The sequence below is a fragment of the Sphingobium salicis subsp. salicis genome (genome assembly GCF_049472635.1).
In the GTDB taxonomy this organism is placed as follows: domain Bacteria; phylum Pseudomonadota; class Alphaproteobacteria; order Sphingomonadales; family Sphingomonadaceae; genus Sphingobium; species Sphingobium yanoikuyae_A.
Genome location: NZ_JAYRCS010000002.1, coordinates 224039 through 280293, shown reverse-complemented (window position 1 = coordinate 280293; position 56255 = coordinate 224039). Strand labels below are relative to the sequence as shown.

The following is a 56255-nucleotide window of genomic DNA, read 5'->3' as shown; positions in this document are numbered from 1 at the left end:
TGAGGCGAGCACGAATTCTACCTTCATTGCTCGCCGTCAGGCCGCCGGTCGCGCCATTGTCGCTGACCAGCGCCGGACCATTGGTATCAATGAGGCCTCGGTTGATGAAGCGATTTTCCGGGTTGTAGTAATAGCGATCACCGCCACCAACGGCGATCGTGCTGGTCGACACAAAGTCCAGCCCCAATGTCAGCGTGGAACTTCCGCCCACCCATATGGCCTGTTGCTCAAAGGTCGCCGGAAGCGCCATCCCGGAATCGAGGATCGTATCTTCCAGGAAGAGGTAACGCAACGTGTCGATCCCGTCACCGGCATCCAACCGTCCCGTGACGGTACCTATGCCGGTCGCGTCGGCAATGAACACATCATCGCCCGCGCCGAGGCGAACATCGCCGTCAATCAGACCGCCGCGATTGTCGATTATGCTTCCGTTATAACGGTTGCCGGTGGCCGAAACGACATTGCCGGCTATGGTGCCAGTGTTGGTCAGATCGATGCGACCGTTCGTTGCGATCGCATCGCCCGGGCTTTCGATCCGGCCGCTGTTACTGATGGACAGATAAGACGGCGCCGTAATCGCCGCGCCCGATGCGGCGCGAATGATGCCGTTCGCGCCATTGTCGAGATAGAAGATCGTGTTGCCGGCGATGGCGGCCCCTGAACCCAGATTTTCGATCAATCCGGCATTTTCGACATAATTGCCCGGATTGAAGTTTCGATATTGGAAGATGGTGGCAGCGCTGCCGCTGGAGCGGATGATGCCGCTATTGGTGATCGTGCCTTGCCCATAATAGACGTAATAGCCGGGAAGGTCGCTGATCGCGCTGATCGCGCCACCGTCGATCAACCCTTCGTTAGCGAGCAGGCCAACCTGCGCCTGGATTGCCCCGATGACGCCCGTCTTGCTGTTATAGATGCTCTCGAACCGACCGCTGGCCGTATCATTGCCGCGTAGCGCAATGCCGCTCGTGCCGCTGATCGTTCCGCTGTTGGAGAGTGTCACCCAGGCCCAGTCCTGATGATAGCCGCCGACCGGGTTGACGGAGATGCCGATGCTGCCGCTGATGCTGCCGCCTTGTTCGACGGTGATCGCGCTTGCTGTCAGCGTTGAATAGTAGCTGTCGGTTAAACCGGCAGGCCGTCCAATCACGTAAATACCGCTATTGGCTCCCGTTACCGTGCCACGGACGATGATTTCCGATGCTGCATGGCCAAAGCTATCGGCTTGTGCGGGAAACTGGACGATGATGCTGCCGCGGCCCGGGCCGGACACCGTTGCACCAGAATCGACGACCACTTTTGCATCTTTGACACCAGCGATCAGACCATTTTCTTCCAAACCGCTGCAGGTCGTCACCATGTCGGTCACAACTGGATTAGGCACACATTGTGCCCAGGCTGGCGAGGCCGAAGCGGTCGCAACCGCAGCCACGCTGCTGCTAAGCGCCAACGTCCAGCGGCGCACCGACATTTTGTTCCGACCGACCACGTAAAACTCCCCCCCGTAATAATGTAGCGCTTATGTGGCGCCAAAATTTCATCCCCGCCAAACCGCATGAACGGTCATGTCATTGTTGTCGAGACGCAAAATTCTAGGGTGCGCCGCATGATGCCTAAGGGGCAGTGTCGCTGCTTTTCTCTCTCGATACGAGCTGACCACTGATGTGGGAGCGTCTGCTGATGGATCTTGAAAAGCCGGGCTGGCAGCAAAAAATGACAGAGGCCGGGATCGATGGGTGAGGGGCTGATAGGGTTCGGATCTGGCGATATGTATCCGGTCGCCCGCCCAAGATTAGGCCGTCACCACCCCCCGGCCACGGATTGGACGATGACGCCGGATGTCCGCGCGATCAGCACGAAATTGGTGCCCGCATAGCACCAGACATGTCCGGCCGGCGCCACGGCAAGGCCGAAGCCGGCGGGATTGAGGACCACATAGTTGCGCATCGAAACAGGCAAGGTGCCGCCCACCCGCCAGACGACGTTCACATAGCGCGGGGCCACGGGATAATAGCCAAAGCCGGGCGCGAAATAATAGCCATGGCGGGGACCATGATAATAAGCGAAGGCGGGATGGCCGCGCCACCAGCCAGGGCGTCCCCGGTCGACCACGACCGTGCGGCTTTGCACCAGCCTTGGCGCAGATATGACGGTCGTCTGACGCACGGCCTGTGCTTTGGCCGGCGTGCCCATTGCCGTGGTCATGGCGATGAAGAGCAGAAGGCCGGTGCTCGCCCGGACGGAACCGATGCGGAATTTGGGCAGGGCAATGACGGGGCGGCCGGATGGATGGAACATGATCGAACTCCATGTGATGGGAGCCCGTTATCGCGCCGTTTTGCATCAACTGATCGGGGCTTGTGTATCAATCCGTGTCGGCCCTGCGGAGCGACAATATCGCGCGAAACCCACCCTCCCGACGATTCTCCAGCATGAGGTCACCGCGATAGCGCTGGGTCAGCGCCTGCACGATCGACAGGCCCAGGCCGACGCCGCCGGTCTGCCTGGCCCGTGAACTCTCGACCCGTTCAAACGGTTCGGTCAGGCGCTGCAAGCTGCCGTGCGGTACGCCGGGGCCATCATCCTCGACCAAGATACGGATATGAGACGCGTCGCTCTCCACCCGGATGCGAGCCAGGCCACCACCATAGCGGACCGCATTATCGAGCAGGTTGGCCAGCATGCGCTGCAACGAGATGTGGGAAACATGGGCATGGAGCGGGTGCGGCAAGGGTGCGATGTCGACCAGTTGGTCGCGCTGGGACCGTTCCGCAGCGACGAGCGCCAATTCGGCGCGAACATCACAGACCGCCATGTCCAGATCGGTCGCGGCGGACTCGCGCGCGAAGGTCAGGGTGTCGCTCAGCAGGGCACGCATTTCCTCGATATCCTGTTGCGCCAGCAGGCGCTGATCCTCATCCTCGATAAACTCGCTGCGCAGATCCATCCGGGTCAGATAGGTGCGATAATCATGAGCGATGGCGGCGAGCATGCGGGTTCGCTCATCGAGCAGCGCGCGCAGGTGCTGGCGCAACTGGCTGAAGCTTTCGCCCAGTTCGATGATTTCCCGTGGTCCTCCCGGCTTCAACTGGTCGAGCCGGTCGTCGCGCACTGCGCGGGCAAGTCGCTCGACCGGGCGCGTGGTCTGCGAGGCGAGCCAGAGGATGACGATGATGTCGACGATCGCCACAGTGAGCAGGAAGAGCATCAGATTGCTGACGATCTTGGTGAGGGGCGCGGCGACCATCTGCTCGACCCGGATGGCGTTGCCCTCCGCCAATGCGACCGATACCCGCACCGGGCTCAGGGTGACGGCTGGCCACATGTCGATATTGGCGGGGCCGATATCGCCCTGTGTCTCGATCCTGAAGGGGCGGCCGCCCAGGGCCTGCCGGTAGCGGGCCAGGGTCGTCGGGGTGGCCGATGCCGGATTTTCAGCTGGCAGCGCCTTGAGCAGGGTGACGCGCAGGGTCGCATCGGAAAAGGCGCGGACAAGGTCGGCATGGGTGTTGGGCGGCGTCCGCTCGAAGGCCGTTACAATGAGGGCAACCTTCTCCGGAACGGGAACCCGGTAAAGCGGTGCGATCTTGCGCATGTCCGTCTGCTGCAGGAACAGAAGGGTCACCGCGATCATCGCCAGAAGATGCAACAGGACGATCAGTCCGATGCGGTCCCGCAGACGCAGCGGACGCAATTTCAGCATCGCGTCACCGCCGGCGCGAACAGATAGCCATCGCCGCGTACCGTGCGGATCATCGCCGGCTCGCGTGGATCATCGCCCAGTTTGCGTCGCAACCGGCTCATCTGCACATCAATGACGCGATCGACCGGGCTGGCATGGCCGCCACGCGTCCAGTCGATCAGCAACTCGCGCGAGAGGATGCGTCGGGGATGGAGAACGAGCGCATGCAGCAGGTCGAATTCGCTTGTCGTAAGGCCGACCGGTTCGCCTGCCGGGTTGGTGAGGTCGCGGGCGCCCAGGCGCAGCAACCAGCCTTCGAAGCGGAAATTGTCGCCGCTTTCTTCGGCAGAGGCGGTCGCGATGTCGCGGGTGCGCCGGATGATCGAGCGTAGCCGTGCCAGCAATTCGCGCTTGTTGAACGGCTTGGCCAGATAGTCGTCCGCGCCGATCTCCAGGCCGATGATCCGGTCGATCGGATCATCCTTGGCAGTGACGATCAGGATCGGCAGGCGCGGCCAGCGCGCGCGCAGACGCTGGCATATCTCCAGCCCGTCCTCGCCCGGCAGCATCAGGTCGAGGATCAGGCAATCGAGCCGTTCCAGGACGCCGTCCGCCTCCAGTCCGGCCGAGCCTTCAAAGGCCAGCACGTCGAAGCCCTCGCGGGTCAGCAACAGCTTTACCAGGTCGCGGATGCCGGGGTCATCCTCGACGATCGCGACCATGCCATTGGACGCCTGGGGCGGGGCCATCATCTCGTTCCTTTCGTCATCAGCATATGGCTGCGATCAGGGCGTCCCCGGAAACAGCCACACTGCGGCCGGGGACGATCGATCACTTGCCATATTTTGCAGCGGCAGCGCGCAATTCTTCCGGGGTCAGTTTACCGTCCCGGTCGGCGTCGATCATCGAGAAGCCACGCTCGCGGCGGCCGGCGGCCTTCCATTCTTCCAGCGACAGGGCGCCATCCTGATTTGTATCCGCCTTGGCAAAAATGTCCCTGGCCCTGGCGGACGCATCCTGCGCCATGGCGGTCGGGCCCTGGGTTGCGGCCAGGGCCACCAGCGTCAGGGCGATCGTCGGATATTTCATGTCATTCTCCTTGGTCAGGCCCGAAATGAGCATGGATCATATAGCGGTCCCACAGGCGCCATGTCCGATGGCTGGATGAAGACAAGTTACAGTTTGTAACAGCGGCGCGCGAAGCGGTGGCTGCTGCAAATATTCGATACATTCTGCGGCAAGGCGGTTCATCCGGATGCCCGACATGTTCCTTCCCGCACGGCTCTCGCTGATGCGGAGAAGGAGAATGCACCATGAACAAGCGCCAATTCGCCATTGCCTTCCTTTCGACGCTGGCTGCCGCCGGCACGATATCGACGGCCGAAGCCCGCAGCCGATCTTTCCAGCACAGCCATAGCCGGAGCGTTCAGGGACCAAACGGGCGCGGATTCCATCATGACTATGCGGCCTCGCGCGGTGGCGGGCAGGCCGCCATGAGCCGGAATATCCAGACCAATGACGGACGCGGCCTCAGCAGCCAGCGCGGATATCAGGTGCAGGATGGCCAGTTCCACGGTGCGACCAGCCATGTGACCAACAGCGGCAAGAGTTGGGGACGGTCGACCAGCGCCGTTGCCAACGGCGATGGCACCGCAACCTATCAGCGCGACATCACTGGCCCCAATGGCGGTTCGGCCTCCCGCTCGGGCACTATAGGCGGCGGACCGCGCTGAACATGCTGAACCATGGCGCATCCCGTTCAGCATCGATGCGCCATGGTTCAGGCGGGCTGTTACATGATGTTACATAGCCCCCATCGAGCTGTTGCAGATCGCCTCCATTTCCAAGCCCTTGCACGAACCGGCCTGCTTTTGCGGCCTTTCTCCACGGGGATGGAATGGCACGTTTTGCCCATGTCGCACCGATCGCGGTGCTGTTGCTCGCCGCCTGCCACACGGAGCCCCCCGCCAGGGATGAACGGCGCGCGGTGACGGTCCAGCGCGTCGGCGCCGGTCACGCAAGCGAGGCCAGTTATGCCGGGGAAATCCGGTCCGCCTTCGAAAGCCAGATCGGCTTCGAGGTGGCGGGCCGCATCGTAGAGCGCAGCGTCGATCCGGGCAGCCATGTCCGCGCAGGCCAGATGCTGCTGCGGCTGGACAATGCCGATTATGCGCGCGCGCTGGACAGCGCCGTGGCGCAAAGCGGTTCGGCCCGGACCGCCGCGGCAGTGCAGCAGGCCGACTTGGCACGATCGCGCACCTTGTTGCAGCAAGGCTTCATCTCGCCAGCGGAATTCGATCAGCAAAAGGCCGCAGCAGTCCAGGCGCAGGCGCAGTTGCGGGCTGCGGCCGCCCAGCGCGGTACGGCATCCGCCCAATTGGGGCGCACGCTTCTGTCGGCGCCGCGCTCGGGCGTGATCACGCAGATTCAGGCCGAGGTCGGTCAGGTAGTGGGCGCCGGGCAGGCGGTGGTCACGCTCGCCGATCCCGCGCACCCGGAAATCGCCGTGGCACTGCCCGAAGGCAGTCTGGAGCGCATCAGGGGGGCGTCGCGCTTCAGCGTCACCCTGTGGAGCAGCCCCGACCGGCGTTACCCGGCGACATTGCGCAGCATCGCCGGCGCAGCCGATCCGACGACACGCACATTCGCGGCCCGCTTTGCCATTGCCGCTCCAAACCAAGCGCTACGGATGGGAGAGACCGCCGAATTGCGGGTTGAAGATCCAACGGCAAAGGCCGCCGTCCGGGTGCCGCTGACGGCCGTGCTACAGGCAAATGAGCAGGCACAGGTCTGGATTCTGGATCGGCGGACGATGACGGTGCAACCGCGCGCCGTGCAGATCGCAAGCGCCCAGGGCGACATGCTGACCATCCTATCGGGGCTGAGGCCCGGCGAGACGATCGTCACCGCCGGCATCCATCTGCTGCGCGCGGGCGAGACGGTGCGCGTCGTTCAGGTGCCGCAATCATGAGTGCGGACCAGAAGGGCATGAACCTGTCGCGCTGGGCGTTGTCGCATCAGCAGATGGTCGGCTTCATGCTGGTGCTGGCGGCGGTCGCGGGCCTGTTTTCCTACATGGCATTGGGCCGCAAGGAAGATCCCGAATTCACCGTCAAGACGATGATGATCAGCGTCGGCTGGCCCGGTGCCACCGCCGAACAGATGTCGGAGCAGGTCATCAAGCCGATCGAGACGGTGCTGACCGAAAATATCCCCGAGATCGACTATGTGAAGAGCAAGGCCAGGCCGGGTCAGGCGACGCTGAACGTGACGCTGATCTCGACCGCCAGGAGCAGCGCGGTTCCCGGCATCTGGTACACGGTCCGCAAGACCGTGACCGACCATCGCGGCGATTTGCCCGACGCTGTGATCGGGCCGTCCTTCAACGACGAGTTCGGGACCACCTATGGCAATATCTATGCGATCACCGGCGACGGTTTTTCCTATCCGGTGCTCAAACGCTATGCCGAGACCCTGCGCGACCGCATCCAGATGCTGCCCGATGTCGCCAAGACACAGATCATCGGTGCGCAGGATGAAGCCATTTATGTGACCTATGACAGCGCCCGGCTCGCCATGTCGGGCATTTCCGCGCAGGCGATAGCCGACGCGCTCGACACGACCAATGGCATTGCCGCATCCGGCATCGTGGAGGCCGGCGCCGAACGGGTGCGGATGCAGGTGACGGGCGCCTTCGGATCGGTCGAGGCGATCGGCGCAACACCGATCGTCGCCAATGGCAAGCGCATCCGGCTCGACGCGATCGCGACGGTCGAGCGCAGGCCGGTCGACCCCGCCACCTTCAAGATGCGTTTTGGCGCTCGGGATGCGGTGGGTGTCGGCATCAGCCTGCGATCGGACGGCGATGTCGCCCGCCTGGGAGGCGATCTCAAGCATGTCGTCGCCACTCTCCAGTCCGAGATGCCGGTCGGCGTCGAGATTCACACGGTGTCCGACCAGACCCATGTGGTGGACGAATCGGTCGGTGAATTCACGACCTCGCTGGTCGAGGCGATCGTCATCGTGCTGGCCGTCAACTTCCTGTCGCTGGGCTGGCGTCCCGGCATTGTCGTCGCCCTGTGCATCCCGCTGGTGCTGGCAATGACCTTTGTCTCGATGCTCTATCTGAACATCGACCTGCAGCGCATCTCGCTCGGCGCGCTGATCATTGCGTTGGGCCTGCTGGTCGACGATGCGATCATCGTGGTCGAGGCGGTTGTGACCCATTTGGAGGCGGGATGGACCCGCACCAGAGCTGCGATCAGCGCCTATGGCGTGACAGCCGTGCCAATGCTGGTCGGCACGCTGATTACCGTTGCGGGCTTCCTGCCGATCGCCATGTCCAAGGCGACGGCCAGCGAATATGTGATCTCGCTGTTCCAGGTGATCGCCATCTCGCTGATCCTTTCATGGATCGTCGCGGTCATCTTCACGCCCTTCATCGCCTATTATCTGCTGCCGCAGCGGGCCGATGCGCGCGACGATGCGGGTGAGCCCGACGAGCAATATGAGGGCCGTTTCTACGGCTGGTTCCGGCGACTGCTCGACCGATGCCTGGAACGGCGCAAGACGGTGGTGGGTCTGGCGCTGACCATGTTCATCGCGTCGATGCTGCTGTTCCAGATCGGCGTGCCGCGCCAGTTCTTTCCCGCGTCCGACCGGCCCGAACTGGTGGTCGACCTGCAATTGTCGCAAAATGCCAGCTTCGCCCAGACCCAGGCCGTGGCGGCGCGGATGGAGAGGCTGCTGGCGACCGACAAGCGGATATTGTCCGTCACATCCTATGTCGGGGGTGGATCGCCGCGCTTCTACCTCCCCCTCAACGTCCAGACACCGGACATCACGCTGGCCGAACTGGTCCTGCAGACGCGGGATGAAGAGGCGCGCGAAGCGGTGATCGGCCATATTCAGGGCCTGTTCGCCACCCATTTCCCAGAGGCGCGGGGGCGGGTCAGCCGTCTGGAAAATGGCCCATCCGTCGGTCAGCCTTTGCAATATCGCGTGGCGGGACCGGCACTGGCGCAGATTATTCCCGTGGCGGACAAGCTGGAGGCCCTGATCCGGGCGGACAGCCATGCGCGCGACGTGAACAGTGATCGGGGCGAACCGTTGAAGGCCATCCGCGTCGATCTGGACCAGGACAAGGTCCGGGCATTGGGCCTGTCGACACAGGCGGTCCAGCAATCGTTGCAGACGGCGATCGGCGGTGCAGGGACGACCAGCTTCCGCGATCGCGACCTGGCGCTGGACGTGGTTCTTCGCCTGAATGAAGCCAAGCGCACGGATCTTGGCCGGATCGCCAATCTGCCGATCCAGACGCCCAATGGTGCCGTTCCGCTGTCGCAGCTCGGCCATGTGTCCGCGGGCAGCGAGCCTGCTGTCCTCTACCAGCGCAATCGGCAGCCCACGATCACCATCGCCGCCGATGTCGAGGGCGAGCAGGCGAGCGACCTCGCAAAGCGGATAGAGCCGCAGATCGCCGCGATGCGCCGCGCGCTTCCGCCCGGCGCATCGATCGTCAAGGGCGGATCGGACGAGCAGAGCAGCATCAACCAGAAGGCGACACTGGCGGCAGTGCCATTCGCCATCTTCGTGATCGTCATCCTGCTGATGCTCCAGTTGCAGAATGTGAAGCGCATGCTGGTCGTGCTGGCGACCGGGCCACTGGCGCTGATCGGCGTAGCCCTGATCATGGCGCTGTTCCGCATTCCCTTTGGCTTCGTCGCGATGCTGGGGTCGCTAGCGCTGTTCGGCATGGTGCTGCGCAACTCGGTCATCCTGATCGCGCAGATCGACACGCTGTCGGCGCATGGTCTGCCGATGCGGCAAGCCGTGCGCGAGGCGGCCGTCCATCGGCTGCGACCGATCATGTTGACGGCGCTGGCCGCCATCCTGGCCATGATCCCGCTAACCCGGTCAACCTTCTGGGGGCCGATGGCCTGGGCGATCATGGGCGGCCTGATGGTCGCCACCATCCTGACCCTCATCGTCCTGCCTGCACTTTACGAACTGGTCTTCGATCGACCGCAGCGCTGTGCCGGCAACCCGGAGATTTCCGCATGAAGCATCTTCTTTTCCTCGGGGCCGCGATCATGGTCGTGCCGTCGGCCCATGCGACCGACCTTGTCGACGCATGGCAGGCCGCCGCCACCCACGACCCTGATTATCTGGCGGCCCAGGCCCAACGCGATGCAGGGGGCGAGTCGGCCGTGCAGGCGCGGGCACTCAAGCGTCCGAGCGTCCAGTTCCAGGGCGGCTATCAATATAATGTCACCGAAACAAACGCCCGCCTGCCGGAGGATCTGGAGCCGGTCTTCACCGGCAGCCGGTCCGGTGGTCGTGCCAGCATTGCGGTGCAGGCCGTCCAGCCCCTCTATGATGCCTCGAAACAGGCTCAGGCGGTTCAGCTGCGCGAAAAGGCGGCTGGCGCCGATGTGCAATTTGCAGCCGAACAGCAGCAGTTGATCCTTCGCGTTGGTCAGGCTTATTTCAAGCTGCTGGCAGCGCAGGACAGGCTTGCCTCCTATCAGGCCCAGGTCGCTGCATCCGAACAGCAACGGCGCGGCGCACAGGCGCGTTTCGATGCCGGCCGGGCGCGCATAACCGACGTCCGCGAGGCGGAAGCGCGGCGCGATGCAAGCGAAGCGCAGCGCATCGGCGCGGAAGCCGACCTCGCCTATGCGCGCGCCGATTTCGCGGAGCTGACCGGCCTGCCGACGGAAGGTCTGGAGCGGCCGGCTGACGGGTTCCAGGCGCCTCCGCCGCCTGCCGGGCTGGAGGAATGTATCGAGCAGGCGGAACGCCGATCACCGCTGGTCCAAGCGGCGGTGCATCAGGCCAGGGCGGCGGGCGCCGAGATCGACCGCTACGGTCTTGCCGGGCGCCCCGTGGTCGAAGGCGTTGCAGGCTATCAGGGGCAATATCGCCTGGGTGGCGACAGTGGCAATGGCATCGTGCCTGACCGTCTCCAATCGGCATCGGCGGGGCTGCGTATAACCATCCCGCTTTATGCCGGCGGCGCGATCGCGTCGAAGGAACGGGAGGCCCGCGCCAACGCCAGCAAGGCCGCGCACGATCTGGATGGCGCCCGGCGCGATGCGCGGCTGCAGGCGCAGCAGGCCTGGTATGGGGTATCGACTGGCGCGCGTCGGGTCGCGGCGCTGGATACCGCGCAGCGCTCGGCTGGCCTGCAGCAGGTGGCTTCCAATACCGGTCGCGAAGTCGGTATCCGGACCCAGGACGATGTGCTCAATGCGCAGGCCCAGAGCTTTTCCACGGATCGTGACCGGCGGCAGGCAATCTATGATTATCTGACGGCCCGGCTCCAATTGGCCGCAGCGACCGGCGACCTGAACAGCGAGGCGCTGGCCGGCGTCAACGCCATGCTGCAATGAGCGCCGGCCGCTATTCAGGCGTTGGCCGGGCTGATCGATGGGGCGGGACTGGCGATATTACGGCCGGCGCCTGCGTCGATCGCCATGGCGACCATGATGGTGAACGATCGGGCTGCATGGCCAAATGCCCTGCCGAGCGCCGCGCTACATTCATGGACGAGTGCATGCTCCCGCCCCTCGACGAGGTCGAGCAGCCGCCACTCATCCTCCGACAGGATGATGCCTTTCGGGGAGCATTATGTCGTGTTCCGTTCTGGTCGGACGGCCAGGTCCAGCCGGATGCGCGGTAAAGGAGACGGGTTTGCTTGATGATGGCGGCAGCCGATCGCTTCGCGCCCCTGTCCAGGCCACTGCGGCTTTCCATCAGCAGGCCGAGGCCGCCGCCGATGGCGAGGCGTGACAATTCACCGGTCGCCATCGCCACGCCACCCGGCAGGATCACGCCAGGTTTGCGCCCGTCCTTGGCGGAAGCGGAAAAGGTCATGGCGGCGCCCGCCTGTCCCGCAACTTCGAATGAGGCCTTGGTCAGTAGCGCGGACCGGCCTGCGCCGAAGCCGATCAGCAAACGTTCGGCCTGACTGCCGCGATCGGCGCGAATGATCCGGACCCGGATCATCGCGTCACCGGCAGAGGGCGCGCCGCTACTGGCAACAGACGCGAAAAGCCCCGCATCGCGATAGGCCTCGACCAGACAGGCCTGCAGCCTGAGGGCTGCTTTCGCCGCATCGGGATCGGCCTGTATATCCTGCGCCAGCGCAACATGAACGGCCAAGGCGCCAGGCGCTGGGCGCTGATGCGCGGCGGTCATGCGGATGTCGCGAACGGCCACGCTTGCGCATCCCGAGAGCAGGAACAATATCCCGCCCAGCGCTAGCCGAGGGCGTAGGCCGCTGGTCGAATGCCGCGTTGAAATCAGGCGCGTCATCGGCCGCCTCGGTCCGTTGGCATGTCCGTGGCAGGTGCGGACTGGGGGGCGATCACGTCGGCCCTTGTGGTTGCGGGAAGATCGGCCGCCGGCGCCATGCCGGCCTGGGCCAGGTAAAAACCGAACAGATAGGGCCTGCCATCGAAGCGGATGCTGACCCGGATGTCGGCCGGGCCGGCGGCCCGATGCCCCAGCGGCAGGATCACCATGCCGCCAAAGCTGCTGTCGGGGTCAATCGTGGTCGTCTGCAACACCTGTGTGCCCAGTTGCGCCAGCGTATAGTCCAGCTTCCGATCGATGCCTTTGATCACCATGGCGCCACCGGCGACCGCCGCCGTCGCACCGATCACGCCCGGCATATCATCATGCCAGTGGATCGCCTGTGTATAGCTGCCCCGTGGTCCGCGAACATGGCGATAATAGGTGCCTTCGTTCGACGCCGTCGACGCGACACCCGCCAGGACGCCGGCGAACAGCGCCGTTCCGATCTTGGCATTGCGGGCCTTGCGCTCTGCCTCCTCCGCCAGTTGCGCATGGCTGGGCAGCGGGACGGGAATGCCGTTCACCGTCGCGCTGATATTCTCGATACCCAGATTGGCCGGACCTGGACCATGGTTGAAGACGGCCAGGGAGAAGGCGACCTGGCCCTTCTCGACCGGCAGGGGACGAATTTCAACGGTAGCGGTCGGCGATCGAAGCGAGATGGTTGCGCTGCCATGATCATAGCGGGCGGTTTCAGCACCGAGATGTCGCGGATAAAGGACCAGGGGTGGGGTAGCGCCTGCCATGGCTGGAACGCCGGCGAGCAGCATCGCCGCCGCTGCAAGAGGGCGATAGGGCATGATGGGGCCTTTCAGGAAAGGGCGACGCGATGCGGACACAGGGTCTGGGGTCCGCATCGCGTCGGCGCAGGTCGCCCAGGGGGAGGAGCAAGCAACGACGACCCACGCAAGAGCATTGCACGACAAGGGAGGCGACCGGTCAGGTCGCGGATGCGTCAACCGCTGTCATGGCTGCTGAACTGCATAACCGCCTCCTCAATGTCTGAGGCGGTTATCGCGTGATCGCGCAACAGGAGTTGGTGGCGTTTGTAAATCTTTGTGACATTTAGCTTGCTCGCCGTGCCGCAGATCATTCCAGTAATGATGTCGTGATGTCACGGATCGCTACATTCCATTGCGCATCACTCTCTTAGGTTTCGTGGACAAAGGTTGACAGCAGGATCGGGCGTTGATTCAAGGCTGCCTTTTGGAGGTGGCGTTGGGCGAGCGTATTGGGCTGACGGAGGACGAGTGGGGGATCATCGGCACATTACTGCCATCTGAGCGTGGTCGTGGCTGTCGTCCAGCACAGGACAACCGGCTGTATTTCGAAGGCATGATGTGGATCGCCCGCACAGGTTCGCAATGGCGCCACTTGCCGGATGAATATGGCAAGTGGAACAGCGTTTTCCGCCGCTACCGGCGCTGGGTTACGACCGGGGTGTTCGAGGCGATGCTCGAGACACTGGGCGAAATGGTGGCTCGTGATGCCACTGCGGACATGATCGACAGCACCGTGGTCCGAGCACATCATTGTGCCGTCGGCATAAAAAAGGGACTCAGGAAACCGAGGCGCTTGGCCGATCGCGAGGCGGATTCAGCACAAAGCTCCACGCCCGCTGCGATGCCAAAGGCCGACCGCTCGGCTTTGTCCTGACGCCGGGCCAGAGCCACGATATCCAAGGCTTTGGCCCGCTGTTCCGTTTGATTGCTCATAAGATCGAGGCATTGTTGGCGGACAAGGGCTACGATGCAGATGCCATCCGCGAGGAATTGGCCAATGCTGACGTTGAGGCTGTCATTCCCGCCAAAAGCAATCGGCGCGATCCAATCCCACACGATCGCGAAAAATACCGTTGGCGCAATCTTGTCGAACGCCTCTTCAACAAACTCAAGAACTGGCGGCGTATCGCAACTCGATACGACAAAACCAAAGAGTCCTACCTCGGCTTCGTCAATCTCGTCTCAGCCCTGCAATGGATACCCTTTGTCCACGAAACCTAGACGCCTTGAGCCATCCAAGCCTGCTGTCGTTCGAACTCGACGGGCGACAGCATCCCGTTCCTAACATGCTTACGGATCGGGTTGTAGAACATCTCGATATAATCGAACACGTCCTGCCGGGCCTCTTCGCGTGTTTTATAGGTGCGTCGCCGGATGCGCTCGCGCGTGAGCGAAGAGAAGAAGCTCTCGGCGACAGCATTATCATGGCAGTTTCCCCGGCGGCTCATGGAGTGTTCCAGATTGTGAGCCCTGATGAATGCAGTCTAGTCCATGCTGCTGAACTGCGAGCCCTGGTCGGAATGGATGAGCACGCGGGTCTTCGGCTTACCCACGGGTTCCCCCCGATTATGCGGTCAAGAAGCGGGCGGAGGCGCAAGCAGTTGGCCTCGGATTGCGAATTCGATCGAAGAAACGTCGCAGGTTATGATCGACGGGGGGCCTTCAACCTGGAAGCCGCGCGGTGCTGCATGCATAGGGAGTCTGGCGAAGGTGTTGCCGTATCGACCCGCGGCGTTGAACCGGACCTCAACCGCGTCGAGGCCAACGGTGTCTACCTGCTCGGCAATAGCGGCAGCGGCCAGCGCAGGGTGGATTTCCGCGAACTCGGCTCGGAGAGGCGCGTAAGGGGGGCTGGCCATTTGGCGGAAATCTGCATGGGCTAGCTCATCCCGGTCCCGACGACTGGACTGCCCGCGTCTACGAGCCCGAGATCCAGCGCAGGTGGGGCAATCTAACCTAGGCGGTCGGCCTGCGTTCGCGGGCCGCGCTCTGCTTCACCTTGAACTCGCCGAAACCCGCAATCCCGACTTCCTCGTCGCGCGCCGTTGCATCGGCAATGGCGGAGAGCGCTGCGTCGATGATCTTCTTCACCTCGGCCTTGGTCGCGCCCTGCTGGGCAGCGACGGTTTCGGCAAACGCATTTCCGGTCATATCACCCTCTCAAGAAAATGCGGAGGAAGCGGCCTGGAAAAAAATCTGCCTGGCTCGAGCGGCGATGGCCGTGCCTAACCCCCGTTCCTTTCCGTCGGTGGCGCGTTCCAGTCTGGAACGATATCGAAATGAGTGGATCTATTTGCCTGAGTTGATTGTTAAATTGCTCGATCTCAAACACATCTGGATGCGGTACTTTGTCCGATGGACGGGGGGCAACGAGGGGGAATGGCGATGACCGACATTGGGACACTGACCCGCGCTGATCTGGCAGAGAGCATTAATCATCATGTCGGCTTGTCCCGCGCAGAGGCGGCGGCATTGGTCGAAGCGATATTGGAGCATCTTTCGAGCGCACTGGAGCGCGGCGAGAATGTCAAAATATCGGGTTTCGGTACCTTCCTCCTGCGTGATAAGAATGCGCGCGTCGGCCGCAATCCCAAGACCGGGGCCGAGGCGCCTATCACGTCCCGCCGGGTCCTGGCCTTCCGGGCGAGCCAGACCGTGCGCAAGCGTATCGCATCAAGTTGATCCCGATCGAACACAGTACCCGATGCGGTGCGCAATTGTCTTCACCGGACGGCGTGGAGCGTCGCCAGATTTGAGCCTGGCGGGTGCCTACAGAGCCCATCGCCTATGTCGCACGCGTGATGGAGTCGCGCGAAGGGCAAGGAGATAGCCCGACAATCCAGTGCGATGCCGGTAACGGCAATTGTGCAATGGGCCCGGCAAGCGCTGCGATAAGGCAGACAAGCGCGGTCGGTCGGCAAGCAGGAGCCAAGGCCGCTCCGGCCATGAAAAGGCCCCCGACAGACATGCTGGCGGGGGCCCCCGGAAGCCTACGCAATGAAGGCGATGTCGCTATGTCATCTCATTGTTCGTAGACAGGATCAACGCGGCGGGCGAAGGCGGCGTTCCGTCAGTCCTTGTCGAGCGCCCTGGCGCTTGAAAGATGCTTCTCGACGACCGGCGCTATCTCGCCCGCTGCCTGCTTGAGCGAGACGACGTTCCCGTCCGCGGCATATTTGCGCATCAGGTCGAGGGCATCCTCATGGGCATCGACCTGGCCATCGATATATTCCTTGTCGAACGCAGCGCCCTTGAGCGTCTTCAGCTCCGCCAAATCTTCCGCCTGGTCCTTGGTCAGTGTCGCATCGGGCGTAATCGCGGGACTGGCCGCCTTGGCCGCGGCCTTGATCTTTGCGGTCGATTCCGTGTGGGCGGCGACCATCATCCCGGCAAATGCCTTCACCTGGGGAGACTGGGCATTTGTCGCTGCCAGCTTGGCGGCTTCTATCTCGAAGGCATCGCTTTTGGCGACCGCGTCCGCGAATTCCTGGCCGGTTGGCGTCGTCCTGAGAGCCTGCTTCGCATTGTCGATTGCGTTGCCGGTGGAATTGAGAGCGCCCGAAACGGCAGCACCGGTATCGTTAAAAGCGTTATCGGCCTTTTGTTCGGCTTTCGGGCTGCAAGCGCCAAGCGCAAGGGCCGCTATCGGTGCGACACTCATCCACAGATGATTTCTCATGACATCCTCCTCTTTGGGTGTTGCCCGAACGCCCGACGACTGACCGCCGTTCCTCTGAGCGCGGCAATGAAAAAGCTGTGCTTGAAAATGCCGGAAGATTGATCCGGTCATCGCTCCAGCGAAGAGGACAGAAGCGAAAGGGCAGGGCGACCATGCCATTCATGATGGCGCGATCAGATAAAAGCCCGCCCGGCATGCGCCGGGCGGGCAGTAGCAGGCTGGAAATCTCCGGTCGATGATCAGCAGATACAGGCTTGCATGTGAGCCGCCTTGTATGGGTCGGAGAAGATCAGGCGATTTCCATTAAGGAATGCTGATCTTTCATGCTCGCCTGCGGTGAGGCCGCTTTGGATCGGCCACCCATCAGGAACTCGCCTGTCCGGGATCGATTGATACGCTGATAGAGGCAATGACCGAGGCGTCCCGCTCATGAAGATTTTCACCATCGGCTATGAGGGAGTAACCCAAGCACAGCTGATCGAGGCGCTCAGAGGAGCGGGCGTTGAAGTCCTGGCCGATGTGCGGGCCGTTCCGCTGTCGCGCCGCCCGGGATTTTCGAAGAATATCCTTGCAGCCGGACTGCGCGAGGCGGGGATCGAATATGCCGGCTTCAAGGCGCTTGGCACCCCGCCGGCAGGTCGCGAAGCGGCGCGCAAGGGGCAGCATGCGCGTCTGGCGGAACTCTATGCGGGTCAGCTCGACCTGCCCGAGGCGATTGTTCAGGCAGCGCAACTGGTCGAACTGGCTGCGGAGCGCCCCACCGCGCTGCTCTGCTTCGAGCGCGATCCTGCAGGCTGCCATCGATCCCTGTTGATCGATGCCGTCCTGCCAGACGCTGATCAGGTTGATCTCTATCCAGGCTAATGACGGCATTTGGCAACCAATGCGTGCCGGAGCGGGATTCTCGTCGGTAAGAAAGTTCAGATCTGTTGGCGGCTAGGGAGAAGCGCGGGCGGGAGGCTGCTTTGCCCTTCACCATGATCTTGTCCGATGTCGGGAACCCAAGCGGCCGGGCGGCCTTATAGCGGCATGCGCACCCCATCATCCCTGTCCCTGACATTCGATTGCTGGAGCCTCGGGCTCGAGGCTTGCTCCGTCGTCGGCATGCGGCTTCCCCGACTCATGGCCGGCAATGCGGCGGCCATGGCTGAGCCGCAATTGATGGTCAGGGAGAAAGTGGAGGCAGCAGCGCTGCTGCAATGGAAGTTCATGACCGGAAGCCTTGGCACCTCGCCGCCTGCGATGATGACCGCATCAGTCACCCATTATCGCAAGGCGGTTCGCAGGAATCGGCGGCGATTGGTGCGGCCCGGCAAATAAGGAGCGAGGCGCAGGATTGTTTCGCAATCAGCATATTCCTCACTCGACCGCCGCCGGCATGCTTGGCAAGCAGCGTGCTTCCAAAGCAGATGAGGGTGCCATGACCGGAAATGAACTGATCGAAGCCGTCGCTACCCAGCAAGGGCCACCAAGTCGGATGTGAAGAAGATCATCGACGCGGCACTGGCCGCGATCTCCGACGCGGCAGCCCGGGGCGAAGAGGTCTCGATCGCAGGCTTCGGCAAGTTCAAGGTGAATCAGAGCGCGGCCCAGGTGGGCAGGATTCCCCGGACGGGCGACCCAATGACGATTCCGGCGTCGCGCAAGGTAGGGTTCCAGCCAGCCAAGGCGCTCAAGGACAAGGTCAACAGCTGATCGCGGCGCGCCGGCGTATCCCGCAGAGGCTTGTGGCAATGGGCTGGCATTGACTGCGAGGCTGCGCCTGGCGCACGCCGTGGCAAGGGTGAACCTTGCTAGGAGCAGATCAAGGGTCCGCCCCCGGCTGGAAAAATCAACTCTTGCCCCGCCTGCCTTCAGGCGGGTCGCTTTCACTCTGAAAAGGCAGGCGGGGCATCCAGCAGATTGGCGCAGTCCATGCCGCCCCGCTGGATGAGTTTGGCTGTTACCAGCGAAATGTGAATCCACCCGGCAATGGCTTGAAGCCATCGAGTCGACCTCGGCCGGCCACCCACTGCAGGCAGGCCGAGGTCAACCGAGAGGGTCGAAAAACCCTGCACCGGATGATGCAGGGCCAGTCGGGTCGCGCAAGCCATGGAGACTTGCCAGGGAATAACCGATTGATCGATCATTGTTTCCACGAAATGATAACGCAATCGAAATTTTTTGCGTTTTGCATTTTGCATGAAAATATTGGGAGGTGGGCACGATCACCATCTCCTGCCAGCCAGCGCCCGGATAGGCAGCCTTGCGGGCATCGACCTCGCTCTGCTGCTCGGCCCAGAAAAGATCAGGCGAGGCGAAATAGCTGTCCTCGCTGAACAGGTGGGTCGACGGCACGTTCAAAACCGGCAAGGTCGAACAGCGGATGGTAGGCAGCGAAGGACTGAATCGCCAAGGAGCCACGCCTTCAACTGGTGGCGGTTTGGCGCGCGGGCGTCGGAATCATCGTAGAGGGCCATCGCAGTCGATGCGATGTTCTTTGACGAACATCAGTTCAGCAGCGAAAATCAGTTATTTTGAAGTCGTACAGGATTGCTGGATGTGAGGTATTAGAAGCAGATCTTGATAGCTGCCCGCTATGATACCCCGTTCGAGTGATTTCGCCCGTTCATCGAACTGCTATCTCAATCGAGCGACCCGACGATTGTCTTCACGATCGAACGTTCACTGACCCTGCCAGAAACGGCAGGGTCTTTTCTTTGCGCGAACGGTGCCGTGTCGCGCCGGTGCCGTTCCCACGCCGCTCCATTTGGACGCGACCGCCAACTCGATCAGTGCTAGGTTGCTTGCTGAAAGGAGTCGTCAGCATGGATGATCACCTCAAAGCCGCCGCTGCCGCCGCGGCAATGACCGACATGGAACTGATCACGGTCTGGAACAGAATCGAGGATCGGGACGAGTTGACCACCCAGGAAACGGCAATCCAGGACGAGATGGAGCGGCGCGAGATCGATATCTGATGCGCAGCGGTCCCGACATGATCCTGACCATCGAGGCCATTGTATTGCCTGCGAGATGATCATCAGCGCCGCTGCCGGGATCGTCTGCCTGAAACTGACCCCACCGCCCGCGCGACATCGTTTTTCGAGGTAGATGCTGTCCTGGCGCTAGGCATCCTGTGCGGGGCGTTGTTCGCGACCCTCGTGGGCTTGATGCGATAAGATCCGGAACAAATGCGTAAGGAGCCTTGTTCTTCTCGTTCCTCTGACATTCAGGACGACACTACCCGGCCGGCGTTGGTGGGGTATTTTTTAAGGCAGATATTTGAAACCCAACGACCAAAATAACCGTGATGGATCGACCCTGGTTCTCAAGATTGAAGCCGTGCTTCTGGCAGCCATGATGATCGGATCCTCGGCCGCCGGCCTTTACAGCCTTCTGTAACGTCGTCGCGCCGATCGGCGCGCAAATCTGTCTTTCGGCACCAAGGCAATTGCGTGACGATCGGCCCGCATTCATCGAGATTTTCCCCAATGAACCGCAGGCCAAAGCGTACGTCCCTGATGCAGATTATTGAGATGGATCAGTTTAAGCAGCTGCCGGAACCGATCGTCTGTTTGCGGCTTCCTTAGCGGATAAAATCACTGAGGAGACCTGTCATGGCCAAGGCCGAATATAGTGATGCCATCGCCCTTCTGAAGGCCGATCATCGCACGGTCGAAGCGCTTTTCGAGCAATATGAGAAAGCCGCTTCAGCAACGAAGAAGGGCGATATCGCCCACCAGATTTGCACCGAGCTCAAAATCCACACGCTCATCGAGGAAGAGATTTTCTATCCCGCGTTCGAAGGCAAGATCGAGGCTGACACGCTTGAAGAGGCCTATGTCGAGCATGATGGTGCCAAGGTGCTGATCAATGACATCGAGGCTGGCTCGACGCAGGACCGATTCTTCGACGCCAAGGTCAAGGTTCTCTCCGAAGAGATCAAGCACCACGTCCATGAGGAAGAAATGCGCGGTGAAGGCATGTTTGCGCAGTGTCGCGATACCGATGTCGACCTAGTGGCTCTTCGGGATCTGATGCTTGCACGCAAAGAAGCATTGACTGCCCAGGCGAAAGCCGGAGGCCTGCCCGCCGCCAAGCCAACCGCGGTCAACCTGATCCCCGCCTGAGCAGGATCCAGAATGACGAAAAGCAGACGTTGGATAGCGGCGCCGACCGATACCGCGGCCCGCACAAGGTCGGCTGCAACATCTCGAGCGCTACGAGGAACAGCCCATGCCGAAGTTCGGATATAAGCTGATGACGGAGGAGCACGGGCCGAAGGTGCTCGTGGAAAATGCGATCCGCGCAGAGAAAGCGGGGTTCGATTTCGTCTCCATTTCGGACCATTTCCACCCCTGGCTCGAGTCACAGGGCCATGCGCCATTTGCCTGGAGCGTCCTTGGCGCCATCGCCCACGCTACAGATCGCATTGGCATCGCGACCGGCCTTACCTGTCCGATCCTGCGCTATCATCCTGTCATCGTCGCGCAGGCGGCGGCCACTATTGCGGTCATGAGTGACAATCGTTTCACCCTGGCGGTCGGCGCGGGTGAACGCCTGAACGAACATGTCACAGGCGTCCGGTGGCCGTCGGTGCCCGAGCGGCACGAAATGCTGGGTGAGGCGATCGACATCTTTCGCCTTCTCTGGAAGGGCGGCGTTCACAGCTGGAATGGGACGCATTTTGTTGTCGACCACGCCCAGCTTTATGATCTTCCGACCGAGCCTATCCCGGTCGTCCTGGGCGTGAGTGGCCCATCCTCCGTCACACTCGCCGCTGAAAAGGGCGATGGCATCATGACGACCGCACCAGATGGCGATCTCGTGAAGAGTTATGAAGCGAAGGCCGGCAACCCGAGCCCCCGATATGCCGAGGCGGTCATTGCCTATGCGCCGAGCACCGAGCAAGGGCTGGACATAGCTCATGACAGGTTTCGCTTTTCTGCCTTCGACTGGTCGGTCAACAGTGAGGTTCCTTCCGTCCAGGGCTTCGAAGCCGCAAGCCAATATGTCCGGCCTGAGGACCTGGCCTCGAAGGTTTCGGCTGGCCCGGATGTCCAGACCCACGTCCAGTTGATCTCGAAATATGTTGATGCTGGCTTCGACCATATTGTGTTGACCTGTCCTGGCGACGACCAGGCAGGCTTCATCGATTTCTTCGAACAGGAGTTGAAGCCAGCCCTGTCGGGTCTGGAGAAGGAACGGTCCCGATGACGTCGCCCCAGGATCGGGAGATCGAAGGGGCGCTCGATGTTGCACGGGAGTGAGAAGGCGATGCGTTCTCGAGAGAAGATGGGCCTCTATCCAGCGTCCCCGCCACCCGTCGACGCAGTCTGTCGCAAGGCAGAGGGCCTTTGCCGGCGGTGGAGCGACACCAGGCCCACGGCGCGCATTCGGTGCGTAAGGCACGTGGATATAAACCTGCGACGCAGGGTTTTTGAAATATCTGCCTGACGGCAGCTGCTCCAGGATCTGAGAGGTTCAATGGCCAGTTCGCATCTGACCCGTCTTGTGAAAATTTATCCCACCCGGTCCGGGGCCATGAACAACGAACATGACAGGGTCGCAAGAGCCGAGCTTGCGCGAAGGATAGCCCGGCTTGGTCGGGCGACATTCGTCGATAACGCCCCTGCGCCAGTCTCCGAGCCGGATAATGATCCGCAGGACACGCTCTTCATCCCGACCGGCACGATTGACCTGGAAATGGCGCGCCAACTCGGTATCCGCAACGAAAGCCAGATTTACGGCGGCGTGGTTCCGCATGGCTTCGTCGGAAGCAAGGTCATCACGCATCCGGTTTTTCCAGGCCGTAACGAAGTTCCTGAGGGATGGCTGCCCGAACTGGGCGCCGCTCTTGCGCCTTATGTTCTTACTGGCTGGTCCGCGTTCAGTGTTGATGCTGTGCGCGAAGCGAGTCTCGACATGCTTCGCAATGGTTCGATCCGTCTGAAGGAGGTTGAGGCGACGGCGGGGCTCGGACAATTCGTCGTCACTTCGCCAGGGGAGCTGGAAGAAGCGATCGCGCAGCTCGATGCGGAGGCTATCGCGCGTAACGGCGTCGTGATCGAGGAGAATCTCGACAATGTCATCACGTACAGTGTGGGCATGACATGCCTTTTTGGAGAGATCATCTCCTACTGGGGCACCCAGCGCCTTGCCACCAACAACGAAGGCGCCACCGTCTATGGAGGCTCGACCCTGCATGTGGTGAGGGGTGGCTTTGAACAGCTGGCAGGCCTCAGCCTGGCCGACGATCTGCAGCAGGGGATCGAAAAGGCGATCGCATATGATGCGACCGTCTCGAAATTCTACCCGGATTTGATGGCCTCTCGTCGCAATTATGACGTCGCCGCAGGCATGAATTCTTCCGGGGAAACGCGCATCGGTGTTCTTGAGCAAAGTTGGCGGGCGGGCGGTGCAAGCGGCGCCGAGATAGCGGCCTTCGAAGCCTTTGCACGCGATCGCGAGTTGTCAGCGGTGACATGCGCCACGATGGAAATTTATGGTCATCTTGAGGCCGCGCCGGAGGGTAGCATCCTCTATTATAGCGGTATCGATGCGGTCGCGGGACCGATCACAAAATATGCAATGGAGCTGGAATGACGGGCAGCCAGATATGTTTTGACGTCGAGGGGGAAAGTCTGGACGCGACCATCCTGTCACCGGACAAGCTCGTTCCTGGCATTCTCTTCATCCACGGATGGGGCGGTTCGCGCGATCAGGACATGGTTAGGGCCGAAGAGATCGCGCAGTTGGGCTGTATCTGCTTCACCTTTGATCTGCGGGGCCATGCCCGGCACGCCGAAGAGCGCAACCGGGTGACGCGCTCTCATGGTCTTGCCGACGTCGTGGCTGCCTATGATTATCTCGTCGGTCAGGACCAGGTCGATCCATCTGCCATTGCGGTCGTCGGAACAAGCTATGGCGGCTATCTCGCCGCGCTCCTCACTGCCGTCCGCCCGGTCAACTGGCTCGCCTTGCGCGTCCCTGCTCTCTATCCTGACGAACATTGGGATGTCCCCAAGGCGATGCTAGACCGCGATCTTATCAATGCCTATCGGGCTCGCTTCCGCACGGGTCGCGAGGACAAGGCTCTGGCGGCTTGCGAGCAATTTGCGGGCGACGTGCTGATCGTCGAGTCAGAGCAAGACGACTATGTGCCGCACGCGACAATCAGCTCCTACATGTCCGCGTTCCACAACAGTAATTCCTTGAGCTACCGCATCCTCAAAGGCGCTGATCACTCGTTGCGGGACGAAGGGTGTCGGCGCGCCTACAACCAGTTGCTGCTGACCTGGATCGAGGAAATGGTCCGTGGCGGCCGCCGGCCGTCGACAAGCAGTCATCAGGACGCCGGAGAGCTTCCTGCCCAGGCCTACAAGCTGGCGGACCGATAACATCTTCAGACAGCTTGGCCCGATATGCCTTGCCAAGCGTTGAGGATGCAAAGGAGAGAGCCATGTCATTGTCGCTTGAAGATCTGTCGCGAAAGATGAAGGAAATCGATTTCGCGATGCTTGCCACCCACGCCGCAGACGGCGCGATCGGATCGCGTCCGATGAGCAACAACCGCGAAGTCGATTATGATGGCACTGCGTGGTTCTTCACTGACGAAACTGCGCTGATGGTCTCGGAAATCGAGACCAATCCGTCAGTCAATCTGAGCTATCAGGGCAAGTCTGGCTTGCTCGGCCATCCGCCTTTCTTCGTTGCGGTCGAGGGGCGGGGCGTCTTGATCAGGGATCAGGCTCAATTCGACGCACATTGGACAAAGGGGCTGGAACGCTGGTGGCCGCAGGGCACCCAGACCCCCGGACTTGTTCTGATCCAAGTGATCGGCAAGCGCGCCCATTATTGGGATGGCGAGGAGGAAGGCGAAATCCTGCTTGAGGGCACCCGTTGATGGCCCCTGACGAAAAGCCGTCCGCGCGCCGGCTGGGAAAAGCCGGCGCCTTTATCGTCGGCATCATCATCGCCATTTTCATCGTCATATTTGTCGGCAGAAACCTGTGGCATGGCGACGAGCTGGAGCAGGATCAGGCGGTCGGCAATAATGTCGCTACCGAGCATACCGGTCCATCCTATAATCAGCGGCTCTGAGGCGAGCCGGGCAGCGGAAAGCCGCGCCGGCCGCTCACTGCGCCATGGCCTGATTGGGCTCCGATGCCCAGAACAGGTGGCAGGGTGGTATATTGCGCCATTCATATGCGGCCCGCACCGACCCATATCGGTCTTCGAGCAGCGGGCGCACGGCGGTCCGCATCTGATAAGCCATGAAGAGTCCATGTGGGCACAGGAGTTGAGCGCTGCGATCAATGATCTGCGTCGCGGCGTCTGGCTCGAGTGTCGAAAAGGGCAGCCCGGAAATGATGCAATCGGCCTTAGAAAGGCCGTGACTGGCCATGATATGCTGCACATCTGCCGCCGATCCGGTCACGACGTGCAATCGTTGGTCCGGGATTGCCGAGATCAGATGGTCGGTGAAAGACGCGCTGGTGTCGATGGCGATCAGCCTGGCATGGGACGGGAGGCGAGTGAGAATGGCAGCGGTGAACGCGCCAGTCCCCGGTCCATATTCCAGCATCGTCGTCACACGAGACCAGTCGATGCCGTGCAGCATCCGGTTTATCAGCCAATGCGAAGCGGGAAATGATGAGCCGACCATGGTCGGGCTTTTGAAGAATTCAGCGGCGGCGACAAGCCGGGCCTTCAGATCACTTGTTCGTGCATGAGATCGGGAAGCGGGGTAAAGGGCGGCTTCTTGCACATCGGCCATATCTGCTCCTCAACATTGTCTTTGCTCTTAAAGCCTCCCGAGACGTTTGTAGTTTCAGCGCCCGCGGCAAAAATCGCGCTTAACAGGATCAATCTCCAACATGATTTCTCATGTGTATCCGAGAATTGCTGATGACGCACGCGACAGAGGCGCGGTGAGAATGGCGATGTGCCTTGCCTTGGAGCGTCAGGCCTTCGTTCTTCCATGGAGTGGCGGCCCCCACCGGACAGCTGGTCATTCAAGCCGGGCAGGCGAATGCGAGTTCCTCGCGAGACGACCGAAAGTTGATGGGCGCCACGGACAGATTTCGCTGACGAGCGGCAGGGAAGGACAGGGGCAGGAACGGAGGCGTCCGGACCGTGGTTTTCCCATAATGGCGAATCTGAAAGTCTTCCGTACCCCCGCCGGCTTCCATGATGCCTATGTAGCGGCGCCCAGCCAGAAAGCCGCGCTGAAGGCGTGGGGATCGGAGGCAGATCTGTTTGCGCGCGGGATCGCCGAAAAGGTCACCGATCCCAAGCTGATGGAGAAGCCGCTCGCCAAACCCGGCGTCGTCATCAAGGTGAGCCGCGGCAGTGCGGGTGACCATTTCGAGGCTGCTGAAACGCGATCTCCACCAGATCGCGGTCGCAGGAACACCAGAAGAGCAGCAAAGGAAGATCAGGCGGAAGCCACCGTTGCGCCTGTCGCCCGAAAACCCAAGAAGACGAACCCGCGGCCCAGCCGCGCGAAACTCGATGCGGCCGGGAAGGCGGTCGACCAGGCGTCCGCCAACCTCAAGGCGGGATTGGCGGACATAGACGCCCGGATGCGCGCTCTCGACGCCGAGCGCCGGACTCTGCAGGCAGAGGGCGACAAGCGCGTGACCAAGCTGGAGGCAGATCGCGATCGGGCGCGCAGGGAATATCAGGCCCGGCTGGAAAAATGGGCGAGAAGCTGATCCATCATGGCAGGTGCTTCAGCCAAGCCTCTCCATGTCAATTGGTCGAGCGACCGCATGATGTTGATCGCCGCGGTCGCATGGACATTCAAAGGCAGAAGCGGGCTCTATCTCTCATCGACCTCACCAATGTGGAGAAACCTGCCGCTCTTAAAATGGGTGGGCATGGCGTTGTCACTGCTGACAGGTCTGGAAGGGCGCATCGCCAGAATATATAGGGTGAAGGGCATCAGGAGCATAAGGCATTGGATCCGATCGAAAGTGACGCACCTACGCTCGACGAATTGCAGGCCATGGTCGCACGCGCGCGTCTTGATGGAGACCGGCTGAAGCTTGCTCTTGCAGCAGGCGCAATCGTCGGCACCTGGTTCTGTGATGTGCCCGCAGACCGCTTTACAGTTGATGAGGCGTTTGCAGAGGCTTTCGGCCTCGATCCTGCGACGGGACGCGATGGTGTCACACTCGAGAAGATTGTTACCACGGTCCATCCCGATGATCGCTCCGGTCTGCAGCGTGCCATCGAAGACGCGCTCGACAAAGGTGGCCGCTATGCACATCAATATCGCGTATTGCGCGCCGATGGTGAGTATCTCTGGATCGAGGCGAAAGGGCATGTCGTTCATGATGAAAGCGGCGCGCCGATAAGCTTTCTGGGTGTTCTTATCGATGTGGGCGACCGGCGTCGGCTGGAGGCAGAGCGCGACAGCGCTCGGGCGCTGCTAACGAACTTCGCCGATGCAATGCCAGGCGTCGTCTATGCGAAGGACCGCGACGGCAGGCTAATGATCGGCAATCACGGCACAAGCGAGCTGGTCGGCAAAGTTCCGCAGGATTATATTGGGCGCACTGATCTCGAGCTACTTGAGGACAAGCAGCAGGCTGCCGCGATCATGGAGACCGACCAGCGGATCATGGTCAGCGGTCGCTCGGAGCAAGTCGAAGAAAATGTGGACTTCCCCGATGGTCGACGCGCGATCTGGTTGTCTACCAAGTCACCTCTCAGGGATTTGGGCGGCGAGGTCGTTGGCCTTGTCGGCACGTCGCTCGATATCACCGAGCGCAAGGCGATCGAGGCCAGTCATCGGGAGATCGAGGAGCGCTACCGGCTTGCCATCGGTGCGACAAGCGACGTCATCTGGGATTGGCGGTTTGCCGACGGTCACGTCATCTGGAACGAAGCGTTGGGAACACGCTTTGGTCATGTGCAGGAGCAGACAAGCGCGCAGTGGTGGCTCGACCATATTCATCCTGACGATCGCGCGCGGATAGATGAGAGCATTCATGCCGTAATTGATCATGGCGGTTCAAACTGGACCGACGAATATCGTTTCCGTCGGGCTGACGGGAGCCATGCGTTCGTGCTCGATCGCGGGACTGTGCTGCGCAGCGACGATGGTGCGCCGATGCGCATGATCGGTGCGATGCTTGATCTGACGGAGCGTAAAGCCGCCGAGGCCGCGCTTGCGGCAAGCGAAGAACGGCTTCGCCTTGCGACGGAGGCAGCTGATATCGGTCTGTGGGACGTCGATCTTGTCGAGGATGTGCTGATCTGGCCGGCGCGGACCAAAGCCATGTTCGGCATTTCGCCGGACGTGCCGGTCTCGATGCGGGACTTCTATGCGGGCCTTCACCCCGATGACCTCGATGCGACGACCGCGGCCTTCGCGGCGGCCGCCGATCCCGGTCAGCGCGCGCTTTATGATGTTGAATATCGCACAGTCGGCAAGGAAGACGGCATCGTTCGTTGGGTCGCAGCTAAAGGGCGGGGCGTTTTCGATGATGTCCGCTGTGTCCGTGTTGTCGGCGTCGCGATCGACGTGACTGCCCGCAAGGCTGATGAAGCATTATTGCACGAACTCAATGAACGGCTCGAGTTGCGGGTCGCGCAGGAAGTGGCCGAGCGCACGAAAGCTGAAGATGCGCTGCGCCAGAGCCAGAAGATGGAGTCCGTCGGCCAGCTCACGGGCGGTATCGCACATGACTTCAACAATATGCTTGCCGTGGTTGTTGGCTCGCTCGATCTTTTGACTCGACGGCTGGGCGATGATGACCCCAGGGCGCGGCGCTATGTCGATTCGGCGATGGATGGCGCGCGCCGGGCGGCTCAGCTCACCCAGCGCCTGCTCGCATTCTCGCGGCAGCAGCCCCTCAAGCCCGAGTCGATCGACGCAAACAAGCTGGTTGACGGCATGTCCGATATGCTGCGCCACACGCTACCCGACATTCAGCCTGAAACGGTGCTTGCGGGCGGCCTGTGGCGGGCCTTTGCCGATCCTAATCAGCTCGAAAACGTGATTCTCAATCTCGCCGTCAACGCCCGCGATGCCATGGCCGGGGGAGGCAAGCTGATTATCGAAACCGCCAATTGTTACCTCGATTCGCGCTATGCCGAGGAGCTTATTGGTGTTCCGGCCGGGGAGTATGTAATGATCGCGGTGAGCGACACTGGCAGTGGAATGCCTCAGGAGGTCGTTGCCCGGGCGTTCGATCCATTCTTCACCACGAAGGAGGTCGGGCGAGGCACCGGCCTTGGCCTCAGCCAGGTCTATGGGTTCGTCAAACAGTCGGGCGGGCACGTGAGAATCTATTCGGAGGTTGGTGAGGGAACGACGGTCAAGGTGTATCTTCCCCGCCTCCTGGGCGCGGTCGAGGAAGTGGCAGGCGTCGCGATGGACGAAACATTGCCGCGAGGGGAGAGCCAGGAATTGATCCTCCTGGTCGAGGATGAGCCGGGTGTGCGGCAATTCTCGTTCGATGCACTCAGCGAGCTGGGATATCGCGTATTGGAGGCCGACGGGGCGGCGGCGGCTCTCACGCTGATCGACGCGCACCCGGAGATCACGCTGATGTTCACTGATGTCGTCATGCCTGAGGTCAATGGCCGCAAGCTTGCGGACGCGGCACGCAAGCGGCGTCCTGGCCTCAAGATTCTGTTCACGACCGGCTATACCCGAAACGCTGTTGTGCATAACGGTGTCCTCGACCCGGGTGTGCATCTCATAGGCAAGCCATTCACGGTCGAGGAGCTGGCATCAGCGGTGCGACGCGCAATCGAGGAAGATGCCGGCTAGAGGGTTCTGAGGTGGATCCGATCTGGCGAGGGCGTCCAACCTGCGAAACAAGAACGCGCATCGCGTCATGCCTTCGAGGTGGGCGGGATCGTTGCCAATGCCATCATGCCTATGGCACCCGACAGGATCGAGGAGACCAGCACTGCCAGGGACGCCTTGTCCAGCTGCTCGCCTCCGGGAAAGGCGAGCCCTGCGATGAACAGGGATATAGTGAACCCGATGCCGGCGAGGCAGCCTATCGCCGCTATCATGCGCCAGTCGACGCCCTCGGGCAGCCGCGCCAGTCCACATCGCGCCGCGATCCAGCTGAACGTGAGGAAGCCGAGCGGCTTTCCGACCGTCAATCCAATCACGATTGCCAGAGCCAGGGTCGAAGTCGCGGCCGTGGTGAGAAGATCCATGGATAGCCTTATGCGAATGTTCGAAAGCGCGAACAGGGGTAGGACGACATAGCTGATCCAAGGCGTCAGCGTGAGGATGAGACGCTCACCCGACTTGTCTGTTGCCCCCGTCATTTCGTGCAGAAATCCCAGTCGATCCTCCGCCCGACCCTGCGCGATCTCAGCCTCATGTTCATCCTCAGTCACCCGCGCCCGCTCGTGCGCTTCCTGGAACTGGTCTACCCGGTGCTGTACTGAAACAGCAAATTCAGACCTATCAAGTCGCGGGCGGACTGGAACCAGAAAGCCGATGAGCACGCCTGCGATGGTCGCATGCACGCCCGACTGGAAGATGCCGATCCAGACCAGCGCAGCCAGAAGCACGTAGGGGACGGAAGCCACCCAGTGGAGCCGACGCAGAAGGATGATGAGCGCGATCGCAAATCCCGCCAAGACCGCTCCCTCCCATGCGAAGTGGTCGGAGTAGCCAAAAGCAATAGCCAGGAGCCCACCAATGTCGTCGATGGCAGCGAAAGCGAGGAACAGGGCACGAACCCCTGCCGACAGGCGGGCGGAGAATAATGCAATGACTGACAGGCCGAAGGCCGTGTCCATGGTGATCACGATACCCCACCCCCGCGCAGCCTCAGTTCCGTCGGCGACTGCCAGGAACAGCAGGACCGGAACGATAAGGCCGCCGAGCGCTCCGACGATCGGGAAAGCGGCCGTCCGCCATCTGGTGAGAGCGCCGATGGTCAGTTCCCGCTTCACGTCCACGCCGATCACGATGAAGAACAGCGGCAAGAGCGCATGGTCGATCCATTCTGCCAAGCTGTGGCTGACCTTCGCCTCGCCGAAGGACAAGACCAGCGGCGTGTCCCAGAACCGCTCATAGGCACCGCTTATGGGCAGGTTGACGCAGAGAAGCGCAACGAATGTGGCGACGAGCAATGGTCCGCCGGTCACCTCACTGCCCGCGAAGAATGGCGCAAGACGGTCCAGAAAGGCCGCGTTAGCTGGACTGTGGTGAGCGCGAGCTTCTGATGCACCCTTCTGACGCGAGGTAATGGCCATCAAAGGCAAGCGCAGGGCGTCGGCGATAGGTTCCTTTGATCGCTCATGCGCGGCCTGCAAGCAATTTCAGGCCGCAATCACGGTCCACATCTCCCGCCAATGGGCAGGTCCAGTTTTCTTAAATTAGGCAGCCAGTGGGACGTCGTCCAGCAAGGCGTAATAGCGCTCAAGGTTCTGCAGAGCCAGTACATGAACAATCGGATCGAGCCGGACCATCGCCGCATCAAGCGCCGGATACGTCCGATGCTCGGCTTCAGGTCCGAGCGTACCGCTGCCATCATCCTTGGCGGCATCGAACTCGTCCACATGATCCGCAAGGGCCAGATGATCGCCGCCAACGACAGGCGAAATCCGTCCTTAGCCGACCAGTTCGACAGCCTCGCCGCGTAAACCACTATATCAAAGAGCAAACCGCAGGCTCGGCCAAAGTTTGCGACAGAACCCAGCCAGCACCTGCGCAGTTGCGTGATAACGGCGCCATCACAATGTGAATGGCGCTTTCGGCGAGGGATGGGTTATAGATGGTTCGAAGCTCTTACTCCCAAGCGATTATGATGGCAGGCTGTGATCCCGGCGTATGGCGCAATATCTGAAAGTAGACGAGGTAGCTTCAGAATTAGCGACCCACCTTGCCGCGAACGTCAAAGAGCGCCGTGCCGCGCTTAAAATGACCCAGGTAGAGCTTTCCATCCGCTCCGGTGTCGCCACGTCACACCTGTCCTTCATTGAACGGGCTAAGGCCAATCCGACGCTCGAAGTCGTCGAACAGCTTGCCAAGGGCCTCGGTTGCTCTGCGATTGACCTTCTGACGGTGTAGTCAGCTTCCTGAAATCCCTTCAATTTATAAACCATGCGATCCATCGCATACAACGCACGGCGCATACTCTTGCGGCTACCCTGACGCGGTGAACTGATTACGGTTCGCAGCATAGACGCCATGAACGTACTATGCCGCCTTGGGGACGCACACGCGGACAACGCCAGTGAATTGCTGGATAGCCTGACCGACAAGCAGGTCGAGGTGCTCGATCAGTTGTGCCTGCACAAGACCAGCAAGGAAATCGCCAACGAACTGGGCATTTCACGGCATACCGTCGACCAGCGCGTCTCAAGCGTTCGCACAAAATGAGGGCATAGCGTGGAAGGTACGCTAAACAACGCTAAGGGAGAACAACCGAGGAACGCTTAGGCGGCGCGGCTGTCCGGCGGAAGATTGAGGGCCTTGCGGCCAGCGGAAGCGGCGGCTCGATCCCAGAGGAAATCGCCGGAAAAGGCAATGTGCTCCCAGCCAACCGGCGACGTATGGACAAGCAGATCATCGGGGACCGGGGCCGCTGCCGATCGCAGATGCTGGGCGGCGTCGGCCATGTAGATCGTGTTCCAATAGACGATCGCCGCGATGACTAGGTTGAGGCCTGATGCCCGATATTGTTGAGCTTCATGGCTGCGGTCGATGATGCGGCCCTGGCGGAAGGTGTAGATCGCTTGCGTCAGGGCATGGCGCTGCTCGCTGTTGTTAAGGCCGGCATGGCATCGCCGGCGCAGATCGGGATTTTCAAGCCAGTCCAGCATGAACAGGGTCCGTTCGATCTTGCCGATCTCCTGTAGTGCGACGTCGAGCTGGTTCTGCCGTTCGTAGGCGGCGAGCTTTCGCAGCATGACCGACGGCGCGACGTGGCCAGCCTTGATCGACCCCACGAGGCGCAGCACGTCGTCCCATTGTTCATTGATGATGTCGGTGCGGATACGCTTGCCCAACAACGGGGCGATGGACGGATAGGCCGAAACCGGCGCGATCGGCGCAAGCCGCCTGTCCGGAAAGTCGCGCAGGCGCGGGCAGAAGCGAAATCCCAGCATCGCGCACAGGGCGAAGACATGATCGGTCGCTCCGCCGGTGTCGGTGTAATGCTCGACGATCCTGAGATCGGTGCCATGGCTGATGAGGCCGTCGAGGACATAGGGCGCTTCATGCGTGGCGGCCGAGATCACATTGACGTGGTAGGGCCCGCGCTGATCGGAAACATGGGTGTAGAAGCTGAAGCCATGATCGACGCCATAGCGGGCGTTGATGTCGCCGCCCGATGCGCCGCGCTTCGCGCTCCTGAAGAACTGACCATCGGAACTGGACGTTGTGCCGTCGCCCCATACCCGCGAGAATGGCAGGCGGTGGTGCGCGTTGATGAGGACGGCGAGCGCCGCGCGGTAGCTCTCGTCGCGGATATAGGCGTCATGGGTCCATAGGAGTTGATCGCGCGTGACGCCCTGGCTCGCGGCGGCCATGCGCGACAGGCCGAGATTGGTGGCGTCGGCGAGGATCGTGGCGAGCAGCGCATTTTCATTGGGACATAGCTCGCCGGTGCGCAGGTTGGTGAACGCCGAAAGAAAGCCAGTTTCCTGCGCCACCTCATGTAGCAGTTCGGTGATACGGATGCGTGGCATCATCGCATCGAGCCGGTCGGCCAGGGCTTCGGCGTCGGGCGTTGCGATCGTGCGAACGGGGGATATCTGGAGGCGGCCGTCGCGGTATTGCACACCCTCCAGAGCGTCGCGCTTCAGGCTCCGGGCGAATTTCTTCAGCCGCCAGTCCAGTTCGCGGCCCCGCTGTTCGAGCCATTCGCCGGCTGTGGGTGGCAGACCAAGAGCCGACACGATCGGCTTGGCCTTCGGTTCGCTTAGCAGGTAGCTGTCGAACTGGCGGTATCCCGTCGATCGTTCCACCCAGACATCACCGGAGCGCAGCTTGTTGCGCAGATGCGCGATAGTCGCGATTTCCCAGAGCCGCCGATTGATCTTGCCGTCATCGCCCATGACGATTTTCTGCCATTCCTTGCGGAAGGGCATCGGAGCGTCGGCAGGCAGATCGCGCTTGCCCGACCTATTGAGGTCGCGCAGCATCTCGATAGCGGCAATCGTTTTCGCGCTGCCCTTTCCGGCCCTGAACTGTAGCGCTTCAAGCAGATCAGGGGCGAACTTGCGCAACGTCGCATAGCGGTCGGCCGCGACCCTCAGCGGATCAAGATTGGCGGTTTCCGCGATCGTCGCCACTTCCGGTCTGGCCTTCAGGAGGGTGTGCCATCCTACTGAGGCATCCAGGACCTCCATAGGATCTTCGCCAGTATCGACTGCATCGGTGAGCGCGTCGATCGTCCTGCGGAAGATCAGCATCAGCCGGGCCACGTTCTTCGACGTGGCGGCATAGCTGCGCGCCTGGGCGTTCTTCGCGCGGGTGAAGATGCCGCCGATCAGCTTGTCCGCCATCTCCAGGGCGCTGTCCGTCAGCCGTTCTTCAAGATCGAGCAGGAAGGCAACGAGCGTGGCGCGTCGCCGGGAGGGAATATAGCGCTCGATCATATAGGCAGGCGACGCACGGCCTTCCCTGACATATTGCCGAAATCGGTCCGCGTGGATGCGGCCCGCGACGTCGGGGGAAATATCGATCTTCCGCACCTGCCTCAGACGGTCGAGGATCTGGCGGACGTGATCGGGCTTGGCCGCGACGGGGATGGTCTTAAGCAAGGCGAGATGGCTCATGCCGCCGGCGGCGTCGAAGAGCTGATCGAGGGCCTGGACCTGTTCGGCGCTGAGATCGGCGATCAGGGCGTGGGCGGCCTGCTTGCGCGCGCGGGCACGTCCCGCGCTGCTGGCGCGTTCGATGGTGGAGATGGACGGCAGCAAAATCCGGGCCTCGCGCAGGGCGGTGACCACGCCCATCGCAATCGTCATCCCCTTGTCGGTCGCCCATGCCGTTCTCGCGGCCGCCTCGACCATGAAGGGAATATCGGCGCGGGTTGGCCCCCGAAGCCCCAAACGCGCCGCCAGCTCACGGGCATGATCCGTCATTGTCTGATCCCGCGCCGCATAGTTGGCCAGCTCGGTTACGTGCTGACCAAGTTGCTCCGCGACGAAAGCGGCGAGATCATGGGGTATTGCTCCCCTGTCCTGTATCAACTGCGCAAGCGTGATGCCCGGGTGCCGCAGGAGCGCGAGTTGCAGCGCCACGCCCAACTGGTTCCGTCGCTCCCGTCGAGCGCCGATGATCTCGATATCGGAAGGCTCGAAGGTATAGAGCCGGGCCAAATGGTCGCGATCGGTCGGGATGGCGAGTATCTGATCGCGTTCGCTCTCGGTCAGGAGTTGATGCTTGCGCTTCGTCATGCCGTTTCCTGTCCACAAAAGGTCATCTGGGCCTATGGACAGCGAGGAGTAAAGAGACATAGTATGTGGACGGATATGGGTGGGGCGCAGCGGCTGCCCTCCATAGCGTCCACAGAACGACCGTTTGGGAGACGTGCGGCATGGGTGATATTCTGGGCTATGCCCGCGTCAGCACCGGCGATCAGGACGTTGCGGGCCAGACCATGCGTCTGGAGAAGGCTGGCGCCATCAAAATCTTCACCGATGTCATTTCAGGTAAGAGCATGGAACGGCCCGGTCTGGCTGAGCTAATCGCCTATGCCCGCAAGGGTGACACGCTGGCGGTGGTCCGCCTCGATCGGCTTGGGCGCTCGCTTGCCGAACTTCTCACCACGGTTGAGACGCTACGCGGTCAGGGCATCGCGCTCTTGAGCCTTGAAGAAAAGATCGACACTTCGTCAGCTGCCGGCGAGCTCATCTTCCATGTGTTTGGGGCCATCGCCCATTTTGAGCGACGGTTGATTTCTGAGCGAACCAGAGATGGTATTGCCGCCGCCCGTGCTAAGGGCAAACAGCCTGGCCGTCAGCCGCTGGACATGTCCAAAGTGGATGCGGCCATCAAGCTGGTCGAAGCTCGTATCTCGCCTACCGAAGCAGCGCGGCAACTCGGCATCGGCCGATCGACCATTTATCGCGAAATGCGTAGGATGGGAATCGAACGGCCCGCCTGATTAAGCGTCCGTCCGTTCGCATCGAGCGTTCGCCATGCGTTCTCGCTTAGCGTTGTTTAGCGTACTTTCCACGCTATGCCCTCCTGCTGGCATCTGCTCGAAGGGCTGCGTCCGGCGATGGGCTGGTGGCGCTGGCTGACCTTCGTCCTGCTGGTCGCCGGCATCGCCTGGTCTCCGCTCGGCCATGCGGGCTTCTACTATGTCGGCATGGCCTACAAGACGATCCTCGAAACGCCGGCCGCGGCCCATGGCGCGCTGCTCGATCTCGGCCAGCACTTCTACCATGTCCTGCTCATCGCCTGGTTGATGCCGATCGTGACGCTGGGCCTGGCGCTGCTGCTCCTCGGGATCGTCATCGCGCTGGGCCGCACCGCCTGGCCACGCTGGTTCGCAGCGCTGGCCAATCCCGTCTCGCTGGTCGCGATCGGCATGCTGATCGCGCGCATCCTGCCCGAGCCGGCGCACACCTGGCTTGACGGCGCCGCGTTCAACCTCGGCTGGCTCGTTGTCTATGCCGTCTCGACGGCGCTGCTCTGGAATGGTGGCCGTTCGCCGGTCGCATCACGGGACGAAGCAGCATGACCGAAGCTGCGACAGCGACAGGCGACGAACAAGTGGGGGAGGAAGCATCAGGCGCTTTCAGCATGAAGCCACTGATGTTCGAGACCTTCGTCTGCTCGATGGCGATGATGTCGTTCGTGGCGCTCGCGGGCCCCATCGCGCGCGTGCTCGGCCTCGAGCCATGGCAGGTCGGCGGGGCGATGACCGCGTCGGGCATCGCCTGGATGATCATGGCGCGGTTCTGGGGCGGCCTTAGCGATCGGCGCGGCGCTCGTCGCTTGACGGCTTGATTGGATCGGGGGCGCCGCGATCAAGCGTTACCGCTCGGTTAGAGAATGGGATGACCAAATTATCGCTGCAACTTTGCCATCGCTTCCACTTCGATGGTTGTAAGCTCGTCGATTGTCAGGTCGAGCGCAGAGCGCTGCGTCTTCAAGTCGACCAACCTTTCCCGGATGCGGGCAATCAATCGCTCCATTTGCTCCTTATGCTCGGGATCGGCATCGTAGAGATCGAGAAACTCCTTGATTTCCTTGATGGAGAAGCCAAGGCGTTTGCCGCGCAAAATCAGCTGTATGCGTCCGATCTCACGCCTGGAATATGCCCGGGTACTGCCTACCCGTTGAGGGGCGATAAGCCCCTCCTTTTCGTAGAAGCGTAGCGTGCGAAGTGTCAGTCCGAGTTCCTGAGCGACATCCTGGATGCCGTACACTTGTAAATCCGCATCCTTTGCGCGGGTTCTCCCCTTGTGCGTGGGGTTGTCGCGATCCGCGTCCTTAAGCGTTTCATCGTCCTCGGCGAGGTGGAGCGAGTTCCCCATGCCATCCACTCCCTGTCCTCCAATCACGGCTACCCTACCACTCAAGCGCATAAGCCTCGTAGCTTGACAGGGGATAGAGGCTCAGGCGAGCTTTTTGTTCTCCTCCTCGATCAAATCCTTCTTCGAAAGTTTGCCGATCAACGTCTTGGGCAGGCTGTCCCGGAATGCGAAGGCCTTGGGCATCTCGATCTTGCTGAGGCGATCCTGCAAAAAGACCTTGAGTTCATCGACGGTCAGGTTCGATCCCTCGTGCAGCGCGATGAACAACTTGGGAGATTGACCTCTGTAGGCGTCAGGAATCGCGATTGCGATCGCCTCCTTTACCGCCGGGTGCTGGTAGGCCGCATCCTCGATGATCCGGGGATATACATTATATCCGCCACAGAAGATGATGTCCTTGATGCGGTCGACGAGGAAGAGATAGCCATCCTCATCAAAATAGCCGATATCGCCGGTTCGTAGCGCGCCATCGACGAAGACAGCACTGGTTTCTGCAGGGCGCTGCCAATAGCCCTTCATCACCTGAGGGCCGCGGGCGCACACTTCTCCGCGTTCTCCCTGGGGAAGAACCCGCGAGGGATTCTCCGGATCTCGGATCTCGATGATGGTGCCGGGGAAACTTGGGCCGCAGCTATTGTCCTTCACCGTCCCAAACAACGGGTTGCAGGCGATGATCGGGGCGGTTTCGGAGAGCCCATATCCTTCCACGACCCTGGCACGCGTGCGTGCCTCGAACTCCTCGCGTACCTCGAGCGGGAGCGGTGCGCCGCCGGATATACAGGCGCGCACGGCCGAGAGATCGGGTATCTCGTCGTCCGGAAGCGCGTTCAGGGCAACATAGATCGTAGGCACGCCGAAGAACTGTGTCGGCGGCTTGCGCTTCATCGTGTTGAGAACCTGCTTCATCTCAAACCGTGGCAGCAGGACGATTTCGGCGCCGATTTCGACTGAGAAGTTGAGCACCGTCGTGAGTGCGAAGACGTGAAACATGGGCAGGACGCCGAGAGTTCTCTCCTGCTGCGGGCGAAGTCCTCCCACATGCACCACCATCTGGGCGCTGTTCGCCGTGAGGTTGGCGTGGGTCAGCATTGCGCCCTTGGGCACGCCGGTTGTGCCTCCGGTATATTGAAGGACCGCGACATCATCAGGGTGACGTTCTACCGCGTCAGGTTCGGCATCATGGGCGAGAAGCGCCTTGAGCCGGACATGAAGGCCTTCGTCGAGTATCCGCGCGTGGTCTTTTCGCTTGAATAGCGCAAAGCCCAGGCCTTGCAGCCAGGGCAGCATATCCCTCATGCCGCACAACACGATCTTGTCCAGCCCGGCACGTGGCGCGACGGCTTGCACTTTCTCGTGGATTATCCGGACGTCCGGTACCGCCATCATGCGCGTTCCCGAGTCCCGGATCTGATGCTCCAGTTCGCGCTCCGTGTAGAGCGGGTTGAAGTTGACCACGATCGCACCCACGCGCAGCGCCGCGAAGTACAATATCGCGAAATAGGGGCAGTTCGGCAGGCACAGGCCGAACCGATCGCCCTTGCGCAGCCCCTGATCCTGCAATCCACGTGCTGCACGGCGAACGAGTTGCCCCACCTGCGCATAAGTCCAGGTTCGCCCGAGAAAGTCGATGGCGACGCGTTCGGGATAAAGGTTCAACGCATTGTCGAGGAGGTCGGTCAGGAGCCGTGGCGGAATTGCCGGTTCCGGTATCGACGGGAAGGCGCTGATGGCGGGCTGGGGCATGGCGATCTCCAGCATCAGAAGTGGAAACGTCCGCCGAGTGACAGCACGACGGCGTGCGCGTCCTCGAGCTTGCCGTCCATCAGGATCGGCGTCTGCACGGCCGTGCCGGCATAGGCCGCTGTCGTGCGATCAATAGTCGTATCCTTGAACGTAATATACGCTGCGCCCGCATCGAGCGTGAACCGGGAAGACACGGCATAGCTTGTGCCGGCAGCGAAATTCCAACGGTTGCTGTCAGGCACTCGAGCGTCCCGATTGCCGTTGCGCGTCGGGGTCTGGGCGTGTTGAACGCCGGCACGAACGGTCCAGGCTGGTGTGACCGCGTAATCGATGCCGCCTGCGAAGCTCCAAGTGTCCCGGTAATTTTCCGGGATTGAAACGTTGAGCGGCGCGCCGAGCCGGATAGCGTCGAATTTCGACCAACCCATGCGGGTCACCTGACCGTTGAGGGTGACCTTGGGCGACACCGCCACGCGCGCTCCGAAGATCGCCTGCCAGGGGGTCTCGAACGTGGCGTTTGCATTCACTACGCTGTTTTGCCCGGCGAGCGGACCAAGAAGACCGGTCGTCGTCACCGAACCGTCGAGATTATGCTTCACGCTCGACTTGTAGCTGGCGCCCAGTTGCATGGGGCCGGCGCGATATTGCAGCCCGGCCGACCAGCCGAGATCCCAACCATTGCCTTTCAGCTCCTGGTGGCCGTCGGCGAGAAGAGGCGATAGGTTCGGCAGATAGTTGGACAATGATGCGTCGGCATATTCGATATTAAGCGCGGCGCCGATGCTGAGATTTGGCGTAACGAGGTAGGCGATCGATGGCTGGATGTCGTATGTTCGCAGCTTGGTCTTGTCGGCGCTATACCGTGCCCAGCTGTCGGCATCATAATTGGTTGTGAAGCTATAAGGGGAGGCGACGGTCAGCCCCAAAGCGAGCCGTGATGTCAGGCCGACGGCTATCGCGCCGGAGGGTAGTACGCCATTATTGATCGGATCACGAGAGCGTTGGCTCCCGCCTACAGCCGCAGCCGACTGCCCGGGACGGACAATGAGCGTGTTGACATTGTCAACCGACCCTTTGGGAAGGATTACGCTTACGGCCTGGTGGGCATCGACTCCTTCCATGCCTGCGATCGCAGCCGGATTCCACCAGAGGGACTGTACGCCCTGGTCGGCGACCTCGCCCGAAAAGGCTCGTCCGGCACCTCTGGACGATTGTTCCTGAAGGTAAAAGGCCTGCGCGCTCGCGGCTTGCGGCGCGAGCAATCCAGCCGCCACGGCCGATGTTGCGATCCCAACTTTCCAATTTTTGCCTGCCACGCCCATCTCCCCTTTCGTGATTGTCAAATTCCTCGTGCTTATCGGAGGCGCGTCCATGTCTGCGTCTTGCACAGGGGCCAGACGATGCAGCCCTTGAGGCGCAAATGATCCCGATCGGCTAACGTGACCGTCGCGCTGTATGTACCGCCATCCTCAGCGTTGTAGATGGAACCACCCGACCAACTGCCCGACTTCCACGTAAAACCCTGCAGAATCTGCAATCCACGAAGCGGACGACCGCGCAACGCAGCGGTCTTGTTCTTTTCGTCACGTAGTTCGGGGTTGGCTTTGATCCCGTCGGAACTGATCAAGGCACCGCAGATCGATTGCCCGCAGCGGGTGATTTCCACGACGCCATGACGGCTCTCGGTTTGCCAGCGACCGACAACGGTGTCGGCGGGCAATGCAGTGCTCGAAGCCAGTAGTGTCAGAATGATCGACATTGTTCCTCTCCGCGCGCCTTCAGGCGACCGTCTGTTTCACGTCTGGAGCCAATATGCGGCAAATCAGCGTCCCATAACCATCTCAATGACGTATAGGTAAGTCAATAGCTCAATGCGTCATCAAAATGCCTATTAGGTTGTGTGCGAATTGGAGGGGGCAGGCGCTGCTGGCCCCGTCGTCAGGGTTCGGGCGTGTTCGTGTGTGACGCCGTCAAGCTATTGATCTGTGCGTGCCTTCAAGCAAGGAAAGATTGCGATAATTGCCCAGTTCCTGAATGCGCTGGATGGAACGCGACACTTCGCCGTCAGCCGCCCCGTTCGCGGCAACGACCAGGCGCCCGTAGCCGCCGGCGTGAATGCGAAAGTCGCTCCAGATCCGGACGCTATCCCCGATGATGCAGGAGACGAGATGGCCCGGATGGAAGTCGGCCCGATCGACAACCGGCTCGGCGTAGCTATCGTTCGCCACAACGACGATGTGGGTTGCGCGGATGACCAGGCCCGGCAGCGTTTCCATCCACTGCAAGGTATCACTGAAGGGGCCGACGTCGGGAGCAGACCAGAACTGCGCGTCCGCGCTGACCGAGGTTGACGTTAGCGTCGTGGTGACCGCTTCACTGTGCCTTTCCCAGGCCAGCCGCCCGTTGGCGGACCACTCCGTTTCCAGGTGGCGCAGGTTGCGATCGAGTCCAGAGGCACATCGCTGCTGCAGGATCAGCCATTCCTTCTCCCGGTCATTCTCATCGACCAGGCGAACCGTCTGAAATGCCATGGCGGGCAATTCGAGTGCAGGAAAACGGCGCAGATGCATTTCGCCGACGATCTGACGCCGGAGGGGATGCTCAGAAAATCGCATGTGTGCGCCTTCGAAAACAGGTGCAGTGGCGCTTGGGGAGAGGCGCAGCCGTCGATAAGACGGGCGCGAGCATCATCGCCGGGATGAGAGTGCGCGGTTTTTCACTGGCGAGCATCCGTACGTTCCTCGGCCAAGACCTCCGATATCAAGCCTCCCGGGAACCGGTGCATGACGATTCCCTCGACGGCGTGAGAAGAGTGCCAAAGATTTTAGTTGACGTAAACGTCATTTCACGCACCATTAGGTAATCAGATGTCCGATTCCCTGGAGAGGCTATCATCGATGCGTAATGTGGTTGTTGCGGGCTATGCCCGGTCCCCCTTTCACCTGGCAGGCAAGGGCGCGCTGGCGCGCGTCCGCCCTGACGATCTGGCCGCTCAGGTCATTCGCGGACTGATTCAGCAGACCGGCGTGAAGGCCGAAGATATCGAGGATATCGTGCTGGGCTGCGCTTTTCCTGAAGGCGAGCAGGGCTTCAACATCGCGCGCCTTATCGGTCTTCTCGCCGACCTGCCGCTCTCTGTCGGCGGCATGACCGTTAATCGCTTCTGCGGATCGTCGATGAGCTCGGTCCACATCGCTGCGGGCCAGATTCAGCTTGGCGCCGGCGAGGCCTTCATCTGCGCGGGCGTGGAGTCGATGAGCCGCGTGCCGATGATGGGGTTCAATCCGCTGCCGAACCTCGAGCTCGCGAAGAAGAGCGCCGCCTATATGGGCATGGGCGACACGGCGGAGAATATCGCGACCAAATATCAGATCACCCGTGCCCAGCAGGAAGCCTTTGCGGTCGCCAGTCAGGACAAGGCGGCCGCGGCTATCGCGGCCGGCAAGCTCGAGGCCGAGATCGTGCCGATCACGACCAAGGCGGGCGTGGTCGACAAGGATGGCACGCCGCGTGCCGGCACGACGACGGAAACCCTCGCCGGGCTGAAGCCGGCCTTCAGCCAGGACGGCACGGTAACGGCGGGAACGTCCTCGCCGCTGACCGATGGCGCAAGCGCAATCCTGGTCACGAGCGAGGATTATGCGCGCGCGCATGGACTGCCGATCCTTGCCCGCATCAAGTCGGTTGCTGTCTCTGGCTGCCAGCCGGAGATCATGGGCATCGGACCGGTCGAGGCCTCGCGCAAGGCGCTGCAGCGGGCGGGGCTCAGTGTGGACCAGCTTGACGTTGTCGAGCTCAACGAAGCCTTTGCGAGCCAGTCACTGGCCTGCATCAGCGACCTGGGGCTTGACCAGTCGAAGGTCAATCTGGACGGCGGCGCCATCGCGATAGGCCACCCTCTGGGGGCGACCGGTGCGCGGATCGTGGGCAAGGCCGCGGCTCTGCTGAAGCGCGAAGGCGGCAGCTATGCGCTTGCCACCCAGTGCATCGGCGGCGGTCAGGGCATCGCCACCGTGCTGGAGGCGGCGGAATGAGCGAGCAGGCCATCAAGCCAGTCGGCGCCCCGCCGGAAACCATCAAAAAGGTCTGCGTGATCGGCGCAGGCGTCATGGGCGCCGGCATCGCAGCGCAGGTCGCCAATGCCGGCGTGCCGGTGCTGCTGCTCGATATCGTGCCCAAGGAGGGCGGCGATCGTGACGCCGTGGCGAAGGGTGCGGTCGCGAAGATGCTGAAGACCGATCCGGCGCCCTTCATGTCGAAGGCTGCGGCGAAGCTCGTTGAAACGGGCAATATCGACGACCATCTCGAGCGGGTGGCCGAATGCGACTGGATCGTCGAGGCGATCGTCGAACGGCTCGACATCAAGCAGGCGCTCTACGCCAAGCTCGAGCAGCTCAAGCGTCCGGGCACGGCGGTATCGTCCAATACCTCGACGATTCCGCTTGGCCATCTGGTCGAGGGGCGGGACGATCAGTTCAAACAGGACTTCCTGATCACCCATTTCTTCAATCCGCCGCGCTACATGCGGCTCATCGAAATCGTGACCGGCCCCGACACTGATACGGCTGTGGCGAGGCGCGTCTCGGATTTCGTCGATCGAAAGCTCGGCAAGCGCATCGTGCCGGCGCGGGACACGCCGGGCTTCATCGCCAATCGCATCGGTACCTACTGGCTGGCCGTCGCGATCAATGCCGCGATGGACCAGGGGCTGACGGTGGAGGAAGCCGACCAGATCGGCGGAAAGCCGATGGGCGTGCCCAAGACCGGCATTTTCGGCCTTGTCGATCTCGTTGGCGTCGACCTCATGCCGCTGCTCACGAAGAGCCTGTCCTCGACGCTGCCGGCAGGTGACGCCTATTTCGACACGGTGAGGCCGATGCCGCTCGTCGACAGGATGATCGCGGAAGGCTTTACCGGGCGGAAGGGCAAGGGCGGTTTCTACGCGTTCGACAAGGCGACGAAGACCAAGAAAGCGCTCGATCTCGCGACCGGCGAATATCGCGTATCGGTGAAGCCGGCTTCCTTGCCGGGCCGGGCCGAGAAGGACCTGGCAGCATTGGTTGCTGCGCCCGGCAAGGTCGGCGCCTATGCCTGGGAAATTCTCGGCAAGGTTCTTTCCTATGCCGCGAGTCTGGTCGGTGAAGCTGCGGACAACATCGTCGGCATCGATGACGCGATGAAGCTCGGCTACAACTGGAAGTTCGGGCCGTTCGAACTGATCGATCGCCTCGGGCCGGGCAAGCTCGCCGAACGGCTGGCCGCCGAGGGGCGGGATGTTCCCGCGATCTTCAAGGTAGCCGGAGATCGGCCTTTCTACCGGGTGCAGGACGGCCGTCGGCAATATCTCGATGCCGCCGGCGACTATCATGATGTCGTGCGGCCCGAGGGCGTGCTGCTGCTGGAAGACATCAAGCTCCATAGCCAGCCGATCCTCAAAAATGGTTCGGCGGCACTCTGGGATGTCGGCGACGGCGTTGCCTGCCTTGAGTTCACCGGCAAGATGAACGCGCTCGACGGCGATGTGATGAAGCTGATCGGTCAGGCGATCCCGGTCGTGCAGGACAAGTTCAAGGCGCTCGTCGTCTATAATGAGGGCAGCAATTTCTCCGCCGGCGCCAATCTCGGTCTTGCTCTGTTCGCACTGAACATCGCGGCATGGGGCGAGATCGAAAAGCTCGTCGCGGGCGGGCAGCAGGCCTACAAGGCGCTCAAATATGCGCTGTTCCCGGTCGTGAGCGCTCCGGCCGGCATGGCATTGGGCGGCGGTTGCGAGATCCTGCTCAACAGTGATGCCGTGCAGGCCCATGCCGAAAGCTATGTGGGTCTGGTCGAGTGCGGCGTGGGTCTGATCCCTGGCTGGGGCGGATGCGGTGAAATGATCGATCGCTGGCGCTCCAGTCCCGGCATGCCCAAGGGGCCGATGCCGGCCGTAGCCAAGGTCTTCGAGACGGTATCGACAGCCACTGTGGCAAAGTCGGCCGCCGAGGCGAAGGAGCATGGCTTCCTGCGTCCCTCGGACGGCATTACGATGAACCGGGACCGTCTGCTGGCGGACGCCAAGGCGAAGGCACTGGAACTGGCCGACGGTTACAAACCGCCTGTGGCTCCGGAATTCCGCTTGCCTGGCGCGGGAGGCAAGTCCGCTCTTTCGATGGCTGTCGAAGGCTTCCAGGCCCGTGGCCTCGCCACATCTTACGATGGTGTCGTATCCGGCGCGCTCGCCGACGTCCTGACGGGCGGCGAGAAGGATCTCATCGACATCGTGACCGAAGAGGATCTGCTGGCGCTCGAGCGCAAGGCCTTCATGCAACTGGTGCGCGACCCGCGGACCCAGGCGCGCGTCGAGCAGATGCTCGTCACCGGCAAGCCGCTGCGTAACTGATTGGCGGCCGGCGGCCGGATGGCCGACCGGTCAGGAGATATAAATATGCAAGTCTATGACGCCCCGTTGCGCGACATGCGCTTCGTGCTCAACGAACTCCATGCCGATGACGGCTTCGGGGATATTCCCGCGCTGTCGGAGTTCACACCGGATCTCACCGATGCGATCCTCGAGGAGGCGGCGCGCTTCTGTCGCGACGTCCTGTTGCCGATCAACCGGTCGGGCGACGAGGAGGGGTGTCATCTGGAAAACGGCGTCGTGCGGACGCCGGCGGGGTTCCCCGAAGCCTATAAGCAGTTCGCCGAAGGTGGCTGGACCGCGCTCGCATCCGATCCGGAATGGGGTGGGCAGGGGCTGCCGGAAGCGGTCAACAAGCTGGTCGAGGAGATGATCTGCTCGTCCAACCTCTCCTTCGGCCTCTACCCGGGCCTCACCCATGGTGCCACCACTGCGATCGAGGGCCATGGCAGTGACGCGCTCAAGCAGGCCTACCTGCCCAAGATGGTGAGCGGCCAGTGGTCCGGCACGATGTGCCTGACCGAGCCTCATTGCGGTACCGATCTCGGGCTCCTGCGCAGCCGCGCGGTCCCGCAGGGCGATGGCAGCTACAAGGTCACCGGCTCCAAGATCTTCATCTCCGCCGGTGAGCATGACCTGACCGAGAATATCATCCATCTCGTGCTCGCCCGCCTGCCCGACGCCCCCAAGGGCGTGAAGGGCATCAGCTTGTTTCTCGTCCCCAAATATCTGCCCAGGGAGGACGGTACTCCCGGTCAATCGAACGGCGTCGCCTGCGCCGCGATCGAGCACAAGATGGGTCTCAAGGCGTCGGCGACGTGCCAGATGAACTTCGATGATTCGATCGGCTGGATCGTCGGTGAGCCTGGCAAGGGCATGGCCGCCATGTTCACGATGATGAACACGGAGCGTGTCTCCGTCGGCATCCAGGGCCTAGGTGTGGGCGAGGCGGCGTATCAGGCGGCGGCCTGGTATGCGAAAGATCGTATTCAGGGTCGGGCGCTCTCGGGACCCAAATATCCCGATCAGGCAGCCGATCCGATCATCGTTCACCCCGATGTTCGCCGCATGTTGATGACGATGCGGGCTTATAATGAGGGATGCCGGGCGCTCTCGGCCTGGGTCTCGCGCGCCCTGGACGCGGAAAAACATTCTCCCGAACCCGAAGTGCGCCAGCGTGCGAGTGACTTCATTGCGCTCATGACCCCCGTCGTCAAAGCGCTCTTCACCGACCTTGCGTTCGACAGCGCGAACCTTGCGGTCCAATGCTATGGTGGCCACGGCTACATCCGCGAAAGCGGCGTCGAGCAATATGCCCGCGATGCCCGGATCACCATGATCTATGAGGGGACGAACGGCGTTCAGGCGCTCGATCTCGTCGGCCGCAAGCTCGGCGCCCATATGGGCCGCTATCTGCGCAGCTTCTTCCATCCGGTGTCGGCTTTCATCGAGGAAAACAACGTCGACGGACCGATGAAGCCGATGATCGAGGCGCTCGCCAAGGCGTTCGGGGCGCTGCAGCTTTCGACGGCCACGGTCGCGCAGCGGGCGCTCAAGGATCCCGAAGAGGCGGGCGCGGCGTCGGCGGACTATCTGCGTCTGATGGGCCTGGTGGCCATGGGCTATTGCTTTGCCAAGGCGACCAAGATCGCAGGCTTGCAGCTCTTCTTCGGCAGCGAGGACAAGCGCTTCTACGATGCCAAGATCAAGACGGCGACGTTCTTCTTCGAGCGTATCCTGCCTCAGGCGACCGCCAGCTTCCTGGCGATCAAGGCGGGCAAGAAGTCGCTGATGGCGCTGGAAGACGACGTGTTTTGACGCTTCCGGCAAGCCTCGAAAAGCGGCTGGCCATTCCAGCCATCGTTGCGCCGATGTTCCTTGTGTCGGGACCGGACCTTGTCGTCAGTTGCTGCGAGGCGGGACTGCTTGGTACTTTCCCGGCGCTCAACCAGCGCACCAGTCAAGGTTTCGGTGAATGGCTGGATGAAATCGAGGAGCGGCTGGCTCCCATGCCGGGAGCGGCGCCCTTCGGCGTCAACCTCATCGTCCATAAGAGCAATCCGAGGCTCGACGCCGATCTGGAACTGGTCGTTCGGCACCATGTGCCATTGGTCATCACCTCGCTCGGCGCCATCGCGGATCTTGTCCAGGTGGTTCAGGGCTATGGCGGGCTGGTCTTTCACGACGTGACGAACGTGCGTCATGCGGAAAAGGCGCTCGAAGCTGGCGTCGACGGTCTGATCGCGGTCGCTGCCGGCGCGGGGGGACATGCCGGCACGATGAGCCCGTTCGCACTGGTTGACGAGATACGGCGCTTCTTCCAGGGGCCGCTGGCGCTTTCCGGCGCCATCACGCGCGGCCACCAGATCGCGGCCGCGCAGATGATGGGGGCCGATCTTGCCTATATCGGATCCCACTTCATCGCGTCGGAAGAGAGTCTCGCCTCGCCGGCACAGAAAGACATGGTGATCGGGGCCGGACCAGCGGATATCGTCTATACGGACCGGGTCACCGGCGTCGGGGCCAATTTTCTCCGGCCCTCGCTGGAAGCCGCGACTCTCCCTGAGCCACATGGCGCGCTTTCGGTTTCGGAGGAGGCCAAGGCCTGGAAGACGATCTGGTCGGCAGGCCACGGTGTCGGCGCTACCACTGCCGTCCAACCGGCCCGATCCATCTGTGAGAGACTCATTGCCGAATATCAGGCGGCATTACAATCAGAGTAGGATTGATCCATGAAGGTGCTTGTGCCCGTCAAGCGGGTTATCGATTATAATGTGAAACCGCGCGTGAAGGCGGATGGGACGGGCGTCGATTTGGCGAACGTGAAGATGTCGATGAACCCGTTCGACGAGATCGCCGTCGAAGAGGCTATCCGCCTCAAGGAAAAGGGAGTCGCGACCGAAATCGTGGTGGTGTCGATCGGCGTCGCCAAGGCGCAGGAAACGCTGCGCACCGCGCTCGCCATGGGGGCCGACCGCGCGATCCTCGTCCAGACTGACGATGAGGTCGAGCCGCTCGCCGTCGCCAAGATCCTGAAGGCCATCGCCACCGAGGAGGCTCCAGGCCTGGTGATCCTCGGCAAGCAGGCCATCGACGATGATGCCAATCAGACCGGCCAGATGCTGGCAGCCCTTCTCGGTTGGGGGCAGGGCACATTCGCCAGCAAGGTCGAAGTATCGGGCGAGACTGTCGCGGTGACCCGTGAGGTGGATGGCGGTCTGGAGACCGTAAGCCTCAAACTGCCGGCGATCGTGACGACCGATCTGCGTCTCAACGAACCGCGCTATGCGAGCCTGCCCAATATCATGAAGGCCAAATCCAAGCCGCTGGCGACGAAGACGCCGGCCGATCTCGGTGTTGAGATCGCCTCGCGCCTCAAGACGCTCAAGGTGACCGAACCCCCCAAGCGCTCGGCGGGCATCAAGGTGGCCGACGTCGATGAATTGGTCGCCAGGCTCAAGGAAATGGCGATTTGATAAACTTTCAAACGCGCCGAACTTGCCGAACCTCTCCCATGCAAGTGACGGCGCACCCCGCTTCATCCTGTGCGCACAGAGATGAAGCGGGGGCGGATTTCTCGGAGAATAAGTTATGAATACGCTCGTCTGGGTTGAACATGACAATGCGTCGGTCAAGGATGCGACGCTATCGGCCGTCACCGCCGCTGCCAAACTTGGTGAGGTCCATCTGCTGGTTGCCGGTGCGGGCATCGGCGGCGTGGCCGAGGCTGCTGCGAAGGTCGCGGGTGTCGCCAAAGTCGTAACGTTCGACGATGCGGCGTTCAAACACGCTTTGCCCGAGAATGTCGCGCCGGCCGTCGCGGACCTGATGCGCGGCTATGACGCGTTCGTGGCGCCTTCCACTTCGAATGGCAAGAACATCGCGCCGCGCGTGGCGGCCTTGCTTGATGTGATGCAGGTCAGCGACATCCTGTCGGTGGAAAGCGCTGACACGTTCACGCGTCCCATCTACGCGGGAAATGCGATCGCGACGGTCCAGTCGTCTGATGCAAAGAAGGTTATCACGGTGCGTGGCACAGCCTTCGAGAAGGCGGCCCGCGAGGGTGGCTCGGCCAGTATCGAGGCTGCGACGGGCACGGATGCGGGACTTTCCAGCTTCGTGGGTGCCGAGATCGCCCAGTCCGAGCGCCCGGAACTCACCTCGGCCAAAATCATCGTCTCGGGCGGGCGAGCGCTGGGCTCGGCCGGGCAGTTTCATGGCGTGATCGATCCGCTGGCCGACAAGCTGGGCGCGGGTGTGGGCGCAAGCCGCGCAGCGGTCGATGCTGGCTATGCGCCCAACGATTTTCAGGTCGGCCAGACCGGCAAGATCGTGGCGCCGGAAGTCTATGTCGCCGTCGGCATATCGGGTGCGATTCAGCACCTTGCTGGCATGAAGGATAGCAAGACCATCATCGCGATCAACAAGGATGAGGACGCGCCCATCTTCCAGGTCGCCGATATCGGCCTGGTCGGCGACCTCTTCAAGATCGTTCCTGAACTGACCGAAAAGCTTTGAGGTAAGCGATGACCGGTCTGGAAGAGATCGAACAGTTCATGGCGGCCGGCACCCGGCCGCCCATGATGGATCTGTTCGACATCGATCTGCTTGAGGCGGAGGAGGGGAAGGTCGTCTTTGTCGCGACGCCCACCTCGCAGACCTACAATTTCATGGGCATCGCCCATGGTGGCTATGCCGCGACGCTGCTGGATTCGGCCTGCGGCATCGCGGCGAACTCCGCGGCCCAAGTGCCCATCAACTGCGTCACGCTCGAACTCAAGGTCGCCTATCATGCGCCCTTGACCGACAGGGTCGGGATGGTCCGTGCAATCGGCCAGGTGGTGTCGATGGGCAAGAGGGTGGCGCATACCGAGGCGCGTCTGATCGACATGGCCGGCAAACTCTATGCCTCCGCGACATCGACCTTGCTGCTCGTCGATCGGGCGGCCTGAACAGGAAAGAAGATATGGAAGTCGTTATCCCGCACAGCCTTGGTAAAATCGAAGCGAAGAGCAGGATCGAGGCCGGCCTGCCCAAGCTGGCAGCGCATATCCCGGGAGGCGGTTCGCTCAGTTCCGAGTGGGTATCGGACTACGCACTACACTTGGTCATCGGGGCGATGGGGCAGAATATCCCGGTGCAACTCGACATTGAGGATAGCGAGATTCGCGGCGACGTCAGCGTACCGCTGTTCCTCAAAATGATGTCAGGACAGATTTCGGATTTTGTGAAAACGAGCGCCGAGAAAATGCTCAGCAAGGCATGATGAATTTACTGGCCGCAGGACAATATCGTTGCTCTGCGATGATTGAGTTTACGAGAATCTGCCCTGTTTTCTAGCCGATAGTGTCCGCGCGAGGGCTTTGTGATGGAAGAAATCGCTCCCCGAGTTTTCAGGATCATTAGGCGTCAGCTCGGCGTCTATCCGGATCAGATTGCCCTTGCTTCGTCTTTCTACGATGACATCGGCGTGGATAGTCTCGATGTGCTGGAAGTTGTGATGGCGCTTGAAGACGAATTCGGACTCACTATCCCGGATGAAGCCGCCGGTGAGGTCAAAACAGTAGAGGATGCGGTCAAGCTGGTCGAAGCATGGATAGCCAAGTGAGATAAAACCCACGATCCTCTGAAACCGCAATTCACGACGACAATGAAATCTAGATAGCTCTTTGGTCGCCTGACGTATCACTTCCATGATCAAGGCTACCGTGATCGCGCATAGCCGCAATATGCTTTGCGCCAGAAACGGGATTTCATCTATCGCTTTGCCCACTCGATGACGGAATGGTGTTTCCGAAAAGAATATAGCGAACCATGTTATCTAATGACGAATTGCTGTCTTCTCACATTTGACGAACTGGCTGGTAACGTCGGAGCGGGAAGATGCATGAAAGAGGTAGATCATGCGATACCGTTCATTAGGCCTGGCTACAGTCTTGATTGTCACGAGCACCGCTTGGGCGCAGACGCCGTCGGATAACCAACATGCGCTGATCGGACCGCCCCAACTCCACGCCCTTCCCGTCACCGCTCCGACGCTCGTCGAGGCCTATGGTCCTGATCCTCTGCAGATCGGTGAACTGCGCTTGCCTGCAGGTCCTGGCCCGTTTCCCGTCGTCATGGTCATTCACGGTGGCTGCTGGACCAAAGGCTATGAGACACTGGCAGGCACGGCGCCGTTGGCGAGCGCCTTGACGGACAAGGGCGTGGCGACATGGAATATAGAGTATCGACAGGTTGGTGACACCCGCGGCGGGTGGCCTGGGACCTTCCAGGATTGGGGAGCGGCGCTCGATCACTTGAGGGTGCTGGCACGAACCCAGCCTCTGGACCTGAAGCATGTGGTGACGGTGGGACATTCTGCCGGCGCCCACGCTGCCCTGTGGCTGGCGGCCCGTCCCAGATTGCCTGCCGACAGCGAGGTCCGCGGCGCTGATCCACTGAAGGTTTCCGCCGCGGTCGCCATCGACGGCCCAGGCGACCTGCGAACCCTGTACGGGTTCGACAAGGATATTTGCGGCCGCCCGATCTTCGTCAACCTGTTCGGGGGCGCTCCTGACGCACAGGCGGGCCGCTACCGTCAGGCAAATCCGATCGAATGGCTGCCTCTGGCCGTGCCTCAATTCATGGTCGCTTCCGTCGTGCTGGAGCCTTCAGCCGCGCAAGCCTATGCAGCAGCCGCACAGTCGGCCGGCGATAAGGCGACGGTGATCACCCTGGAGAATGTGCTGATTCCGAGGGAAGCCGCCCCCTCATTCCGAAATGATGCCGCCCCCCTGTTCCGAGAATTACTCGCCCCCTGATTCCGAGATGATGTCGCCCCCTTGGCGGGGATGACGATGAAGGTCCGCTGCTGGGATTAGGTTTGCTTCCTTTGGGTTGTCCGAGGGAGGGAGCCGATGTCGGCGGAGCGATTGAGTATGCGACGGGTTCGCGAGATTTTACGGTACCGGTTTGAGCAGGGGCTGGGTCACAAGGCGATTTCGTATCGGGTGGGCGCCGCGCCCTCGACGGTGCGCGAGACGCTGAGGCGGGCAGCGGTCGCGGGTCTGGCTTGGCCGCTGGGCGCGGATGTCAGCGATGCCGTTCTGGAGGCGGCGCTTTACCGCGCGGCTGGCACCAAGACCGGCCATCGCCGCTGCCCTGAACCGGACTGGGCAGCGATCCATCGCGAGTTGAAGCGCAAGCATGTGACGCTGCAGATCGTGTGGGACGAATATATCGCTCAGCATCCGGAAGGTTATCGCTACAGCCGGTTCTGCGATCTCTATCGTGGCTGGGCGGCGAAGCTGCCGGTCACGATGCGGCAGACCCACGCCGCCGGCGAGAAGCTGTTCGTCGACTATGCGGGCGACAAGGTGGCTGTCGTGGTCGACCGGCTGACCGGCGAAATCCGCGACGCGCACATCTTCGTGGCGGTGTTGGGTGCATCGAGCCTGTCCTATGCCGAGGCGAGCTGGACCGAGACGCTGCCCGACTGGATCGCGGCGCACGTGCGGGCGCTGGAAGCCTTCGGCGGCGCGCCTGCCCTGTTCGTGCCGGACAATGCCAAGGTCGCGGTGATCAAGGCCTGCCTTTACGATCCACAGGTCAACCGCAGCTATGCCGAGATGGCGGCACATTACGACAGCGCGGTGCTGCCGACCCGTCCGCGCCGCCCACGCGACAAGGCCAAGGTGGAGGCCTGCGTGCTGATCGTCGAGCGCTGGCTGTTCGGGCGCCTTCGGCATCGGATCTTCTATAGCCTGGCCGAACTCAACGCCGCGATCGGCGACCTGCTCGCCGACCTCAATGACCGCCGTATCATGCGCCGCGTGGGCCAGACCCGGCGCCAGCTGTTCGAGGCCATCGACAGGCCTGCGCTGAAAGCTCTGCCGCTGGAACCCTATGTCTTCGCCGAATGGCGGCGGCGGCGCGCTGGTCTCGATTATCATGTCGAGATCGAGCGCCATTATTACTCGGTCCCGTATCGCTTCGCGCGCGAGCCGGTCGAGGCGCGGATCACCGCGCGTACGATCGAACTGTTCCACAAGGGTGAACGGATCGCCGCCCATATGCGCGGCTCCGGCAATGGCCGGCACACGACGATATCCGAGCATATGCCGTCATCGCACCGGCGCTTCGCCGACTGGACGATCGAACGCATCGCCACCGAGGCGGCCGCGATCGGCCCCTGTGCCGCCCTGCTGTGGGAGAAAATCCTGACCGATCGCCCGCATCCCGAGCAGGGCTTCCGGGCCTGCCTGGGCATCGTGCGCCTGGTGAAGGGCTTCGGCCGCGAACGGGTCGAAGCGGCGTGCAGCCGGGCGCTCGATATCGGCGCACGCACCTATGGATCGGTCCGATCGATCCTCGACAACCGGCTCGATCAGGCGCCCGCGCCCCGGCAGGCGCGCGACGATCGGACGATCACCCACCCGAATATCCGGGGTTCCCGCTACTATCACTGAAGGAGATCATGATGCTTCAACATCCCACTCTCGACCGGCTGAACGCAATGGGGCTGGCTGGCATGGCCAGGGCGTTCGACGAACTGGCCGCCAATGCCGAAGCCGAGCGGCTCACCCATCCCGAATGGCTGGCGCTGCTGCTCGACCGCGAATGGAGCTTCCGCCACGACCGCAAGCTGGCCGCCCGGCTGCGGTTCGCCAAGCTGCGCCATCAGGCAACCCCCGAGGATGTCGATTATCGCAGCCATCGAGGTCTCGACCGGGGGCTGTTCCTCAAGCTCGTCGCTGGTGACTGGATCGCCGCTCGCGACAATCTCGTCATCTGCGGCCCGACTGGCGTCGGGAAATCATGGCGGCCTGCGCGCTAGGCCATAAGGCCTGCCGCGACGACCGTTCGGTGCTGTATCAGCGGGTGCCCAAGCTGTTCGCCAGCCTGGCGTTGGCACGCGGCGACGGACGCTACGCCCGCATCCTGGCCAAGCTCGGCAGCGTTCAGCTCCTGATTCTTGATGACTGGGGGCTTGAGCCACTCGATGCTCATGCCCGCTACGACCTCCTCGAAATCCTAGAAGAGCGTTATGGCCGTCGCTCGACGATGGTCACCAGCCAGCTGCCGATCGCGGCGTGGCACGAGGTGATCGGCGATCCGACCTATGCCGACGCCATCCTCGACCGGCTCGTCCACAACGCCCACCGCCTGGACCTCGACGGTGACAGCATGCGCCGGGTCAAATCCCCTTCAGAGGCTTGACGGCCGGCACGAACGAAATAACAACAGACGTAGCCAGCACGGCCCTGTCTCCGGGGGGGCGACATCATCTCGGAACGAAGGGGCGCAATCATCTCGGAAACGAGGGGCGGCTTCATCGGAATCGGCACGCGCAGGGCAAAATCGTGGCTTTCGGCATCGAGGGGAGCGATTAATGCCGCCTTTTTCAGCCATGTGCGCAGAGCGGGCGATAAGGGCGCCAACACCATCTGATCGAGATAACAGATGATCTCGGGCCATAAATGCAGTGGCTGCATCCGGTGGGATACACGGCCCGCGATGCGGCACAATGCGGGCCAACCCTGTGTGTCCGATATGATCCGGTCGAGGGCTGAAGGGAGCCGGATCAATTCCTTCAGATCCTGGGCGCGGCAGGCCAGGGCATCGGGGCCGACTTCCTGCCAGTCAGCGTTGAGGACGCCAAATCCCCAGGGGGCGGAGGTTGCAAGGACCGCTCGCCAATCATCGGGAAGAGCATCCATCATGTCTCTTGTCAGCGTTTCGAGATGCGGCGCTTCCTGAACATCATCGAGGCAAATAATCCCGGGCCTGTCCTGATGCCATATCCATTGGAGAATGGACTCGATGTCCGCGGCGGTTCCGGCCTGAAAGGCGAGGCGACGCAGGGTGCCCTTCTTTGTGTCGTCGCTTGCAAGACTTGCCCAAAGCGCCGGGCGACCAGTGTCCGCCGCCTCCTTCCAACCGGCCGCGAGCGTCGCCGATTTGCCGTAGCCGCAAGGTGCGCGCAGCAGGCTGACGCGCGCGGTCAATTCCACACGGCGAAGTGCCGTTTCCGCCAGTCGCGAAAGCAGCGTTGGAGTCCATTCGGTTCCCAGGCCCATGTCGGGTCGATACTACATGTTCGTGTAGTTCCCTATTGCTTTTGCGCTCGTAAGACTCGCGCGAAGGTCATGTTTTCGACGAGAATGAAATGATTGAAGAGAGCCATTCGATTTCGCAGGAACCCTGTGATGGCCGCCCGGTGGAAATGCTCTTCACCGCGCAAAAGGCAATGTCGGACGAGCGCCGGATGCGCTTTGGCCTTGCTGAAAGACGCGCTGCGCTGGCGCGCCTCGCGGCTGCCATACGAAAGTTCGAAGGGGAGATCGTCCAGGCCATGGCGACCGACTTCGGCAAGCCGGAGGCCGAAGTGTTTCTGACGGAAATTCTTCCGGTCATGCAGGAAATCCGCCACAGCCGTCGTAATCTGCGCCGATGGATGCGGCCAGTCCATGTCGGACCGACATTGATCGGTTTCGGCACGGCCGGACGGATCGTGCCGCAGCCACGCGGCGTGTGCCTTATCATCGCGCCCTGGAATTACCCATTCAATCTCTGCCTGGGGCCGCTTGTCTCCTGCCTTGCTGCCGGCAACAGCGCTATCCTGAAGCCTTCGGAGATGACACCTGCTACCTCGGGCGTCATCGCGCGGCTGATCGCCGACACATTTCCGCCAGACTTGGTTACCGTCGCCCTCGGCGGGAAGGAGATGTCTCAGGCCCTGCTCGCGCTGCCCTTCGATCATATCTTCTTCACCGGCAGCCCCGAGGTCGGGAAAGTCGTAATGCAGGCAGCCTCCCGCCACCTGACCTCCGTTACGCTGGAACTGGGTGGCAAGTCGCCCACGATCGTGGGACCGGATGCCGACATAGAGACGGCCGCCAGTTGGATCGCCTTCGGCAAATTCTCCAATGCCGGTCAAACCTGCATCGCGCCCGATCATGTGTTCGTCCACGCTTCGATCCGCGACCGGTTCGTGGAAGCGCTGCGCCGCCGGATCGCCGCCGCTTATGGTTCGGGCATGACGAGCCCCTATCTCGCAAGGATCGTCAATGATCGCCATGCGGACAGACTGGGGGGCCTGATTGCGGATGCCCTGGCCACGGGCGGGCGGATCATTGTCGGCGGCGAAAGGCA

Annotated in this window: 52 protein-coding genes and 5 pseudogenes (2 of these 57 running past the window's edge); 37 read left to right on the top strand and 20 right to left on the bottom strand. The window is 61.8% G+C overall.

Features of this window, described 5'->3' with window-relative positions; all coding sequences use genetic code 11:
• The 5 genes from VHN57_RS25875 to VHN57_RS25855 form a co-directional block, all read right to left on the bottom strand.
• On the bottom strand, positions 1–1489 hold the 5' end (the start) of the coding sequence (locus VHN57_RS25875; protein ID WP_423286388.1) for a beta strand repeat-containing protein. The gene continues 2876 nt to the left of window position 1, outside the view; the window shows 1489 of its 4365 coding nt (coding positions 1–1489); its start codon is at positions 1487–1489; its stop codon lies beyond the left edge, outside the window.
• Between the two features lie 311 nt (positions 1490–1800).
• Positions 1801–2298, bottom strand: coding sequence for an RcnB family protein (locus VHN57_RS25870; RefSeq protein ID WP_051887092.1), 498 nt, complete (start codon positions 2296–2298; stop codon positions 1801–1803).
• Between the two features lie 67 nt (positions 2299–2365).
• Positions 2366–3703, bottom strand: a complete 1338-nt coding sequence (locus tag VHN57_RS25865) for an ATP-binding protein (RefSeq protein WP_069335606.1) — start codon at positions 3701–3703, stop codon at positions 2366–2368.
• Positions 3697–4434 carry a response regulator gene (locus tag VHN57_RS25860; protein ID WP_234791896.1) on the bottom strand — a complete coding sequence of 246 codons (738 nt, stop codon included), beginning with the start codon at positions 4432–4434 and terminating at the stop codon, positions 3697–3699. Before VHN57_RS25860 ends, VHN57_RS25865 begins: the two co-directional genes overlap by 7 nt.
• Positions 4435–4513: 79 nt before the next feature.
• Entirely contained in the window at positions 4514–4771 is a 258-nt protein-coding gene (locus VHN57_RS25855) for an EF-hand domain-containing protein (protein ID WP_122129198.1), read from the bottom strand.
• A gap of 224 nt (positions 4772–4995) precedes the next feature.
• On the opposite strand from VHN57_RS25855, the gene VHN57_RS25850 reads away from it, so the two are divergent.
• The 4 genes from VHN57_RS25850 (at position 4996) to VHN57_RS25835 (ending at position 11076) form a co-directional block, all read left to right on the top strand.
• Positions 4996–5415, top strand: a complete 420-nt coding sequence (locus VHN57_RS25850; RefSeq protein ID WP_051887088.1) for a hypothetical protein — start codon at positions 4996–4998, stop codon at positions 5413–5415.
• A gap of 164 nt (positions 5416–5579) precedes the next feature.
• Entirely contained in the window at positions 5580–6653 is a 1074-nt protein-coding gene (locus VHN57_RS25845) for an efflux RND transporter periplasmic adaptor subunit (protein WP_051887085.1), read from the top strand.
• Complete coding sequence (locus VHN57_RS25840) at positions 6650–9745, top strand: efflux RND transporter permease subunit (RefSeq protein ID WP_037523049.1); 3096 nt, start codon at positions 6650–6652, stop codon at positions 9743–9745. Before VHN57_RS25845 ends, VHN57_RS25840 begins: the two co-directional genes overlap by 4 nt.
• On the top strand, positions 9742–11076 hold the full coding sequence (locus VHN57_RS25835; RefSeq protein WP_051887083.1) for a TolC family outer membrane protein: 1335 nt from the start codon (positions 9742–9744) through the stop codon (positions 11074–11076). Before VHN57_RS25840 ends, VHN57_RS25835 begins: the two co-directional genes overlap by 4 nt.
• 10 nt (positions 11077–11086) lie before the next feature.
• Here the strand turns inward: VHN57_RS25835 and VHN57_RS25830 are convergent, their stop codons facing one another.
• Complete coding sequence (locus tag VHN57_RS25830) at positions 11087–11905, bottom strand: DUF4410 domain-containing protein (RefSeq protein WP_162182000.1); 819 nt, start codon at positions 11903–11905, stop codon at positions 11087–11089.
• A gap of 92 nt (positions 11906–11997) precedes the next feature.
• Positions 11998–12843, bottom strand: coding sequence for a hypothetical protein (locus tag VHN57_RS25825; RefSeq protein WP_037523047.1), 846 nt, complete (start codon positions 12841–12843; stop codon positions 11998–12000).
• Positions 12844–13255: 412 nt separating this feature from the next.
• On the opposite strand from VHN57_RS25825, the pseudogene VHN57_RS25820 reads away from it, so the two are divergent.
• A pseudogene (locus VHN57_RS25820) lies at positions 13256–14046 on the top strand (IS5 family transposase).
• On the opposite strand, the pseudogene VHN57_RS25815 reads toward VHN57_RS25820, so the two are convergent.
• Together VHN57_RS25815 and VHN57_RS25810 are read right to left on the bottom strand one after the other, a co-directional pair.
• A pseudogene (locus VHN57_RS25815) lies at positions 14043–14372 on the bottom strand (IS3 family transposase); the annotation flags it as partial. The pseudogenes VHN57_RS25820 and VHN57_RS25815 overlap by 4 nt on opposite strands.
• A gap of 409 nt (positions 14373–14781) precedes the next feature.
• Entirely contained in the window at positions 14782–14976 is a 195-nt protein-coding gene (locus VHN57_RS25810; RefSeq protein ID WP_125990010.1) for an HU family DNA-binding protein, read from the bottom strand.
• Positions 14977–15210: 234 nt separating this feature from the next.
• On the opposite strand from VHN57_RS25810, the gene VHN57_RS25805 reads away from it, so the two are divergent.
• Positions 15211–15507 (top strand): integration host factor subunit alpha, encoded by a 297-nt coding sequence (locus VHN57_RS25805; protein ID WP_125990018.1) that lies wholly within the window; start codon positions 15211–15213, stop codon positions 15505–15507.
• A 388-nt stretch (positions 15508–15895) separates the two neighbouring features.
• Here VHN57_RS25805 and VHN57_RS25800 read toward each other — a convergent pair whose 3' ends face one another.
• Entirely contained in the window at positions 15896–16504 is a 609-nt protein-coding gene (locus VHN57_RS25800) for a DUF4142 domain-containing protein (RefSeq protein WP_125990016.1), read from the bottom strand.
• A 429-nt stretch (positions 16505–16933) separates the two neighbouring features.
• On the opposite strand from VHN57_RS25800, the gene VHN57_RS25795 reads away from it, so the two are divergent.
• The 3 genes and pseudogenes from VHN57_RS25795 (at position 16934) to VHN57_RS25785 (ending at position 18199) form a co-directional block, all read left to right on the top strand.
• On the top strand, positions 16934–17368 hold the full coding sequence (locus tag VHN57_RS25795) for a DUF488 domain-containing protein (protein ID WP_063975890.1): 435 nt from the start codon (positions 16934–16936) through the stop codon (positions 17366–17368).
• Positions 17369–17494: 126 nt separating this feature from the next.
• Positions 17495–17824, top strand: a complete 330-nt coding sequence (locus VHN57_RS25790; RefSeq protein WP_277788571.1) for a hypothetical protein — start codon at positions 17495–17497, stop codon at positions 17822–17824.
• 100 nt (positions 17825–17924) lie between these two features.
• Positions 17925–18199, top strand: a pseudogene (locus tag VHN57_RS25785) (HU family DNA-binding protein).
• Between the two features lie 333 nt (positions 18200–18532).
• On the opposite strand, the gene VHN57_RS25780 reads toward VHN57_RS25785, so the two are convergent.
• The gene (locus VHN57_RS25780) at positions 18533–18841 is read right to left on the bottom strand and encodes a hypothetical protein (RefSeq protein ID WP_125990008.1); all 309 of its coding nucleotides are present in this window, start codon (positions 18839–18841) and stop codon (positions 18533–18535) included.
• Between the two features lie 470 nt (positions 18842–19311).
• Here VHN57_RS25780 and VHN57_RS25775 point away from each other — a divergent pair, with 470 nt between their 5' ends.
• The 7 genes from VHN57_RS25775 to VHN57_RS25745 all read left to right on the top strand — a co-directional run bounded on the left by VHN57_RS25775 (position 19312) and on the right by VHN57_RS25745 (position 24589).
• Complete coding sequence (locus VHN57_RS25775; protein ID WP_164522526.1) at positions 19312–19464, top strand: hypothetical protein; 153 nt, start codon at positions 19312–19314, stop codon at positions 19462–19464.
• A gap of 639 nt (positions 19465–20103) precedes the next feature.
• Positions 20104–20616, top strand: coding sequence for a hemerythrin domain-containing protein (locus VHN57_RS25770; protein ID WP_063975889.1), 513 nt, complete (start codon positions 20104–20106; stop codon positions 20614–20616).
• A 106-nt stretch (positions 20617–20722) separates the two neighbouring features.
• Entirely contained in the window at positions 20723–21703 is a 981-nt protein-coding gene (locus tag VHN57_RS25765; protein ID WP_063975888.1) for a TIGR03557 family F420-dependent LLM class oxidoreductase, read from the top strand.
• Positions 21704–21973: 270 nt separating this feature from the next.
• Positions 21974–23092: a DUF3182 family protein gene (locus tag VHN57_RS25760; protein WP_423286373.1), complete on the top strand. Its 1119-nt coding sequence runs from the start codon at positions 21974–21976 to the stop codon at positions 23090–23092.
• Positions 23089–23886, top strand: a complete 798-nt coding sequence (locus VHN57_RS25755) for an alpha/beta hydrolase family protein (protein ID WP_017503586.1) — start codon at positions 23089–23091, stop codon at positions 23884–23886. Before VHN57_RS25760 ends, VHN57_RS25755 begins: the two co-directional genes overlap by 4 nt.
• Before the next feature lie 62 nt (positions 23887–23948).
• Positions 23949–24392, top strand: coding sequence for a pyridoxamine 5'-phosphate oxidase family protein (locus tag VHN57_RS25750; RefSeq protein ID WP_125990004.1), 444 nt, complete (start codon positions 23949–23951; stop codon positions 24390–24392).
• Positions 24392–24589, top strand: a complete 198-nt coding sequence (locus VHN57_RS25745; protein ID WP_017503584.1) for a hypothetical protein — start codon at positions 24392–24394, stop codon at positions 24587–24589. The genes VHN57_RS25750 and VHN57_RS25745 overlap by 1 nt, the downstream gene beginning before the upstream one ends.
• Before the next feature lie 34 nt (positions 24590–24623).
• On the opposite strand, the gene VHN57_RS25740 is transcribed toward VHN57_RS25745, so the two are convergent.
• Complete coding sequence (locus tag VHN57_RS25740) at positions 24624–25265, bottom strand: class I SAM-dependent methyltransferase (RefSeq protein WP_081260907.1); 642 nt, start codon at positions 25263–25265, stop codon at positions 24624–24626.
• A 100-nt stretch (positions 25266–25365) separates the two neighbouring features.
• On the opposite strand from VHN57_RS25740, the gene VHN57_RS25735 reads away from it, so the two are divergent.
• Both VHN57_RS25735 and VHN57_RS25730 read left to right on the top strand, forming a co-directional pair.
• Entirely contained in the window at positions 25366–26205 is an 840-nt protein-coding gene (locus VHN57_RS25735) for a hypothetical protein (protein WP_234781421.1), read from the top strand.
• Between the two features lie 245 nt (positions 26206–26450).
• Positions 26451–29276 (top strand): PAS domain-containing protein, encoded by a 2826-nt coding sequence (locus tag VHN57_RS25730; RefSeq protein WP_206434220.1) that lies wholly within the window; start codon positions 26451–26453, stop codon positions 29274–29276.
• A 65-nt stretch (positions 29277–29341) separates the two neighbouring features.
• Here the strand turns inward: VHN57_RS25730 and nhaA are convergent, their stop codons facing one another.
• On the bottom strand, positions 29342–30790 hold the full coding sequence (gene nhaA / locus VHN57_RS25725; protein WP_125990002.1) for a Na+/H+ antiporter NhaA: 1449 nt from the start codon (positions 30788–30790) through the stop codon (positions 29342–29344).
• 126 nt (positions 30791–30916) lie between these two features.
• Here nhaA and VHN57_RS25720 point away from each other — a divergent pair.
• The 3 genes and pseudogenes from VHN57_RS25720 to VHN57_RS25710 form a co-directional block, all read left to right on the top strand.
• Positions 30917–31120, top strand: a pseudogene (locus tag VHN57_RS25720) (DDE-type integrase/transposase/recombinase); the annotation flags it as partial.
• Positions 31121–31307: 187 nt separating this feature from the next.
• Positions 31308–31547, top strand: coding sequence for a helix-turn-helix domain-containing protein (locus VHN57_RS25715; protein ID WP_063975883.1), 240 nt, complete (start codon positions 31308–31310; stop codon positions 31545–31547).
• Positions 31548–31667: 120 nt separating this feature from the next.
• Positions 31668–31859 carry a LuxR C-terminal-related transcriptional regulator gene (locus VHN57_RS25710; protein ID WP_234781420.1) on the top strand — a complete coding sequence of 64 codons (192 nt, stop codon included), beginning with the start codon at positions 31668–31670 and terminating at the stop codon, positions 31857–31859.
• Between the two features lie 56 nt (positions 31860–31915).
• Here the strand turns inward: VHN57_RS25710 and VHN57_RS25705 are convergent, their stop codons facing one another.
• The gene (locus tag VHN57_RS25705) at positions 31916–34885 is read right to left on the bottom strand and encodes a Tn3 family transposase (protein ID WP_423286364.1); all 2970 of its coding nucleotides are present in this window, start codon (positions 34883–34885) and stop codon (positions 31916–31918) included.
• A gap of 140 nt (positions 34886–35025) precedes the next feature.
• On the opposite strand from VHN57_RS25705, the gene VHN57_RS25700 reads away from it, so the two are divergent.
• The 3 genes from VHN57_RS25700 to VHN57_RS25690 all read left to right on the top strand — a co-directional run bounded on the left by VHN57_RS25700 (position 35026) and on the right by VHN57_RS25690 (position 36446).
• Positions 35026–35595 carry a recombinase family protein gene (locus tag VHN57_RS25700; protein ID WP_011607925.1) on the top strand — a complete coding sequence of 190 codons (570 nt, stop codon included), beginning with the start codon at positions 35026–35028 and terminating at the stop codon, positions 35593–35595.
• A gap of 75 nt (positions 35596–35670) precedes the next feature.
• Positions 35671–36177, top strand: a complete 507-nt coding sequence (locus VHN57_RS25695) for a DUF6796 family protein (RefSeq protein ID WP_234791899.1) — start codon at positions 35671–35673, stop codon at positions 36175–36177.
• Entirely contained in the window at positions 36174–36446 is a 273-nt protein-coding gene (locus VHN57_RS25690) for a hypothetical protein (RefSeq protein WP_017503288.1), read from the top strand. The genes VHN57_RS25695 and VHN57_RS25690 overlap by 4 nt, the downstream gene beginning before the upstream one ends.
• Positions 36447–36505: 59 nt before the next feature.
• Here VHN57_RS25690 and VHN57_RS25685 read toward each other — a convergent pair whose 3' ends face one another.
• From VHN57_RS25685 to VHN57_RS25665, 5 genes are all read right to left on the bottom strand, one after another.
• Positions 36506–36976 carry a MerR family transcriptional regulator gene (locus VHN57_RS25685; RefSeq protein WP_017503287.1) on the bottom strand — a complete coding sequence of 157 codons (471 nt, stop codon included), beginning with the start codon at positions 36974–36976 and terminating at the stop codon, positions 36506–36508.
• Positions 36977–37057: 81 nt separating this feature from the next.
• The gene (locus VHN57_RS25680) at positions 37058–38734 is read right to left on the bottom strand and encodes a long-chain-fatty-acid--CoA ligase (protein WP_017503286.1); all 1677 of its coding nucleotides are present in this window, start codon (positions 38732–38734) and stop codon (positions 37058–37060) included.
• Positions 38734–40041, bottom strand: coding sequence for an OmpP1/FadL family transporter (locus tag VHN57_RS25675; RefSeq protein WP_036526777.1), 1308 nt, complete (start codon positions 40039–40041; stop codon positions 38734–38736). Before VHN57_RS25675 ends, VHN57_RS25680 begins: the two co-directional genes overlap by 1 nt.
• Before the next feature lie 32 nt (positions 40042–40073).
• Positions 40074–40478: a DUF2147 domain-containing protein gene (locus tag VHN57_RS25670; RefSeq protein WP_026109759.1), complete on the bottom strand. Its 405-nt coding sequence runs from the start codon at positions 40476–40478 to the stop codon at positions 40074–40076.
• Between the two features lie 211 nt (positions 40479–40689).
• Positions 40690–41334, bottom strand: a complete 645-nt coding sequence (locus VHN57_RS25665) for a DUF3422 family protein (protein WP_026109760.1) — start codon at positions 41332–41334, stop codon at positions 40690–40692.
• A 282-nt stretch (positions 41335–41616) separates the two neighbouring features.
• Here VHN57_RS25665 and VHN57_RS25660 point away from each other — a divergent pair, with 282 nt between their 5' ends.
• From VHN57_RS25660 to istB, 12 genes and pseudogenes are all read left to right on the top strand, one after another.
• Positions 41617–42753, top strand: a complete 1137-nt coding sequence (locus tag VHN57_RS25660) for a thiolase family protein (RefSeq protein WP_069335617.1) — start codon at positions 41617–41619, stop codon at positions 42751–42753.
• Complete coding sequence (locus VHN57_RS25655) at positions 42750–45101, top strand: 3-hydroxyacyl-CoA dehydrogenase/enoyl-CoA hydratase family protein (RefSeq protein WP_069335616.1); 2352 nt, start codon at positions 42750–42752, stop codon at positions 45099–45101. The genes VHN57_RS25660 and VHN57_RS25655 overlap by 4 nt, the downstream gene beginning before the upstream one ends.
• A 45-nt stretch (positions 45102–45146) precedes the next feature.
• Positions 45147–46937: an acyl-CoA dehydrogenase C-terminal domain-containing protein gene (locus tag VHN57_RS25650; protein ID WP_017503705.1), complete on the top strand. Its 1791-nt coding sequence runs from the start codon at positions 45147–45149 to the stop codon at positions 46935–46937.
• Positions 46934–47842, top strand: a complete 909-nt coding sequence (locus tag VHN57_RS25645) for an NAD(P)H-dependent flavin oxidoreductase (protein WP_164546183.1) — start codon at positions 46934–46936, stop codon at positions 47840–47842. The genes VHN57_RS25650 and VHN57_RS25645 overlap by 4 nt, the downstream gene beginning before the upstream one ends.
• A gap of 9 nt (positions 47843–47851) precedes the next feature.
• Positions 47852–48595 carry an electron transfer flavoprotein subunit beta/FixA family protein gene (locus VHN57_RS25640; protein WP_004206977.1) on the top strand — a complete coding sequence of 248 codons (744 nt, stop codon included), beginning with the start codon at positions 47852–47854 and terminating at the stop codon, positions 48593–48595.
• A gap of 115 nt (positions 48596–48710) precedes the next feature.
• The gene (locus VHN57_RS25635; protein ID WP_004206978.1) at positions 48711–49637 is read left to right on the top strand and encodes an electron transfer flavoprotein subunit alpha/FixB family protein; all 927 of its coding nucleotides are present in this window, start codon (positions 48711–48713) and stop codon (positions 49635–49637) included.
• Between the two features lie 8 nt (positions 49638–49645).
• Positions 49646–50071 (top strand): PaaI family thioesterase, encoded by a 426-nt coding sequence (locus VHN57_RS25630; RefSeq protein WP_004206979.1) that lies wholly within the window; start codon positions 49646–49648, stop codon positions 50069–50071.
• 14 nt (positions 50072–50085) lie between these two features.
• Positions 50086–50385 (top strand): polyhydroxyalkanoic acid system family protein, encoded by a 300-nt coding sequence (locus VHN57_RS25625; protein ID WP_004206980.1) that lies wholly within the window; start codon positions 50086–50088, stop codon positions 50383–50385.
• 102 nt (positions 50386–50487) lie between these two features.
• On the top strand, positions 50488–50727 hold the full coding sequence (acpP, locus tag VHN57_RS25620) for an acyl carrier protein (protein WP_069335615.1): 240 nt from the start codon (positions 50488–50490) through the stop codon (positions 50725–50727).
• Between the two features lie 295 nt (positions 50728–51022).
• A complete protein-coding gene (locus VHN57_RS25615) occupies positions 51023–51922 on the top strand; it encodes an alpha/beta hydrolase family protein (protein ID WP_066861530.1) in 900 nt (299 codons plus the stop codon).
• Between the two features lie 117 nt (positions 51923–52039).
• Positions 52040–53569 carry an IS21 family transposase gene (istA, locus tag VHN57_RS25610; protein WP_423286349.1) on the top strand — a complete coding sequence of 510 codons (1530 nt, stop codon included), beginning with the start codon at positions 52040–52042 and terminating at the stop codon, positions 53567–53569.
• A gap of 11 nt (positions 53570–53580) precedes the next feature.
• A pseudogene (gene istB / locus VHN57_RS25605) lies at positions 53581–54320 on the top strand (IS21-like element helper ATPase IstB).
• Here the strand turns inward: istB and VHN57_RS25600 are convergent.
• Positions 54221–55180: a hypothetical protein gene (locus tag VHN57_RS25600; RefSeq protein ID WP_164546121.1), complete on the bottom strand. Its 960-nt coding sequence runs from the start codon at positions 55178–55180 to the stop codon at positions 54221–54223. The pseudogene istB and the gene VHN57_RS25600 overlap by 100 nt on opposite strands.
• Positions 55181–55326: 146 nt before the next feature.
• Between VHN57_RS25600 and VHN57_RS25595 the strand changes: the two genes are divergently transcribed.
• Positions 55327–56255 carry the 5' portion of an aldehyde dehydrogenase family protein gene (locus VHN57_RS25595; protein WP_277788685.1) on the top strand. Its footprint extends 445 nt past the window's final position, so only the first 929 of its 1374 coding nucleotides appear in the window; its start codon is at positions 55327–55329; its stop codon lies off the right edge, out of view.

What these genes read in the sequence shown, in the direction of transcription:
- VHN57_RS25625 (WP_004206980.1), top strand. Translation starts at nt 50,086, where the DNA reads ATGGAAGTCGTTATCCCGCACAGCCTTGGTAAAATCGAAGCGAAGAGC.
- VHN57_RS25805 (WP_125990018.1), top strand. Translation starts at nt 15,211, where the DNA reads ATGACCGACATTGGGACACTGACCCGCGCTGATCTGGCAGAGAGCATT.
- VHN57_RS25635 (WP_004206978.1), top strand. Translation starts at nt 48,711, where the DNA reads ATGAATACGCTCGTCTGGGTTGAACATGACAATGCGTCGGTCAAGGAT.
- VHN57_RS25600 (WP_164546121.1), bottom strand. Translation starts at nt 55,180, where the DNA reads ATGGGCCTGGGAACCGAATGGACTCCAACGCTGCTTTCGCGACTGGCG.
- VHN57_RS25755 (WP_017503586.1), top strand. Translation starts at nt 23,089, where the DNA reads ATGACGGGCAGCCAGATATGTTTTGACGTCGAGGGGGAAAGTCTGGAC.
- VHN57_RS25680 (WP_017503286.1), bottom strand. Translation starts at nt 38,734, where the DNA reads ATGCTGGAGATCGCCATGCCCCAGCCCGCCATCAGCGCCTTCCCGTCG.
- VHN57_RS25735 (WP_234781421.1), top strand. Translation starts at nt 25,366, where the DNA reads ATGATTTCTCATGTGTATCCGAGAATTGCTGATGACGCACGCGACAGA.
- VHN57_RS25655 (WP_069335616.1), top strand. Translation starts at nt 42,750, where the DNA reads ATGAGCGAGCAGGCCATCAAGCCAGTCGGCGCCCCGCCGGAAACCATC.
- VHN57_RS25705 (WP_423286364.1), bottom strand. Translation starts at nt 34,885, where the DNA reads ATGACGAAGCGCAAGCATCAACTCCTGACCGAGAGCGAACGCGATCAG.
- VHN57_RS25690 (WP_017503288.1), top strand. Translation starts at nt 36,174, where the DNA reads ATGACCGAAGCTGCGACAGCGACAGGCGACGAACAAGTGGGGGAGGAA.
- VHN57_RS25835 (WP_051887083.1), top strand. Translation starts at nt 9,742, where the DNA reads ATGAAGCATCTTCTTTTCCTCGGGGCCGCGATCATGGTCGTGCCGTCG.
- VHN57_RS25775 (WP_164522526.1), top strand. Translation starts at nt 19,312, where the DNA reads ATGGATGATCACCTCAAAGCCGCCGCTGCCGCCGCGGCAATGACCGAC.
- VHN57_RS25765 (WP_063975888.1), top strand. Translation starts at nt 20,723, where the DNA reads ATGCCGAAGTTCGGATATAAGCTGATGACGGAGGAGCACGGGCCGAAG.
- VHN57_RS25640 (WP_004206977.1), top strand. Translation starts at nt 47,852, where the DNA reads ATGAAGGTGCTTGTGCCCGTCAAGCGGGTTATCGATTATAATGTGAAA.
- VHN57_RS25855 (WP_122129198.1), bottom strand. Translation starts at nt 4,771, where the DNA reads ATGAAATATCCGACGATCGCCCTGACGCTGGTGGCCCTGGCCGCAACC.
- VHN57_RS25650 (WP_017503705.1), top strand. Translation starts at nt 45,147, where the DNA reads ATGCAAGTCTATGACGCCCCGTTGCGCGACATGCGCTTCGTGCTCAAC.
- VHN57_RS25660 (WP_069335617.1), top strand. Translation starts at nt 41,617, where the DNA reads ATGCGTAATGTGGTTGTTGCGGGCTATGCCCGGTCCCCCTTTCACCTG.
- VHN57_RS25770 (WP_063975889.1), top strand. Translation starts at nt 20,104, where the DNA reads ATGGCCAAGGCCGAATATAGTGATGCCATCGCCCTTCTGAAGGCCGAT.
- acpP (WP_069335615.1), top strand. Translation starts at nt 50,488, where the DNA reads ATGGAAGAAATCGCTCCCCGAGTTTTCAGGATCATTAGGCGTCAGCTC.
- VHN57_RS25790 (WP_277788571.1), top strand. Translation starts at nt 17,495, where the DNA reads ATGTCGGGAACCCAAGCGGCCGGGCGGCCTTATAGCGGCATGCGCACC.
- VHN57_RS25665 (WP_026109760.1), bottom strand. Translation starts at nt 41,334, where the DNA reads ATGCGATTTTCTGAGCATCCCCTCCGGCGTCAGATCGTCGGCGAAATG.
- VHN57_RS25675 (WP_036526777.1), bottom strand. Translation starts at nt 40,041, where the DNA reads ATGGGCGTGGCAGGCAAAAATTGGAAAGTTGGGATCGCAACATCGGCC.
- VHN57_RS25715 (WP_063975883.1), top strand. Translation starts at nt 31,308, where the DNA reads ATGGCGCAATATCTGAAAGTAGACGAGGTAGCTTCAGAATTAGCGACC.
- VHN57_RS25670 (WP_026109759.1), bottom strand. Translation starts at nt 40,478, where the DNA reads ATGTCGATCATTCTGACACTACTGGCTTCGAGCACTGCATTGCCCGCC.
- VHN57_RS25800 (WP_125990016.1), bottom strand. Translation starts at nt 16,504, where the DNA reads ATGAGAAATCATCTGTGGATGAGTGTCGCACCGATAGCGGCCCTTGCG.
- VHN57_RS25700 (WP_011607925.1), top strand. Translation starts at nt 35,026, where the DNA reads ATGGGTGATATTCTGGGCTATGCCCGCGTCAGCACCGGCGATCAGGAC.
- VHN57_RS25695 (WP_234791899.1), top strand. Translation starts at nt 35,671, where the DNA reads ATGCCCTCCTGCTGGCATCTGCTCGAAGGGCTGCGTCCGGCGATGGGC.
- VHN57_RS25850 (WP_051887088.1), top strand. Translation starts at nt 4,996, where the DNA reads ATGAACAAGCGCCAATTCGCCATTGCCTTCCTTTCGACGCTGGCTGCC.
- VHN57_RS25860 (WP_234791896.1), bottom strand. Translation starts at nt 4,434, where the DNA reads ATGATGGCCCCGCCCCAGGCGTCCAATGGCATGGTCGCGATCGTCGAG.
- VHN57_RS25760 (WP_423286373.1), top strand. Translation starts at nt 21,974, where the DNA reads ATGGCCAGTTCGCATCTGACCCGTCTTGTGAAAATTTATCCCACCCGG.
- VHN57_RS25685 (WP_017503287.1), bottom strand. Translation starts at nt 36,976, where the DNA reads ATGGGGAACTCGCTCCACCTCGCCGAGGACGATGAAACGCTTAAGGAC.
- VHN57_RS25825 (WP_037523047.1), bottom strand. Translation starts at nt 12,843, where the DNA reads ATGCCCTATCGCCCTCTTGCAGCGGCGGCGATGCTGCTCGCCGGCGTT.
- VHN57_RS25840 (WP_037523049.1), top strand. Translation starts at nt 6,650, where the DNA reads ATGAGTGCGGACCAGAAGGGCATGAACCTGTCGCGCTGGGCGTTGTCG.
- VHN57_RS25615 (WP_066861530.1), top strand. Translation starts at nt 51,023, where the DNA reads ATGCGATACCGTTCATTAGGCCTGGCTACAGTCTTGATTGTCACGAGC.
- VHN57_RS25630 (WP_004206979.1), top strand. Translation starts at nt 49,646, where the DNA reads ATGACCGGTCTGGAAGAGATCGAACAGTTCATGGCGGCCGGCACCCGG.
- VHN57_RS25810 (WP_125990010.1), bottom strand. Translation starts at nt 14,976, where the DNA reads ATGACCGGAAATGCGTTTGCCGAAACCGTCGCTGCCCAGCAGGGCGCG.
- VHN57_RS25750 (WP_125990004.1), top strand. Translation starts at nt 23,949, where the DNA reads ATGTCATTGTCGCTTGAAGATCTGTCGCGAAAGATGAAGGAAATCGAT.
- VHN57_RS25710 (WP_234781420.1), top strand. Translation starts at nt 31,668, where the DNA reads ATGAACGTACTATGCCGCCTTGGGGACGCACACGCGGACAACGCCAGT.
- VHN57_RS25745 (WP_017503584.1), top strand. Translation starts at nt 24,392, where the DNA reads ATGGCCCCTGACGAAAAGCCGTCCGCGCGCCGGCTGGGAAAAGCCGGC.
- VHN57_RS25740 (WP_081260907.1), bottom strand. Translation starts at nt 25,265, where the DNA reads ATGGCCGATGTGCAAGAAGCCGCCCTTTACCCCGCTTCCCGATCTCAT.
- VHN57_RS25795 (WP_063975890.1), top strand. Translation starts at nt 16,934, where the DNA reads ATGAAGATTTTCACCATCGGCTATGAGGGAGTAACCCAAGCACAGCTG.
- VHN57_RS25845 (WP_051887085.1), top strand. Translation starts at nt 5,580, where the DNA reads ATGGCACGTTTTGCCCATGTCGCACCGATCGCGGTGCTGTTGCTCGCC.
- VHN57_RS25870 (WP_051887092.1), bottom strand. Translation starts at nt 2,298, where the DNA reads ATGTTCCATCCATCCGGCCGCCCCGTCATTGCCCTGCCCAAATTCCGC.
- VHN57_RS25865 (WP_069335606.1), bottom strand. Translation starts at nt 3,703, where the DNA reads ATGCTGAAATTGCGTCCGCTGCGTCTGCGGGACCGCATCGGACTGATC.
- istA (WP_423286349.1), top strand. Translation starts at nt 52,040, where the DNA reads ATGCGACGGGTTCGCGAGATTTTACGGTACCGGTTTGAGCAGGGGCTG.